56 protein-coding genes (1 of these 56 running past the window's edge) are annotated in these 56,837 nt (G+C 59.5%); 26 read left to right on the top strand and 30 right to left on the bottom strand.

What is annotated here, in order from left to right:
- A protein-coding gene (locus tag PL597_RS17450) for a glutathione S-transferase family protein (protein ID WP_077982014.1) crosses the window boundary here: on the bottom strand, nt 1–415 show its 5' portion. It extends 212 nt beyond the left edge of the window; the window shows 415 of its 627 coding nt (coding positions 1–415); the start codon lies at nt 413–415; its stop codon lies beyond the left edge, outside the window.
- Nucleotides 416–857: 442 nt separating this feature from the next.
- A complete protein-coding gene (locus PL597_RS17445; RefSeq protein WP_077982015.1) occupies nt 858–2,072 on the bottom strand; it encodes an NADP-dependent isocitrate dehydrogenase in 1,215 nt (404 codons plus the stop codon).
- Nucleotides 2,073–2,286: 214 nt separating this feature from the next.
- On the opposite strand from PL597_RS17445, the gene PL597_RS17440 reads away from it, so the two are divergent.
- The 7 genes from PL597_RS17440 (at nt 2,287) to PL597_RS17410 (ending at nt 8,592) form a co-directional block, all read left to right on the top strand.
- Nucleotides 2,287–2,820: a hypothetical protein gene (locus PL597_RS17440; protein WP_162520292.1), complete on the top strand. Its 534-nt coding sequence runs from the start codon at nt 2,287–2,289 to the stop codon at nt 2,818–2,820.
- A 139-nt stretch (nt 2,821–2,959) separates the two neighbouring features.
- Nucleotides 2,960–3,793 (top strand): RNA methyltransferase, encoded by an 834-nt coding sequence (locus PL597_RS17435; protein ID WP_271365808.1) that lies wholly within the window; start codon nt 2,960–2,962, stop codon nt 3,791–3,793.
- Nucleotides 3,777–4,598 (top strand): glutamate racemase, encoded by an 822-nt coding sequence (gene murI, locus PL597_RS17430; protein WP_077982017.1) that lies wholly within the window; start codon nt 3,777–3,779, stop codon nt 4,596–4,598. The genes PL597_RS17435 and murI overlap by 17 nt, the downstream gene beginning before the upstream one ends.
- Before the next feature lie 378 nt (nt 4,599–4,976).
- Entirely contained in the window at nt 4,977–5,216 is a 240-nt protein-coding gene (locus tag PL597_RS17425; RefSeq protein ID WP_080790437.1) for a hypothetical protein, read from the top strand.
- Nucleotides 5,217–5,385: 169 nt separating this feature from the next.
- Nucleotides 5,386–6,021 carry a LysE family translocator gene (locus tag PL597_RS17420; RefSeq protein ID WP_271365807.1) on the top strand — a complete coding sequence of 212 codons (636 nt, stop codon included), beginning with the start codon at nt 5,386–5,388 and terminating at the stop codon, nt 6,019–6,021.
- Nucleotides 6,022–6,058: 37 nt separating this feature from the next.
- The gene (locus PL597_RS17415) at nt 6,059–6,952 is read left to right on the top strand and encodes an EamA family transporter (RefSeq protein WP_077982020.1); all 894 of its coding nucleotides are present in this window, start codon (nt 6,059–6,061) and stop codon (nt 6,950–6,952) included.
- A 122-nt stretch (nt 6,953–7,074) separates the two neighbouring features.
- A complete protein-coding gene (locus PL597_RS17410) occupies nt 7,075–8,592 on the top strand; it encodes an ATP-binding protein (RefSeq protein ID WP_162520291.1) in 1,518 nt (505 codons plus the stop codon).
- Nucleotides 8,593–8,631: 39 nt separating this feature from the next.
- Here the strand turns inward: PL597_RS17410 and PL597_RS17405 are convergent, their stop codons facing one another.
- Nucleotides 8,632–9,615, bottom strand: a complete 984-nt coding sequence (locus PL597_RS17405) for a TerC family protein (protein WP_077982022.1) — start codon at nt 9,613–9,615, stop codon at nt 8,632–8,634.
- A gap of 450 nt (nt 9,616–10,065) precedes the next feature.
- Between PL597_RS17405 and rpsD the strand changes: the two genes are divergently transcribed.
- From rpsD to PL597_RS17380, 5 genes are all read left to right on the top strand, one after another.
- Nucleotides 10,066–10,683: a 30S ribosomal protein S4 gene (rpsD, locus tag PL597_RS17400; protein WP_004442465.1), complete on the top strand. Its 618-nt coding sequence runs from the start codon at nt 10,066–10,068 to the stop codon at nt 10,681–10,683.
- A gap of 69 nt (nt 10,684–10,752) precedes the next feature.
- Nucleotides 10,753–11,682 (top strand): glutaminase, encoded by a 930-nt coding sequence (locus PL597_RS17395; RefSeq protein ID WP_077982023.1) that lies wholly within the window; start codon nt 10,753–10,755, stop codon nt 11,680–11,682.
- 61 nt (nt 11,683–11,743) lie between these two features.
- The gene (ttcA, locus tag PL597_RS17390) at nt 11,744–12,670 is read left to right on the top strand and encodes a tRNA 2-thiocytidine(32) synthetase TtcA (protein WP_165691123.1); all 927 of its coding nucleotides are present in this window, start codon (nt 11,744–11,746) and stop codon (nt 12,668–12,670) included.
- 16 nt (nt 12,671–12,686) lie between these two features.
- Nucleotides 12,687–13,514 (top strand): inositol monophosphatase family protein, encoded by an 828-nt coding sequence (locus tag PL597_RS17385; protein WP_269825066.1) that lies wholly within the window; start codon nt 12,687–12,689, stop codon nt 13,512–13,514.
- A 29-nt stretch (nt 13,515–13,543) separates the two neighbouring features.
- Nucleotides 13,544–14,368, top strand: coding sequence for an inositol monophosphatase family protein (locus PL597_RS17380; RefSeq protein ID WP_271365805.1), 825 nt, complete (start codon nt 13,544–13,546; stop codon nt 14,366–14,368).
- Between the two features lie 241 nt (nt 14,369–14,609).
- On the opposite strand, the gene PL597_RS17375 is transcribed toward PL597_RS17380, so the two are convergent.
- The 3 genes from PL597_RS17375 to PL597_RS17365 all read right to left on the bottom strand — a co-directional run bounded on the left by PL597_RS17375 (nt 14,610) and on the right by PL597_RS17365 (nt 16,686).
- Complete coding sequence (locus tag PL597_RS17375) at nt 14,610–15,818, bottom strand: multidrug effflux MFS transporter (protein WP_142911821.1); 1,209 nt, start codon at nt 15,816–15,818, stop codon at nt 14,610–14,612.
- Nucleotides 15,819–15,955: 137 nt separating this feature from the next.
- A complete protein-coding gene (gene grxD, locus PL597_RS17370; protein ID WP_142911461.1) occupies nt 15,956–16,291 on the bottom strand; it encodes a Grx4 family monothiol glutaredoxin in 336 nt (111 codons plus the stop codon).
- Nucleotides 16,292–16,437: 146 nt separating this feature from the next.
- Nucleotides 16,438–16,686: a hypothetical protein gene (locus PL597_RS17365; RefSeq protein ID WP_142911460.1), complete on the bottom strand. Its 249-nt coding sequence runs from the start codon at nt 16,684–16,686 to the stop codon at nt 16,438–16,440.
- Nucleotides 16,687–16,796: 110 nt separating this feature from the next.
- Here PL597_RS17365 and PL597_RS17360 point away from each other — a divergent pair, with 110 nt between their 5' ends.
- Nucleotides 16,797–17,945 (top strand): hypothetical protein, encoded by a 1,149-nt coding sequence (locus PL597_RS17360; protein WP_271365804.1) that lies wholly within the window; start codon nt 16,797–16,799, stop codon nt 17,943–17,945.
- A 142-nt stretch (nt 17,946–18,087) separates the two neighbouring features.
- Here the strand turns inward: PL597_RS17360 and PL597_RS17355 are convergent, their stop codons facing one another.
- The 4 genes from PL597_RS17355 to PL597_RS17340 all read right to left on the bottom strand — a co-directional run bounded on the left by PL597_RS17355 (nt 18,088) and on the right by PL597_RS17340 (nt 22,808).
- Nucleotides 18,088–18,321: a BolA family protein gene (locus PL597_RS17355; RefSeq protein ID WP_003516012.1), complete on the bottom strand. Its 234-nt coding sequence runs from the start codon at nt 18,319–18,321 to the stop codon at nt 18,088–18,090.
- 16 nt (nt 18,322–18,337) lie between these two features.
- A complete protein-coding gene (gene purL, locus PL597_RS17350; RefSeq protein WP_142911458.1) occupies nt 18,338–20,572 on the bottom strand; it encodes a phosphoribosylformylglycinamidine synthase subunit PurL in 2,235 nt (744 codons plus the stop codon).
- A 114-nt stretch (nt 20,573–20,686) separates the two neighbouring features.
- Entirely contained in the window at nt 20,687–21,277 is a 591-nt protein-coding gene (locus PL597_RS17345) for an acyloxyacyl hydrolase (RefSeq protein ID WP_077982030.1), read from the bottom strand.
- Between the two features lie 112 nt (nt 21,278–21,389).
- On the bottom strand, nt 21,390–22,808 hold the full coding sequence (locus PL597_RS17340) for an aminotransferase-like domain-containing protein (protein WP_137410604.1): 1,419 nt from the start codon (nt 22,806–22,808) through the stop codon (nt 21,390–21,392).
- 93 nt (nt 22,809–22,901) lie between these two features.
- Here PL597_RS17340 and PL597_RS17335 point away from each other — a divergent pair, with 93 nt between their 5' ends.
- Nucleotides 22,902–23,207, top strand: a complete 306-nt coding sequence (locus tag PL597_RS17335; RefSeq protein WP_271365803.1) for a DUF1127 domain-containing protein — start codon at nt 22,902–22,904, stop codon at nt 23,205–23,207.
- A 131-nt stretch (nt 23,208–23,338) separates the two neighbouring features.
- On the opposite strand, the gene PL597_RS17330 is transcribed toward PL597_RS17335, so the two are convergent.
- The 15 genes from PL597_RS17330 to bcp form a co-directional block, all read right to left on the bottom strand.
- Nucleotides 23,339–23,743, bottom strand: coding sequence for a hypothetical protein (locus PL597_RS17330; protein ID WP_142911455.1), 405 nt, complete (start codon nt 23,741–23,743; stop codon nt 23,339–23,341).
- Between the two features lie 80 nt (nt 23,744–23,823).
- Nucleotides 23,824–24,495 (bottom strand): phosphoribosylformylglycinamidine synthase subunit PurQ, encoded by a 672-nt coding sequence (gene purQ / locus PL597_RS17325; protein ID WP_137410602.1) that lies wholly within the window; start codon nt 24,493–24,495, stop codon nt 23,824–23,826.
- Between the two features lie 19 nt (nt 24,496–24,514).
- Nucleotides 24,515–24,757, bottom strand: a complete 243-nt coding sequence (purS, locus tag PL597_RS17320) for a phosphoribosylformylglycinamidine synthase subunit PurS (RefSeq protein WP_174008719.1) — start codon at nt 24,755–24,757, stop codon at nt 24,515–24,517.
- 54 nt (nt 24,758–24,811) lie between these two features.
- Entirely contained in the window at nt 24,812–25,576 is a 765-nt protein-coding gene (gene purC, locus PL597_RS17315; RefSeq protein ID WP_077982034.1) for a phosphoribosylaminoimidazolesuccinocarboxamide synthase, read from the bottom strand.
- 203 nt (nt 25,577–25,779) lie between these two features.
- A complete protein-coding gene (locus tag PL597_RS17310; RefSeq protein WP_271365801.1) occupies nt 25,780–26,343 on the bottom strand; it encodes an alpha/beta hydrolase in 564 nt (187 codons plus the stop codon).
- A gap of 68 nt (nt 26,344–26,411) precedes the next feature.
- Nucleotides 26,412–27,719: an adenylosuccinate lyase gene (purB, locus tag PL597_RS17305; RefSeq protein ID WP_269827060.1), complete on the bottom strand. Its 1,308-nt coding sequence runs from the start codon at nt 27,717–27,719 to the stop codon at nt 26,412–26,414.
- Nucleotides 27,720–27,800: 81 nt separating this feature from the next.
- Nucleotides 27,801–28,307, bottom strand: a complete 507-nt coding sequence (locus PL597_RS17300; RefSeq protein WP_077982037.1) for a hypothetical protein — start codon at nt 28,305–28,307, stop codon at nt 27,801–27,803.
- A gap of 45 nt (nt 28,308–28,352) precedes the next feature.
- The gene (gene rpe / locus PL597_RS17295; protein WP_142911452.1) at nt 28,353–29,030 is read right to left on the bottom strand and encodes a ribulose-phosphate 3-epimerase; all 678 of its coding nucleotides are present in this window, start codon (nt 29,028–29,030) and stop codon (nt 28,353–28,355) included.
- Between the two features lie 132 nt (nt 29,031–29,162).
- Entirely contained in the window at nt 29,163–30,242 is a 1,080-nt protein-coding gene (locus tag PL597_RS17290; RefSeq protein ID WP_271365800.1) for an ABC transporter substrate-binding protein, read from the bottom strand.
- 135 nt (nt 30,243–30,377) lie between these two features.
- Nucleotides 30,378–30,908: a helix-turn-helix domain-containing protein gene (locus PL597_RS17285; protein ID WP_077982039.1), complete on the bottom strand. Its 531-nt coding sequence runs from the start codon at nt 30,906–30,908 to the stop codon at nt 30,378–30,380.
- 1,452 nt (nt 30,909–32,360) lie between these two features.
- Nucleotides 32,361–32,804, bottom strand: a complete 444-nt coding sequence (locus PL597_RS17280; protein WP_269834028.1) for an NUDIX domain-containing protein — start codon at nt 32,802–32,804, stop codon at nt 32,361–32,363.
- An 8-nt stretch (nt 32,805–32,812) separates the two neighbouring features.
- The gene (locus PL597_RS17275) at nt 32,813–34,309 is read right to left on the bottom strand and encodes a DEAD/DEAH box helicase (RefSeq protein WP_077982041.1); all 1,497 of its coding nucleotides are present in this window, start codon (nt 34,307–34,309) and stop codon (nt 32,813–32,815) included.
- A gap of 219 nt (nt 34,310–34,528) precedes the next feature.
- Nucleotides 34,529–35,827, bottom strand: coding sequence for a M23 family metallopeptidase (locus tag PL597_RS17270; RefSeq protein WP_142911449.1), 1,299 nt, complete (start codon nt 35,825–35,827; stop codon nt 34,529–34,531).
- 90 nt (nt 35,828–35,917) lie between these two features.
- Nucleotides 35,918–36,742: a ferritin-like domain-containing protein gene (locus PL597_RS17265; protein ID WP_269825073.1), complete on the bottom strand. Its 825-nt coding sequence runs from the start codon at nt 36,740–36,742 to the stop codon at nt 35,918–35,920.
- A 14-nt stretch (nt 36,743–36,756) separates the two neighbouring features.
- The gene (gene bcp, locus PL597_RS17260; protein WP_137410594.1) at nt 36,757–37,224 is read right to left on the bottom strand and encodes a thioredoxin-dependent thiol peroxidase; all 468 of its coding nucleotides are present in this window, start codon (nt 37,222–37,224) and stop codon (nt 36,757–36,759) included.
- 119 nt (nt 37,225–37,343) lie between these two features.
- Here bcp and PL597_RS17255 point away from each other — a divergent pair, with 119 nt between their 5' ends.
- Nucleotides 37,344–40,727, top strand: a complete 3,384-nt coding sequence (locus PL597_RS17255) for a YhdP family protein (protein ID WP_271365798.1) — start codon at nt 37,344–37,346, stop codon at nt 40,725–40,727.
- Between the two features lie 43 nt (nt 40,728–40,770).
- Here PL597_RS17255 and tyrS read toward each other — a convergent pair whose 3' ends face one another.
- Nucleotides 40,771–42,024, bottom strand: coding sequence for a tyrosine--tRNA ligase (gene tyrS / locus PL597_RS17250; RefSeq protein WP_142914297.1), 1,254 nt, complete (start codon nt 42,022–42,024; stop codon nt 40,771–40,773).
- A gap of 149 nt (nt 42,025–42,173) precedes the next feature.
- On the opposite strand from tyrS, the gene PL597_RS17245 reads away from it, so the two are divergent.
- On the top strand, nt 42,174–43,295 hold the full coding sequence (locus PL597_RS17245) for an anhydro-N-acetylmuramic acid kinase (RefSeq protein WP_271365797.1): 1,122 nt from the start codon (nt 42,174–42,176) through the stop codon (nt 43,293–43,295).
- A gap of 241 nt (nt 43,296–43,536) precedes the next feature.
- Here PL597_RS17245 and PL597_RS17240 read toward each other — a convergent pair whose 3' ends face one another.
- Nucleotides 43,537–44,214: an alpha/beta hydrolase gene (locus PL597_RS17240; protein ID WP_003495402.1), complete on the bottom strand. Its 678-nt coding sequence runs from the start codon at nt 44,212–44,214 to the stop codon at nt 43,537–43,539.
- A 211-nt stretch (nt 44,215–44,425) separates the two neighbouring features.
- Between PL597_RS17240 and PL597_RS17235 the strand changes: the two genes are divergently transcribed.
- The 8 genes from PL597_RS17235 (at nt 44,426) to sufA (ending at nt 51,985) form a co-directional block, all read left to right on the top strand.
- A complete protein-coding gene (locus tag PL597_RS17235) occupies nt 44,426–45,595 on the top strand; it encodes a cysteine desulfurase family protein (protein ID WP_271365795.1) in 1,170 nt (389 codons plus the stop codon).
- A gap of 198 nt (nt 45,596–45,793) precedes the next feature.
- Nucleotides 45,794–47,263 carry a Fe-S cluster assembly protein SufB gene (gene sufB, locus PL597_RS17230; RefSeq protein WP_271365793.1) on the top strand — a complete coding sequence of 490 codons (1,470 nt, stop codon included), beginning with the start codon at nt 45,794–45,796 and terminating at the stop codon, nt 47,261–47,263.
- A 56-nt stretch (nt 47,264–47,319) separates the two neighbouring features.
- Nucleotides 47,320–47,661 (top strand): GIY-YIG nuclease family protein, encoded by a 342-nt coding sequence (locus PL597_RS17225; RefSeq protein WP_077982049.1) that lies wholly within the window; start codon nt 47,320–47,322, stop codon nt 47,659–47,661.
- 114 nt (nt 47,662–47,775) lie between these two features.
- Entirely contained in the window at nt 47,776–48,531 is a 756-nt protein-coding gene (sufC, locus tag PL597_RS17220) for a Fe-S cluster assembly ATPase SufC (RefSeq protein ID WP_003522658.1), read from the top strand.
- 23 nt (nt 48,532–48,554) lie between these two features.
- Complete coding sequence (sufD, locus tag PL597_RS17215; RefSeq protein WP_269827055.1) at nt 48,555–49,826, top strand: Fe-S cluster assembly protein SufD; 1,272 nt, start codon at nt 48,555–48,557, stop codon at nt 49,824–49,826.
- Nucleotides 49,819–51,069: a cysteine desulfurase gene (locus PL597_RS17210; protein ID WP_077982050.1), complete on the top strand. Its 1,251-nt coding sequence runs from the start codon at nt 49,819–49,821 to the stop codon at nt 51,067–51,069. The genes sufD and PL597_RS17210 overlap by 8 nt, the downstream gene beginning before the upstream one ends.
- 37 nt (nt 51,070–51,106) lie before the next feature.
- A complete protein-coding gene (locus PL597_RS17205; protein ID WP_077982880.1) occupies nt 51,107–51,490 on the top strand; it encodes an SUF system Fe-S cluster assembly protein in 384 nt (127 codons plus the stop codon).
- A gap of 105 nt (nt 51,491–51,595) precedes the next feature.
- Nucleotides 51,596–51,985, top strand: coding sequence for a Fe-S cluster assembly scaffold SufA (gene sufA, locus PL597_RS17200; RefSeq protein WP_003515971.1), 390 nt, complete (start codon nt 51,596–51,598; stop codon nt 51,983–51,985).
- A gap of 279 nt (nt 51,986–52,264) precedes the next feature.
- Here sufA and PL597_RS17195 read toward each other — a convergent pair whose 3' ends face one another.
- From PL597_RS17195 to PL597_RS17185, 3 genes are read right to left on the bottom strand one after another with little or no spacing between them, the layout of a single operon-like run.
- The gene (locus PL597_RS17195) at nt 52,265–53,473 is read right to left on the bottom strand and encodes an ABC transporter permease (RefSeq protein WP_173989311.1); all 1,209 of its coding nucleotides are present in this window, start codon (nt 53,471–53,473) and stop codon (nt 52,265–52,267) included.
- The gene (locus PL597_RS17190; protein WP_271365791.1) at nt 53,463–54,182 is read right to left on the bottom strand and encodes an ABC transporter ATP-binding protein; all 720 of its coding nucleotides are present in this window, start codon (nt 54,180–54,182) and stop codon (nt 53,463–53,465) included. The genes PL597_RS17195 and PL597_RS17190 overlap by 11 nt, the downstream gene beginning before the upstream one ends.
- Before the next feature lie 13 nt (nt 54,183–54,195).
- Nucleotides 54,196–55,494: an efflux RND transporter periplasmic adaptor subunit gene (locus PL597_RS17185; RefSeq protein WP_191217989.1), complete on the bottom strand. Its 1,299-nt coding sequence runs from the start codon at nt 55,492–55,494 to the stop codon at nt 54,196–54,198.
- 238 nt (nt 55,495–55,732) lie between these two features.
- Between PL597_RS17185 and PL597_RS17180 the strand changes: the two genes are divergently transcribed.
- Together PL597_RS17180 and PL597_RS17175 are read left to right on the top strand one after the other, a co-directional pair.
- Nucleotides 55,733–55,888, top strand: coding sequence for a hypothetical protein (locus PL597_RS17180; RefSeq protein ID WP_080790473.1), 156 nt, complete (start codon nt 55,733–55,735; stop codon nt 55,886–55,888).
- 40 nt (nt 55,889–55,928) lie between these two features.
- Nucleotides 55,929–56,723 carry a DUF429 domain-containing protein gene (locus PL597_RS17175; RefSeq protein WP_271365789.1) on the top strand — a complete coding sequence of 265 codons (795 nt, stop codon included), beginning with the start codon at nt 55,929–55,931 and terminating at the stop codon, nt 56,721–56,723.
- Nucleotides 56,724–56,837 lie beyond the last annotated feature (114 nt).

Raw genomic sequence — 56,837 nt, 5'->3', positions numbered from 1 at the left:
CGCGTTCGAGCGTATTCATCACATCCGCATAGCTGCCGCAGCCGGCCATGCGCAACTTCTCCTTGGACACTTCAAAACCCATGGCCTTCATGCTTGCCGCCATTTCCAGGGGGCCGGCGGCGAAAAACATCCAGCGGTAATAAAGGCCGCGCGCCTTCGGCGTCGGGGCAAGGTTTGCGCCCGGAAAGGCGTCAGCCAGATAAGCGCAGATCGCCGCCGCCTCGGTGACGATGGTATCGCCGTGCTTGATCGCCGGCACCTTCGCCATCGGGTTTATCAGCCGGTAGGCGGGCGATTTCATCGAGGTTTCGAAACCAAGTATTTCGGTCTTATAGGGAACGCCCACTTCCTCGAGCATCCATCGCGCAATGCGCCCGCGCGACATGGGATTGGTGTAGAAGATCAGTTCACTCATGCTTTTGCCTCCCCAAGCAAAATCGCCGAAGCATCGTGTAAAACCCAACAGAATTTCATGCCTGCGCTTCGCATTTTATGTCCGCAACATCCCTCGCATATTCCCTGGGGCCGCATGGACGTTACGGTGAATGGTTGACTGTGCCGGGCAAGTTATGTGCAAGTAGATGCTGTTTAATCTTAGTCTTATTGTTGTGCTGGCCCTAAACACGCGGAATCAAATTTGCGCCTAGTGCAACGGCTAATCAAGGTGCCGTGAACAAAAAAGAAACCTGGTATTGCGCCGGACTTCTTTCTCCTATTTCGGCGCCTCTGGCACTCGATGATGTTTGTTCGCTATCTAGTTGTCCATTTCGTTTCTACTGGACTGACGTTTCTTCTATACCGTGCAAATAAAAAACCCGGCGCTGAGGCCGGGTTTTGAAGTCTCGGGGAAAGCAGGCTTAAGCCGCCATCGCCTTCTTGAGGTTTTCGTCGATCTTGTCGAGGAAAGCGGTGGTGGAAAGCCAGGGCTGGTCCGGTCCGATGAGCAGCGCCAGGTCCTTGGTCATGAAGCCGCTTTCGACGGTATCGACGCAGACGGTTTCGAGCGTTGCCGCGAACTTTGCCAGTTCCGCATTGTCGTCCAGCTTGGCGCGGTGGGCGAGGCCACGGGTCCAGGCGAAGATCGAAGCGATCGAGTTGGTGGAGGTTTCCTGACCCTTCTGGTGCTGGCGGTAGTGGCGCGTGACTGTGCCGTGCGCAGCTTCGGCTTCGACCGTGCGGCCATCGGGCGACAGCAGAACCGAGGTCATCAGGCCGAGCGAGCCGAAGCCCTGGGCGACCGTGTCGGACTGAACGTCGCCGTCATAGTTCTTGCAGGCCCAGATGTAGCCGCCGGACCACTTCAGCGCGGAAGCGACCATGTCGTCGATGAGGCGGTGCTCATAGGTGATGCCGGCTTCGTCGAACTGCGCCTTGAACTCGGTCTGGTACACTTCCTCGAAGATATCCTTGAAGCGGCCGTCATAGGCCTTGAGGATGGTGTTCTTCGTGGAGAGGTAAACCGGCCACTTGCGCATCAGGCCATAGTTCATGGAGGCGCGGGCGAATTCGCGGATGGATTCGTCGAGGTTGTACATGGCAAGCGCCACGCCGGCGCTCGGGGCGTCGAAGACGTCTTTTTCGATGACCTGGCCGTCTTCACCGACGAACTTGATCGTCAGCTTACCCTTGCCGGGGAACTTGAAGTCGGTTGCCTTGTACTGGTCGCCGAAAGCGTGACGGCCGACGACGATCGGCTTCGTCCAGCCGGGAACGAGGCGCGGAACGTTCTTGCAGATGATCGGCTCGCGGAAGATGACGCCGCCCAGAATGTTGCGGATGGTGCCGTTCGGGCTCTTCCACATCTGCTTCAGGCCGAATTCCTCGACGCGCTGCTCATCGGGGGTGATGGTGGCGCATTTGATGCCGACGCCATGCTTCTTGATGGCGTGTGCCGCATCAACGGTGACCTGGTCGTTGGTGGCGTCGCGGTTTTCAACCGAGAGATCGTAATATTCGATGTCGAGATCGAGGTAAGGCAGGATCAGCTTGTCCTTGATCAGCTGCCAGATGATACGGGTCATTTCGTCGCCGTCGAGATCGACGACCGGATTGGCTACCTTGATCTTTGCCATGAATTCCTCACCTTCGAAGCTGTGGCGCCGGATGGCGCCGGTATCCGGAAAAATATCCGGTGCGGCTATAGCATCGCGCGCGCCTGAGGCAAAGCCATTGGGGGCGCTTTTTTGGCGCAGCGCAATAACGCTTTACGCATTGCCAAACCATAACGCCGGAATACAGTCAGGCGAATCGCTTCGCCCGTCTCTGGGCCTCTACCGGGATAACACCATGCGGAAAATTCTGCTTCTGACTGCCGCCGTCCTCTTTTCCCACAGCGCGCTCGCCGCCGGGCCGGCCGATCCCGTTCAGAAGGTGATGGATATCACCGTGAAGAACTGGTCCGGCGATGCGGAAAACTGGAAATATATTTTCGACGAGGACATGCTGACCAGCCTGTTCAGCAAGGATTTCGTCGCGCAATATCGCGAAGCGTCCAAAAAGCCGGCTTACGAGGCCGAAAGCGGTGAGACCGGCGATCCCTTCGGTTACGATGTCGTGACGAACTCGCAGGATGGCTGCCCGCTGGCCGATGTTTCCGTGACGCCGGGCGCGGTCAAGGACGGCGTGACGGACGTGACGGCGAAATTCAAGCTCTGGGCCTGCATGGATGAGGCGGAGATGAAGGCGACGGTTGACGAAGTTCATTTCGATGTCGTCGAGGAAGACGGCCGCCCTGTCATCAGCGATATTCACCGGGTTGGCGATGAGGGCAGGGATTCGCTGCGCGAAGAGATGGCAACGATCATCAAGGGAGAGCAATAAGGGGCGTCTTTGCCAGCGGGGCGGGTCCGAGCTTTCTCCGCGCCGGCTTTGATTTTGGCGTCGATCTGTGCCAGTGAAGCGCGCTTTAGCGCGTCGGGCTGAAAATCTATGCGACGCTTCAACAAACGGACAAAAGACGATGGCAGGCACAAACAGCGATCTCGAACTTGTGGCGGAAGGCCCGGCGATCATTCTCGTCGAACCGCAGCTTGGCGAAAATATCGGCATGGTGGCGCGGGCTATGGCCAATTTCGGCCTGGCCGAATTGCGGTTGGTCAATCCGCGTGACGGCTGGCCGAGCGAGAAGGCGCGCGCCGCGGCCTCCAAGGCCGACCACGTCATTGACGGAACAAAGGTGTTCGAGACGCTGGAAGAGGCGATCAAGGATCTCAATTTCGTCTATGCCACAACCGCGCGCGAGCGGTACGGTTTCAAGCCGGTGCGTGCGCCCGTTACTGCCGCCGATACGCTCAGGTCAAAATTCAAGGCTGGCGAAAAGACCGGCATCCTGTTCGGGCGCGAGCGCTGGGGCCTGACCAATGAGGAGGTGGCGCTGGCCGACGAGATCGTGACATTTCCGGTCAATCCCGCCTTTGCCTCGCTCAACATCGCACAGGCTGTGCTTCTGATGTCCTATGAGTGGATGAAGTCAGGCATGGACGATCTGGGAGAGACGCTGTTCCAGTCCGTCGAGCAGCGGCCTTCGACCAAGGAGCAGGTTTTCGGCCTGTTCGAACATATCGAGGAAGCGCTGGATGCGCGGGGTTATTTCCATCCGGCTGAAAAAAAGCCGAAAATGGTCGACAATCTGCGCGCCGTGCTGTCGCGACGCGGTTTTTCCGAGCAGGAGATCAGCGTTTTCCGCGGCGTGATCAATTCGCTCGACCGTTTCCCGCGGCAATGGCCGAAGAAGACGGGCCGGGCTGCAGGGCCGTCGGCTGAGGGAGCAGGGGAGAATGCTGAAGACGAGTGAGGCGGCGGCCGATGTGATGAAACCGGTGCTGGTGTTCGATTCCGGCATTGGCGGGCTTACCGTGCTGCGCGAGGCGCGCGTGCTGATGCCCGAGCGCGGTTTCATCTACGTGGCCGACGATGCGGGTTTTCCCTATGGCGGCTGGGAAGAGGAGGCGCTGAAAGCCCGTATTCTCTCGCTCTTCGAGACGCTGCTGCAGGATTACAGCCCCGAAGTCTGCATCATCGCCTGCAACACCGCCTTCACGCTTGCGGGTGCCGATCTTCGCGCCCGCTTTCCGGACATGACCTTCGTCGGCACCGTTCCCGCCATCAAGCCGGCGGCCGAGCGGACCCGCTCCGGCCTCGTTTCCGTGCTGGCGACGCCCGGCACCGTCAAGCGGGCCTATACGCGCGATCTCATCCAGTCCTTCGCCACGCAATGCCATGTTCGTCTTGTGGGGTCGGAAAATTTGGCGCGCATGGCGGAAAGCTGGATCAGAGGTGAACCCGTGCCCGACGAGGCGGTGCTGGCCGAAATCGAACCTTGCTTCATCGACAGCGATGGCAAGCGTACCGATATCGTCGTTCTCGCCTGCACCCATTACCCCTTCATGGCCAATGTGTTCCGCCGGCTGGCGCCATGGCCGGTGGACTGGCTCGATCCCGCCGAGGCGATTGCGAGGCGGGCCCGCCATCTGGTGCCGCTGCCACAGGATGCGGAGCATCCCGACGGTTTCGACTTTGCCGTCTTCACATCAGGCAAGCCGGATTTTGCCACGCGGCGGCTAATGCAGGGTTTCGGTCTCAGCGTTTCCGCTACCTGATCACCTGTTGCATTTTTGCATCGCCACTATTCGTCTTTTGCAATTCGAGATTGCGACCTCTTGTCGCGTCTGTTTTCCTGTGTAAGATGCATCTCGTCTGTAACCGCAAGAACTGGAGGCGTGGAATGAGCAATGACATGAATATGCGCCTTAATGGCATGTCAGGCCCCTTTGGCGTGATTGTCGGCGGTTATGTGATGCGAGGCATCTCCCTCCGATAAGGCTTATGGCCTGATTCCCCAGCCGTTTGGCATTTTCACTTCGTCTGACATGTGACTTGCGCGTCCGCGTGGCATGCGTGCTGCGCGCGTCGTTTCGTCCTGTCGTTTTCCATCGATAAAGGACCTGGCCGCTTTGCCGCGCCGGGATGGATTTCCCATGCAAAATGATCAACCATTGGTAGCATATGCGCTGCCGGATGCGGTGGACCGTCTGTTCGTCACATTCGGCGTCTGGAAGACCCTGAAGACGGTCGTCTTCGCGGCTGTCGTGCCACGCGCGCCGCCGACCGATCCTGCCGATCTGCCAGAGCGCCTTCTGGTCGATATCGGCCTTGACCCGTCGCGGGTGAAGCGGCGGCGGGATTGGGAGGTTCCTTACTGGGCGCCCCGGTTTTGATTGGCAAAGGCCTCTCCGGCAAAGAAATGTCGGGGAGGCTTCGTCGTCGAATTACGCCCGCTGGCAAACCACGAAATGCAGGCGGCCGCGACGCGATCTGCGAAAAATCCTGCTTGATGCGGAGTTTTTTCCGTGGCTTGCTCCCCCAATATGAGACAGGAGACTCATCATGCCGATAGAAAACTGGCTGGCCTTCGTGGCCGCATCTGCCATCATGCTCGCCATTCCGGGACCGACGATCCTTTTGGTGATTTCTTATGCGCTGGGCCACGGCCGCAACGCCAGCACGGCGACGGTGACGGGTGTGGCGCTCGGCGATTTCACCGCCATGACGGCCTCGATGCTGGGACTTGGCGCGCTGCTTGCCACGTCGGCTGCACTTTTCACCGGTCTGAAATGGATCGGTGCGGCTTACCTCATCTATCTCGGCATCAAGCTGTGGCGTTCGCCGGTTGGTGACGCGGCGGAAAACACGGGCGTGACGGGACGCGAAAAGCCGCTTAAAATCTTCCTGCACGCCTATATCGTCACGGCGCTGAACCCCAAGAGCATCGTATTCTTCGTGGCCTTCCTGCCGCAGTTTCTGGTGCCGACATTACCCTTCTGGCCGCAGGTGCTGATTTTCGAAGCGACCTTCCTGGTGCTTGCCACCGTGAATGCGGCGCTTTATGGACTTCTGGCAAGTGCCGCCCGTAATACGATCCGCAAGCCGAAGGTTCAGCGCATCGTCAACCGTACGGGCGGCGGTCTCCTTGTTGGCGCCGGTCTCATTGCCTTTGGCTGGAAGAGGGCGGTCGCGCCGTAAGGCACATCTCGATCGCCTGAAATTCGGACATAACAAAATGGCATTGCCGCATATATTTCTCGCCCTGATCACCGTGTTTTTGTGGGGCTTCAACTTCGTTGCCATCAAGATCGGGGTTACGGACATGCCGCCCCTGTTTCTGACGGGGGTGCGTTATCTTGTTGCGGCGGTGCCCCTGGTGTTCTTCCTGCCGAAACCCAATGTGCCGTGGCGACATATGGTCGTTTACGGCATGGCGATGGGTTTCGTGCAGTTCGGCCTGCTTTATCCCGCCATCAAGCTCGGCCTGCCGGCCGGTCTTGCGTCGCTCGTCATGCAGTCGCAGGCTTTCTTCACGCTGGCGCTTGCCGTGGTGTTTCTGGGCGAACGGCCGTTGCCGTCGCAGATTCTTGGCGCACTCATCGCTTTTGGTGGGCTGGCGGTCATCGGTGTGGAGCGCATGACGGCGGCAGGGTTGGTGCCGCTTCTGATGGGCGTCGGTTCCGCGATTGCGTGGGCCTGCGGTAACATCGTCAATCGCCGCATCGGGCAGGTCAATGCGGTGTCCTTCATTGCCTGGACCAGCCTTGTGCCCGTTCTGCCGCTGATCCTGCTTTCACTGGTCGTGGAAGGGCCGGAAGCGATTGCCGAAGGAGTGATCAATGCGACGCCGACCATGGCTCTCGTGGTGATCTATATGGCCTATGGTGCAACCATCGTCGGCGCGGGCATCTGGAGTTATCTGCTTCTGCGGTATCCCGCCGGAACGGTGGCGCCGTTTTCGCTGCTGGTGCCTGTTGTCGGGTTCATCAGCGCCTATCTGGCTTTTGCAGAACACATCACCGTTTTCGAAATCATCGGTGCGGCGCTGGTCATTCTCGGGCTGGCACTTAACGTCTTCGGTCGGCGCATCGGCATTGCACGCTTCTGGGTCAGGTCTCCGCAGGGCTGAGCGTGAATTGCCTGTGCATTATCGGCACGGATGAGACGCAAGAGCCGATTTTTTGGTAAAGAGCATGTTCGGCCGTCCTCTAGGGAATCGGCCGGTTGAGATGCAGCACGAGGAATGGAACATTGCAGGTCGGTATCGACATGGGGACCCTATCGGGCGGGCAGCAGGCCAAGCTCGATATCGAGGAATTGCTTGCGACGCGTTTGCTGGTGCAGGGCAATTCCGGTTCCGGCAAGTCGCATCTGCTGCGGCGGCTGCTGGAGCAATCGGCGCCATGGGTGCAGCAGGTCATTATCGATCCCGAGGGCGATTTCGTCACGCTTTCCGACAGGTTCGGCCATGTGGTGGTCGATGGCGAGCGCACGGAAGCCGAGCTGGCAGGTATTGCCAACCGCATCCGCCAGCACCGTGTCTCCTGCGTGCTGACGCTGGAAGGGTTGGATATCGAGCAACAGATGCGGGCCGCCGCCGCCTTCCTCAACGGCCTGTTCGATGCGGACCGTGAATTCTGGTATCCCGTACTTGTCGTGGTAGACGAGGCGCAGATGTTTGCGCCCTCCGTCGCCGGCGAGGTGACTGAGGATGCGCGCAAGGCGTCGCTGGGCGCCATGACCAATCTGATGTGCCGCGGCCGTAAACGCGGTCTTGCCGGCGTCATCGCCACGCAGCGCCTCGCCAAGCTTGCCAAGAACGTCGCGGCGGAAGCCTCGAACTTCCTGATGGGCCGAACCTTCCTCGATATCGACATGGCGCGTGCCGCCGATCTGCTCGGCATGGACCGTCGCCAGGCGGAAATGTTCCGTGATCTCCAGCGTGGCAATTTCGTGGCGCTCGGGCCGGCGCTGTCGCGCCGTCCGCTGCCAATCGTCATCGGGGCGGTGGAAACCTCGGCGCGGTCCTCTTCACCGAAGCTGATGCCGCTACCGGATGCCCCGCAGGATGTCGAAGACCTTATCTTCACGCCTGATCCGGAAGAGTTCACGCGCGCAGCCGTGCGCCGTACACCCCCCGCGCCGCGTCCGACCACCGATATTCTGGCAGAGCTCTCCCGTTCCACACCCGCTGCCGTTGGCCCTTCACCGGAGCAGTCGCCGCGTGCAGGCCAGCCGGAGATGACACCGGAGGAGCGTGAGGAAAAGATCGGGGCGGTTCTCGTCGAAATTCTCGACGACCCGCAATCGGCCTATCGCACGGATGCCGTGCTTTATCAGGATTTTCTGGTGCGCGCCCGCATGCGCCGCATTCCCGGCACCCCGATGACGCTTCCCGAATTCCGCCGACAGGTGGCGATTGCCCGCTCCGGCGTGGATGCGGCGATGGCGGCAAGCGAAGGCTGGGAGAAAGCGCTGGAATTGTCGATGTCGGTCTCCGACGATCTGCAGGGTGTTTTCCTGCTGCTGGTCAAGGCCGCACTTGGTGAAGAGCCCTGCCCCTCGGATGCCCGCATCGCCCGCGCCTATGGCACCCATTCCGCCCGCCGCGCCCGGCGGCTTCTCGGTTATTTCGAGGAGAAGGAGCTTGTGGTGGTGCATGCCGATTTCTCCGGCAAGCGCATCGTGGCGTTTCCCGATCTCGACGCGAAGACCGCACCCGGCGATGCGGATGCGGCTGAGGATGATGCCAGACTGGCAGCAGAGTGAGGTTGCGGCAGGTTTCCCTGCCGCTTGCCGTTGGAAGCTTTACTCGATGGCCTTTTCTTCCTTCCGCGTCGCGATCAGCGAACCGATAATGCCGGTTGCGAGGATGGCGACGGTGACGCCGAGAGAGACGGCGGGCGGGATCTTGGCGATGCCGAGCATGTCTGCCACGAAAATCTTCGAACCGACAAAGACCAGAACCGCAGCCAGCGCGTATTTCAGATAAGCGAAGCGGTGGATGAGGGCGGCGAGCGCAAAATAGAGGGCGCGCAGGCCGAGGATCGCGAAGATGTTCGAGGTATAGACGATAAACGGATCGGTGGTGATCGCGAAGATCGCCGGGATCGAATCGACCGCGAAGATGAGGTCGGCGATTTCGACCATGATGAGCGCCAGGAAGAGCGGCGTCACGAAGGTTTTCAGCTTGCCGGTGGCCTCATCGGTTTCCTTGACGAAGAATTTCTCGCCATGCAGCCTGTTTGTCACCGGAAGGTGGCTGCGCAGGAATTTCAGGATGCGGTTATTGCCGATATCCGATTCATCATGGTCGGACGAAAACAGCATCTTGAGGCCGGTGAAGACGAGGAAGGCCGCGAAGAGATAAAGCACCCAGTGGAAGTTTTCGACGATGGCAGCACCGCCGGCGATCATGATGCCGCGCAGAACGATCACGCCGAGGATACCCCAGAGCAGCACGCGGTGCTGATATTGGCGGGGAATGGCGAAATAGGAGAAGATCATGGCAATGATGAAGATATTGTCCATCGCCAGGCTTTTTTCGACAACGAAGCCGGTGACATATTCCATCGCCGACTGTTCGCCGGATTGATACCAGATCCAGCCGCCAAAGGCCAAGCCGATGACGATATAAAAGCCCGACATCAGCAGGCTTTCACGAACGCCGATTTCCTTGGAGTTTTTGTGCAGCACGCCGAGATCGAGCGCGAGCAGGCCAAGCACGAGGGAAATGAAGACAGCCCACATCCATGTGGGGGTGCCGAGAAAATCCGATAGAAGAAAGTCCATCAGTCAACCTTTAGCCGGACGAGGTTGGCTTTACGGATGGGGAACGTGCGTCAAAAATATACGTGGCCCCAACCTTAACAAACTCGACATCACGTGTTGTCCGGTAACACGCCAGAGGGGCCCGAGTTCTGATCACGACGAAGAGATGGGTGGGCACTGTCGCTTTTCAAGAGGATACTTCATAAAAAAGCGAAAGGGCTTGTTTGACAAAACCGTGAAAGCTCTGTAGAAGCCGCCCCAACGCCGGGCAGTGATGTCCGGTGTGTTTTGTTGACTGCCCTGCAGTTTAAGAACTGACGTTCGGCGGTCAATATCACCGACATGTCCCGTGGTTTCTCCATTTGCATGTGAGAAGCCTGTCAGAGGCCCTGAAACGGGCCTCAGAGGAGGGCGTGTTTCCTTAAACCGGTCTGGCAACAGATCGGTATAACCTTTTGAGAAGGAAATACGATGAGCAAGCGCGAATCGGCTAAGTATAAAATTGACCGCCGCATGGGCGAAAACATCTGGGGCCGTCCGAAGTCCCCGGTTAACCGCCGCGAATACGGCCCGGGCCAGCACGGCCAGCGCCGCAAGGGTAAGATGAGCGACTTCGGCACGCAGCTGCGCGCCAAGCAGAAGCTCAAGGGCTACTACGGCGAACTGCGCGAAAAGCAGTTCCGCGCCACTTTCGACGAAGCAAACCGTCGCAAGGGTGACACTTCCGAAAACCTGATCGGCCTGCTCGAGTCGCGTCTGGACGCCATCGTCTACCGCGCCAAGTTCGTTCCGACCGTTTTCGCATCGCGCCAGTTCATCAACCATGGCCACGTCACGGTTAACGGCGTTCGCGTCAACATCGGTTCCTACCGCTGCAAGCCGGGCGACGTCATCGAAGTTCGCCAGAAGTCCAAGCAGCTGGTTACGGTTCTCGAAGCCGTTCAGCTCGCAGAGCGCGACGTTCCGGACTACATCGAAGTTGATCACAACAAGATGGTTGCGACCTATGCTCGCGTTCCTTCGCTCTCCGACGTTCCGTACCCGGTCGTCATGGAACCGCATCTGGTCGTCGAATTCTACTCGCGTTAATCGACGCGTTTCAGTATTCAGAAAGCCGCCCTTCGGGGCGGCTTTTTTGTTGGTTGGGGAAGGCTTTGCATGCAAGACATTCAGGGTATCGTCGATTCCATCTATGACAGCATGCTGCCGAGATTGGGTGAGGGGAAGGTTGCGGATTACATTCCCGAACTCGCCAAGGTCGATCCCAACCAGTTCGGCATTGCCATCACCACTGTCGATGGAACCACCTATACGGCCGGCAATGCGCTAACGCCGTTTTCGATCCAGAGCATTTCCAAGGTCTTCATGCTGACGCTGGCGCTCGGCAAGGCCGGTGAGACGGTGTGGAACCGGGTAGGGCGCGAGCCTTCAGGCTCTTCCTTCAACTCCATCGTCCAGCTGGAGCACGAGCACGGAATCCCACGCAATCCCTTCGTCAATGCCGGCGCCATCGTGGTGACCGATATCGTGCTTGCCGGCCACCAGCCGCGCGAGGCTATCGGCGAGCTTCTGCGTTTCGTGCGTTATCTCGCGGATGACGATACGATCAGCATTGACGACACGGTGGCGAAATCCGAGCAGGCGACGGGGTTCCGCAATTTTGCGCTCGCCAATTTCATGCGCTCCTTCGGCAATCTGCACCATCCCGTGGAATATACGCTCGGCGTTTATTTCCACCAGTGCGCGCTGTCGATGACCTGCGCGCAGCTTTCCCGCGCCGGGCTGTTTCTTGCCAATCGTGGCCGCAACCCGCTGACGGGGCATACAGTTGTGTCGGACCGGCGGGCGCGGCGTATCAATGCGCTGATGCTGACCTGCGGCCATTATGACGGATCGGGCGATTTCGCCTATCATGTCGGCCTGCCGGGCAAGAGCGGTGTCGGCGGCGGCATCATGGCGGTGGCGCCGGGCAAGGCTTCGATCGCCGTCTGGTCGCCGGGTCTCAACAAGGTCGGAAACTCGGCGCTCGGGTCACAGGCGCTGGAATTGCTGGCAACGAAAACCGGCTGGTCGGTATTCGGGGCTTGATCTTGCCGGCGGATGGGGGCATTGCCTGCATGAAGAACGGCAGTCGTGCCGGAGCGAGCGGATGATGAACATTCTCACCAGGATCGATGACATCGCGGAGAAGGTCGGGGCAGATCAGGAACCGCCGGAAGAGAGCGGTAACTCGCACCCGCTGTTCGACAACGCGCCGCGCTCGGTCTCGTTCAACAAGCTGCGCAAGCGGCTGCTGCGCAACGTCCGCCAGGCCTTTGAAGATTTCGGCATGCTGAAGGGCCAGAAGCGCTGGCTGGTCGGCCTTTCCGGCGGCAAGGACAGTTACGGTCTTCTGGCGCTGCTGCTCGATCTCAAATGGCGCGGCCTTTTGCCGGTGGAACTGGTCGCCTGCAATCTCGATCAGGGCCAGCCGAATTTTCCAAAGCATGTCCTGCCGGAATATCTGGCGAAGATCGGTGTGCCCCATCGCATCGAATATCGCGACACCTATTCGGTGGTGAAGGAAAAGGTGCCGTCCGGCGGCACCTACTGTTCGCTCTGTTCGCGGCTCAGGCGCGGTAATCTCTACCGCATCGCGCGGGAGGAGGGTTGCGACGCGCTGCTGCTCGGCCATCACCGCGAGGATATTCTCGAAACCTTCTTCATGAACTTCTTCCATGGCGGCCGTCTGGCCGGCATGCCGGCGAAGCTTTTGAATGACGAGGGCGACCTGATGGTCATGCGCCCGCTCGCCTATTGCGCCGAGGAAGATATGGCGAAATTCGCGGCGGCGATGGAATTCCCGATTATTCCCTGCGACCTCTGCGGCTCGCAGGACGGGCTTCAGCGCAATGCCATGAAGGAGATGCTGGCCGACATCGAGCGGCGTATGCCGGGCCGCAAGGACGTGATGCTGAGGGCGCTTGCCCATGTCAATCCGTCGCATCTGCTCGATCCCAAGCTTTTTGATTTTTCGGCGCTTTCTGTCACCGGGGCGTCACCTGAAGAGCGTAGGGAGGCCAACTCCCCCTTATGAAGAAGCGCCCCGCCCGATGACCCTTTCCGACAAAGATATCGATTTTCTTATTTCCACCGTTGCCGCTGCCGGCGCAAATGAAATTCTTCCCCGCTTCCGAAACCTGAGCGCCGGTGCGATCTCCGAAAAGACCTCGGCCGTCGATCTGGTCACCGAGGCCGATGTTCTGGCGGAAAAGGCGATCACCGCTGCTCTCCTTCAGCGATTTCCGAAGGCCCATATCGTCGGCGAAGAGGCCTATGAGACGGACCAATCCGTCATTCCAGCCCTTGCCGATGCGCCGCTTGCCTTCGTGATCGATCCCATCGACGGCACTTTCAATTACGCTTCCGGTTTTCCCGCTTTCGGCACGCTGCTTGCGGTCACCGTCAAGGGCGAGACGGTGGCGGGCATCATCCACGATCCTGTCATGGGCGATACCATCGTTGCCCTGAAAGGCGAGGGCGCGTTTCTCAACCGCAGGAACGGTTCGCAGGCGAAGCTCAGTGTTGCCGATCCCGCGCCATTGTCCGATATGGTCGGCATCTTTTCCTGGGGCCACAGCCATCAGGATCGCCGGCCGGTGATTGCCGCCAATATGGCCAAGATCAAGATGGCGCTGTCGCTCAACTGCTCGGCACATGAATATTGGCTCGCCTCGGCCGGCAAGCTGCATTTCATCGGCCATGAAAAGCTGATGCCGTGGGATCATCTCGCCGGCGTGCTCATTCATCAGGAGGCGGGTGGCTACACGGCCCGTTTCGACAATACGCCCTATCGGCCGGGACAAACGGAGGGCGGCATCCTATCCGCCCCCGACAAGGAAAGCTGGAAGATGCTGCGACGGGAAATCGTCGCCTTATAACATCACGCCCAAATAGAAGGATATCGCCCATGGCTCTCGAACTCGACATCGCCTCTCTTGCCAATGCGCTTCAGGAGGCGGCGGCAGTGGAAATCTTACCAAGGTTCCGCAATCTGGGCGAAGGCGATGTACGGATGAAGACCGAGGCGATAGACCTCGTCACCGAGGGCGACGAGGCCGCCGAGCGGTTGATCCGCGCCCGCGTTCAGGAGATCATGCCTGACGCCCTGTTCATCGGTGAAGAGGCGGTGGCGGCGGATGCCTCGCTGCTCGGCAAGCTTGCCGATGCCGATCTGGCTGTGGTGGTCGATCCCATCGACGGCACCTATAATTTTGCTTCCGGCCTGCCGCTCTTCGGCGTGATGATGAGCGTCATTTCCAAGGGCGAGACCGTTGCGGGGCTGATCTTCGACCCCATGGGCAACGACTGGGCGATTGCCGAAAAGGGCTCCGGCGCATGGCTGTGCAGCGCCGATGGTTCGCAGACGCAGATGTCGGTCGTGCCGGCGCCGGAACTGTCGCAGATGGTCGGCATCGCCAATACCGGCTATTTCGAGGTGGAAACACGGCGCAAGATCCTGATGAATCTGGCGGATGTGCGGCTCTTCACCAGCTACCGTTGTGCTGCGCACGAATATCGCCTGTTCTGCGGCGGCCACATGCATTTCCTGATGTACAACAAGCTGATGCCCTGGGACCATCTGGCCGGCACGCTGCTGTCGCAGGAAGCGGGCGCCTATGCGGCGCGCCTCGACGGCTCCCCCTATCTGCCGAGCCATGTGGATGGCGGGCTGCTGCTTGCGGATGACCAGCAGACATGGGAGCTGCTGCGGGAGAAGATTTTTACGGTTTGAGGTGGCGTGACAAGGTTGCGGCTTGATGGTGGACATCATCTACCTCACCTCCGTCATCCTCGCCCTTGAGGCGAGGATCCACAGGCGGTCGAAGCGATGGATCCTCGGGTCAAGCCCGGGGATGACGCCAAGAGTGGGGAATGGGTGCTGAAACTGGCCGACGCTGAGTGTTACGCCAGCCGTCAATCAAACAAAAAGGGCGCGGAACAGAATTCCGCGCCCTTTTCTTTTTCAACCGGTGTTACCGTGTCGGCTTGTTATGCGCCTGAAACAGCATGCCCTTTTCGCCGATCAGCACGAAGATCAGGCCGATGATGGAGACCACGAAAAAGCCTGCCACCATGGGCAGCGCAGTGCCGTTAAACGCCTGGCCGATGGCCGCACCGATCAGCGAACCGCCCACGGTTCCCATGAAACCGATAACGGAAGAGGCGGTGCCGGCGACATGGCCGAGCGGCTCCATGGCGAGCGAGTTGAAGTTCGAGCCGATCCAGCCGAACTGGAACATGGCAAGCGCAAAGAACACGATGAAGATGGCGAAAGGCATCGGCTCCGGCCCCAGCACCTGCACCACCAGCCAGACGAAGGTGATGGCGATGAAGCCCAGCAGCGATCCGTGCGACAGCTTGCGCATGCCGAACCGGCCGACCAGCCTGGCGTTGATGAAGGATGAGAAGGCCATGAACAGGGCAACGCCCGCAAAGGCCGCCGCAAACCATGCGCCAAGGCCGTATATGCCCTTATAGACCTGCTCAGCCGAGTTGATGAAGCCGAACAGCGCGCCGAAGATGAAGGTGCTGGAAAGCGTATAACAGAGCGCGATACGGTTGGTGAGCACGATCTTGAAGCCGCCAAGGATCGAACGAGCCGTGAAAGGCCTGACGTCATCAGGATGCAGGGTTTCCGGCAGGCGGAAATACATCCAGGCCGTCACGATGGCAGCAATTCCGGCCATGAAGGCGAAGATCAGGTGCCAGTTGCCGAAAAAAAGCACGATCTGACCGGTGCCGGGCGCGATGACCGGAACAACCATGAAGACCATCATGATCAGCGACATGACTTCCGCCATCTGGCGGCCGCCATAGATATCGCGCACGATCGAGATGGTGATGACGCGCGTTGCTGCCGAACCGATGCCCTGAATGAAGCGCAGGAACAGCAGGCCCGCAAAGGACGGCACGAAGACGACGGCAACGGCTGAAACGATGTAGATCGCAAGGCCGAAAAGCATTGGCTTGCGACGTCCGAAACGGTCCGAGATCGGTCCGTAGACGAGCTGGGCTATGCCCAAGCCGAGAAGATAGGTGGAGATGACGTACTGGCGATGGTTCTCATTTTCCACGCCCAGCGAGGCGCCGATTTCCTGAAGACCGGGTAGCATGATGTCGATGGCGAGCGCATTCATTGCCATCAGCATGGCTGCCAGCGCAATGAATTCCGTACGCCCCATCGAGCCTGCGCGCGAAGCGGTGGATTGTGAAAGTTCTGTCACAGGATTGCCCCAAAAAGAACGGCAAAGGCGTTGCATGAAGCAACGCCTGGCATAAATTTCTGACAATCAGGGTGGGCCGGATGAACCGGCCGAAATCAGGCCGCGCCGCGGACGCTGATACCCTGTTCTTGGAAGTGGCTCTGCAACTCGCCCGACTGGAACATCTCTCTTACGATGTCACAGCCGCCGACGAATTCGCCCTTGACGTAGAGCTGCGGGATGGTCGGCCAGTTGGAATAGTCCTTGATGCCCTGACGGATGTCCGCATCGGCAAGCACGTTGACGCCCTTGTAGTCGACGCCGAGATAATCGAGGATCTGTACCACCTGGCCGGAAAAACCGCATTGCGGAAATTGCGGGGTGCCCTTCATGAAAAGAACGATGTCGTTGCTCTTCACTTCGCTGTCGATCATGTCGTGAATGCCGCTCATAGGCCTATTCCTTTCACATGCGGTTCAAGGCCGCTGCTTTCTGTTAGCCTCTAAATAACATGTCGCGCCGTGATTTCCACCCGGGGGAGCGTAAAAAATGCGTCTCGATGGCATGGCGTGACGGGGGAAATCCGGCCTGCGGCTTTTTATTTATACCGCTGCCGGCTGCGGGCAGCGGCGGTGCGCTTTTTGCTGACCTGTTTCCGGGCGGGTTTCGGTTTGACGGCGGCCTTGATTGCGGCTTCCAGCACGGAACCGAGGATACCGCCGGCCGCAGAGCCAGTACTTTTCGTCCGGCGCGTGCGGCGTGTCTTGCGGATGCCGGATTTGGTAAGCACTTCGGCGAGAGCGCCTTTGACGACGCCGTTGAGCAATTGATCGACGATGCCAGACAAATTTCCCTCACCGATAAATAAATCATATTTCTGTCGCGTTTTTTACTATACGTGCATCGCCCACTGTATCAAGCGATCCTTTCGGGTGTCTCCAGCCTGAAGGTCTATGCATGCCAGCCGTCAAGTCACGACTTGTTCTTTATTTTCCCGGTTTCGATCCGCTCGATGCGGCCGCCCATCATCTGCGTTACCAGCGGGCGGCGGCGCTCGCCGGCAAAACCTGGGATGTGGATTACACGGTGGGGCCGCTGGAAAATGCACCCGGGGGCGAGACTTTCACGGTGGAGGCCGCGGCGGGCGACTGGCGGACGCGCTCCGACATTTTCGTTTACGACCATAATGCGGTAATATCGCAATTGCGCGATGCGCCGGTCTGGCGGCAGATCTGGCTGGGCTTCAAGGCCGGGGCAGGCATTGTCAGTGAGGGCGGTGCGGCGCGTTATTTCCGCCATGCCTGGCGTTTTGGCCTGTTCTTCATCTTCCCGTTCCTGCTGATGCTTGTCGGTGGCGCGCTTGCGGCGACTATCGCCCTTTCGCCCTGGCTTTTCGCTTTACCGCTCTGGCTCTTTGCGATCAGCCTTCCCGCCGCCGCCCTGTTTTTCCTAAAGGCTTTCCTGCCGTTTACGGAGCGGTTTCACACGCTGCATCTTTATGCAGACTGGCGATTCGCGCTTGCGGTCGGCCGTGATGAGCCGATTGCCCGCGACTGGATCGAGGAGAGGGCAGCACTTGTTCTGACGGCGCTGGAGCAGCCTTCGGATGAGGTTCTGGTGGTTTCCCATAGTATGGGCGCCAGCCTTGCGCTTGCCACGATCGGCCGCGTGCTGGAGCAGAAACCGGATGCGCTGGATGGCCGGACACTGTCTTTCGCGACGCTGGGCGGCGCGGCTTTGCAATGCGCGTTCCTGGCGAGCGCTGAACGGCTTCGTCAAAGCGTAGGCATAATAGCGCGTCACGCCGAGGTGACATGGTTCGACATCCAGTGTCTCACCGATCCGATCCATCTTTATCGCTGCAATACGGTTGCCCTGACCGGTCACGGCGATGCGCCGCAGCCGAAGATCGTGCCGATCCGCTTCAAGCATTCGCTTTCGCCGGAGCGCTATAAGAAGAACAAGCGCAACTTCCTGCGCATGCACCGGCAATATGTTCTGGGGCCGGATCGCAGATCCGGTTACGATTTTACCCTGCTGACGGCAGGCCCTTTGCCGGCCGCCTCCTTCGCCGATCTGGATTCGCAGACACCGCCTGTTCTGTAAGCGGCATCCAATCCTTATATCGGACATGAAAAAGGCCCGCGTGAGAGTGTCACGCGGGCCTTTGATTTATTCAGCAGATTTCACGCTCTGCCGCAGATGGGACAGAGACGGATTGTTACCGGAGCCGCTTTCACGGGAGCAATCATTCGGGAGCGGAGGTCTGCAGGGCAAGGGCATGCAGAACGCCGCCCATATTGCCCTTCAGTGCGTCATAGACCATCTGGTGCTGCTGCACGCGGGTCTTGCCCTTGAACGCATCTGCAACGACTTCTGCCGCGTAATGGTCGCCGTCACCGGCCAGATCGCGGATCGTGACCTTTGCCCCGGGAATTCCCGCCTTAATCATGTCTTCAATGTCGCCGGGTTTCATGGGCATGGTGTTTCTCCTTAATTCATTCTGCGGCGAGCAAAGTTTCGCCATCCATGAATTGAGGGAACCACGATTCATAGGCCAAGTGCAATTCTTTAATCTCGACTGCCCGCGCCGTGCCCAGCTTTACGCTCGCACCGCCGGTAACGCCGATGACCGGGCAGGAAACGCCCGCTGCCTTCGCCGCTGTCTGCACCTCGTCGAGATCGGCCTTTTTGACCGTCATGACGTAGCGGCCCTGATCTTCGCCATAGAAGGTGAGAACCGGATTGTGACCTTCGACCGCGTCGATGGTCGCGCCGATGCCCGACGAGATCGCCATTTCGGCAACCGCAAGCGCGAGACCGCCCGAGGAGCAATCGTGAACGGCGGTGGCAAGACCATCGGTGATCAGGCTGCGAACGAAATCGCCGTTCCTCTTTTCGGCGGCCAGATCGACATGCGGCGCAGGGCCATCGATGCGGCCGTGGACGTCACGCATGTAAACCGACTGGGCGATGTGGGTGCCGAGGCCGGCAGGAGCGCCGACAAGCAGCACCACTTCGTCAGCGGCGGCGAAACGGATGCGCGCCATGCGGCCCCAATCCTTCAGGAGGCCAACGCCGCCGATGGTGGGGGTGGGCAGGATCGCCTGACCGTTGGTTTCGTTATAGAGCGAGACGTTGCCGGAAACGATCGGGAATTCCAGTACCCGGCAGGCTTCGCCGATGCCCTTGATGGCATGAACCAACTGGCTCATGATCTCGGGCTTTTCCGGGTTGCCGAAGTTCAGGTTGTCGGTGGCCGCGAGCGGCAGAGCGCCGGTTGCGGTGATGTTGCGCCAGCATTCGGCAACGGCCTGCTTGCCGCCTTCGAAAGGATCGGCCTCGACATAACGCGGTGTGACGTCGGAGGAGAAGGCGAGCGCCTTCTTATCATGGCCTTCGACGCGAACCACGCCGGCGTCGCCGCCGGGAAGCTGCAGGGAATTGCCCTGGATCAGCGTGTCATACTGTTCGTAGACCCAGCGGCGCGAGGAGTTGTTGGCCGAACCGACCAGCGATACCAGCGCATCGGCGATATCGGCGGCGGGAACGTCGTTTTCCGAAAGCGGCGCAGGCACCTTGGCAGGCGTCCACGGGCGGTCATATTCCGGAGCCTGATCGCCCAGTTCCTTGATCGGCAGGTTGGCGACTTCCTCGCCATTGTGCAGCACGCGGAAACGCAGATCGTCGGTGGTCTTGCCGACGATGGCGAAATCCAGACCCCATTTGACGAAGATCGCCTTGGCGACTTCTTCCTTGGAAGGTTCGAGAACCATGAGCATGCGCTCCTGGCTTTCCGAGAGCATCATTTCGTAAGCCGTCATGCGCTCTTCGCGCACCGGTACGGCGTTCAAGTCAAGCTCAATGCCGAGATCGCCCTTGGCGCCCATCTCGACGGCCGAGCAGGTGAGGCCGGCGGCGCCCATGTCCTGAATGGCGATGACCGCACCTGTTTTCATCAGCTCAAGGCAGGCTTCCAGCAGGCACTTTTCGGTGAAGGGATCGCCGACCTGAACGGTCGGGCGCTTTTCTTCGATGGATTCGTCGAATTCGGCGGACGCCATGGTCGCACCGCCGACGCCGTCGCGGCCGGTTTTTGCACCAAGATAAACGACCGGCAGGCCGACGCCCTTGGCTTCCGAGAGGAAGATCGCGTTGGATTTGGCAAGACCGGCGGCAAAGGCATTGACGAGGATGTTGCCGTTATAACGCGGATCGAATTCCACTTCGCCGCCAACCGTCGGCACGCCGAAGGAATTGCCGTAACCGCCGACACCGGCGACGACGCCGGCCACGAGGTGGCGGGTCTTCGGATGATCCGGCGCGCCGAAACGTAGGGCGTTCATGGCGGCAATCGGGCGCGCTCCCATGGTGAAGACGTCACGCAGGATACCGCCGACGCCGGTCGCCGCGCCCTGATAGGGCTCGATATAGGACGGATGGTTGTGGCTTTCCATCTTGAAGACGACGCAGTCGCCATCGTCGATATCCACCACGCCGGCATTTTCACCCGGACCCTGAATGACGCGCGGTCCCTTGGTCGGCAGGGTCTTCAGCCACTTCTTGGAGGACTTGTAGGAGCAGTGCTCGTTCCACATGGCCGAGAAGATGCCAAGCTCGGTAAAGCTAGGCTCCCGTCCGATCAGGTCGAGGATACGCTGGTATTCGTCGGGCTTCAGCCCGTGGGATGCAACGAGTTCCGGGGTGATCTTGATGGAGTTTGAAATCGACATAGGTCTCACGCGGTTCGAGCCGAGGAAAGTTTCCGGTTCTTTAGCGCAAGAGGCTCAAAGGTGCGACAGGAAAATGCGCTGTTTTACCCGCAAAACGCCGCTTTGTTGGCTTCTTCAGAACTTGTATCCGACCATCAGGCCGACGCGGGTGAGCCCGTCATTGGGGCCGTCGCATAGATTGGCGTGGGAGGCGTGTTCGATCTGGGTCGAAATATTCCAGCTGTTGTCGAAGCGATATCCGATAGCGGCATATTCATGAAAAAGCAGGTGGCAACCGAATTCCGCTCCCGTTTCGCCCGGGCCGTTTCTCAGTTTGCCATCGTGCCACAGGCCGCCAAAGCCGAGGTCGACGAAAATTTTCGGATTGAGGTCGAAGGTCCAGTTGACGCCGCCATAAACGGTGTTCGCTTCACCCTCTGTGCTGATTTCCGCGCCCAGATGCAGGCGGGGCCGGGCAAGCTTTTCACCAAGTGTGACGGCCGAGGCGCCGGCGAAGGGATCAAAGTAGGCGGTGAAGGCCGGGAATACGCCATCTTCGCCGCCGCCATCACGATTTGAGAGTGAAGTGGTAATCCCAAACCGCAATTCATCAAAGACAGCGCCGTCCGCGGCGGCGGCCGGCACTAGGCTGAGGAGGAGGTATGCTGCAAACATCGTCGCCAGCAAGAAGAACACCCTGGCATTTTTCAATCCGACTGCTGCCATCGAATCATTCCTCGCTGTGAATTCTGCAAAGGATGGCAGGTTTGGCGGTGCGGTAAATGATCAGTTACTGAATTAGGCAGGGTGTTGCAGGAAAGACTCTGTGCGCCGGTGTTTACGCCACGCTTTCATAGCCGGCGGAGCCGTTATCCAGCAGATGGCGGAGGATGCCGAAGGCATGGGTCAGCTCCTCGCGGGTGGAAGGCCCGGAAAAACTGATGCGAACGCGGTGGAAAACCTTGTCCGTCCGCCCGGCCTTGAATTCGTCCTCGTCATCGATCAGCACCCCTTCCTTCATCGCCGCATTGCGGAAGGTGCCGGAAAGCCAGGGTTCGGGCAGCCTCAGCCACAGGAAGGCGATATCGGGCAGAGAGTTGAAATCCAGCCCGGTAAATACCTGTCTGGCGATTGCCTCGCGTTGATTGATCTCGGTTATACAATCTTTGCGGATATCGTCTGCGTCGCCGCTATTGACGAGGCGTGCATTCAGTTCGGCCAGCATGAAGGGCAGGCCGCCGGTCAGCATCGAGTGGGAAATGCGGATGCGTGAGGAATATTGTGCGGGACAGGCGACCCAGCCGCCGCGCACGCCGGCGGCGACGGATTTCGACAGGCCGCCAACCACAAAGGTGATATCGGGTGCGAACTCGGCGATCAGCGGGATCGCCTCGCGCGTCATCGCGCCATAAAGATTGTCCTCGACGATCCAGACACCATATCGGCGGGCGATGTCCGCAATCGCGCGGCGGCGGTCTTCCGGAAGGGTGGCGCAGGTCGGGTTCTGGCCGGCCGACATCAGAAAGATCATCTTGGGATGCTGCTGGGCGCAGACCCGCTCAAAATCCTCGGGAATGATGCCGTTTTCATCCGCATCGACCAACGTTACCCGTCGTCCTGCAAGGGCGGCGCTACGGCTGATATGGGAATAGGTGACCTGTTCGAAGACGATACGGTCGCCCGGCGCGGTCATCGCCGTTACCACACTCATCACCGCCGCATGGGCGCCGAGCGTCGAGACGATGTTTTCCGGCTGCGGCGACCAGCCATTCTGTGAAAGCCAGCGAGCCCCCGCTTTACACCAGTTATCCGGGAAGGTCCGGGCATAATTGGTGATGTCATAGCCATGCTCGCGCGTCAGCGCCTCTATATGACGAGCGATCACCACGCTCTGGCCGACATCCGGGGCAGCTGTGGTGTTCAGGCGATATTCGCCGGTGGCCTCAATGGCATGCCGGGTGCCGCCGAAGGCTGGGGCAGCCTGTTCCATTGGCGAGGAGGGTGCCGGCGTCTTCCGCTCATTGACATAAGTGCCGCGGCCGACTTCGCCGCTGACGAGGCCTCGCTCGTGGATGAGCGCATAGGCGCGGCTGATTGTGCCGATTGTCACGCCGAGATCGTAGGCAAGATTGCGCTGCGGTGGCAATTTCGAGCCGGCCTGCAAGGTGCCATCGGAAATCGCGCCTTCAATACTGTCGGCGAGGCGCAGGTAAATCGGGCCGTCGCCCTCGGTAATGTCGGGAAGCCAATTTGTCATGGTGACAATTTATGCATTGTATCTGTCGCCAAGTCAATTGTATTTATTGTCTGCATTGAATGACCTTAAACGCACGGAGACAATAGGTGCAATATGCGCAAGATGAATCAATACCTTTCGACAGCGGATACACTCTATCCTGATGGCTACGAACGGGAACGCGTGTTCCGCGATGCCGGCGACATGGTCGCACCGGCGCCCTTTCCGGCCAAGATCGCCCGCACGCTTATTGGTCGCATGATTGCCGGCGTGTTTCACTGGCACCTAAAACGGCGCGGACGGTTCGCCTTGCGGGAGCTGTCTGACGATCTTCTGGAGGATATCGGCGTGACGCGGGATGAGGCCTTGAAGGAGGCTGCGAAATCGCAGCTATTCTCCTGGCCGACGCGGTCCCTTTGATTTTTTGTCGGAGAGCGGTGCCTTCTTTCCCCGGCACCATCAAGCCATTCGGCAGCCCGCCACGCCAATCCCAACCGGCGTTGGCGGGTTTTTTTAGTGGATTGCCGAGGGCCCGTTTCCGCGCTTGTCGATCAGCAGCCCTTGCCGCCGTTCGCCCAGCGTTTGACGTCGGTTGCGATGCGGCCGGACATGGGTTCGTTCATGACAGGGCCGAATGCATCGAGCTTTGCCGGGTTACCTTCGGCCTGAACCACCAGCATGGGGCGCGATTCCGGGCTGTTGCGCGGCACGAGCAGGATGCGCGGACGGCCGGAGAAGGAGTTGAGTTCCGGCGCCAGACGATAGGCCTTGAAGGCCGCGTCGCCCGATTTGAACCAGCAGACATTCGCGCCAAGCGCAATGCGTTCCATGGTCGGCAGGGCCGCGCGGGAGATGGAGGAGGAAGGTTGCGGTTTCGGCTGGCAGGCGGCAAGCGCCACTGCCGCAAGGATCAATCCGGCGGCTTTGCAGGCATCGTGTGGAAAAAGACGGGGCATCAGGTCATCCAGAAGAGAAGCCGAAACATAGCCGGAAACCGGCATCAAAAAAAGGCGGGCTTGAAACCCGCCTTTGTCTATCAGGCTGCGATGACGCCCAGCGCCGAAGCGAAGAGGCCGCGGCCGTCATTGCCGCCATGGGCGGCCTCGATCAGGTTTTCTGGATGCGGCATCATGCCGAGGACATTGCCCTTGGTATTGATGACGCCGGCAATGTCGTTCAGCGAACCGTTGGGGTTGGTGCCCTCGGCATAACGGAACACGACCTGACCATTGCCTTCTACGGACTTCAGCTCATCCGCATCAAGGAAGTAGTTGCCATCGTGATGGGCGACTGGGCAGCGCAGGATCTGGCCCTTGTCGTAGGCGCGGGTGAAGTCCGTGTCGTTATTGGCGACTTCGAGCTTCACCTCACGGCAGACGAATTTCAGCGAGGCGTTGCGCATCAAAGCACCCGGCAGCATGCCCGCCTCGACCAGAATCTGGAAACCGTTGCAGACGCCGAGAACCTTGACGCCCTTTTCCGCCTTTTCGCGGATGGCCTGCATGACCGGCATGCGGGCGGCAATCGCGCCGCAGCGCAGGTAGTCACCATAGGAGAAGCCGCCCGGAATGACGATCAGGTCGACATCGGGAATATCCGTTTCCGTCTGCCAGATGGTGACGGGCGCCTGACCGGAGATTTTCGTCAGCGCCGCGATCATGTCGCGGTCGCGGTTGAGGCCGGGAAGTTGGACGACAGCGGATTTCATGGGCGGCGGCTCCTGGAGCTTAAAGAATGCTGATGGCGTAGTTTTCGATGACCGTATTGGCCAGAAGCTTTTCGCACATTGCCTTCAGGTCGGTTTCGGCCTTGGCCTTATCGGCGCCTTCCAGCTCCAGATCGAAGACCTTGCCCTGACGTACATGGCCGACGCCACCGAAACCGAGGCTGCCGAGCGCGCCTTCGATTGCCTTGCCCTGCGGATCGAGAACGCCGTTCTTCAGCGTAACAGTCACCCGTGCCTTGATCACCTGATCTTCTCCTGATTTACCCTACGAGGCCAATATAACTTTACGAGGCCGATACTACTTTACCAGAACGGGGCCGGTGCCGCGGATCGGTTCGTTTTCATTGATGATGCCGAGACGGCGCGCGACCTCGGAATAGGCTTCCACAAGCCCGCCCATATCGCGGCGGAACAGGTCCTTGTCCATCTTTTTCTGGGTCTCGATGTCCCACAGGCGGCAGCTGTCCGGCGAAATCTCGTCGGCGAGGATGATGCGCATCATGTCGCCTTCGAACAGCCGACCGCATTCGATCTTGAAATCAACGAGCTGGATGCCGACGCCGAGGAAGAGACCGGAGAGGAAGTCGTTGACGCGGATGGCGAGCGCCATGATATCGTCGAGCTCGGCAGGGTTGGCCCATCCGAACGCCGTGATGTGCTCTTCGGAGACCATCGGGTCTTCAAGCTCATCCGACTTGTAATAGAATTCGATGATGGAGCGCGGCAGAACCACGCCTTCCTCAATGCCGAGGCGCTTCGACAGCGAGCCGGCGGCGACATTGCGCACGACGACTTCGAGCGGGATCATCTCCACTTCCTTGATCAGCTGCTCGCGCATGTTGAGGCGGCGGATGAAGTGCGTGGGAATGCCGATCTTGTTCAGATGCGTGAAGACGTATTCGCAGATACGGTTATTCAGCACGCCCTTGCCGTCGATGACTTCATGCTTCTTCTTGTTGAAGGCGGTCGCATCGTCCTTGAAGAACTGGATAAGCGTGCCTGGCTCCGGACCCTCGTAGAGGATCTTGGCCTTGCCTTCGTAAATACGGCGGCGACGGTTCATAATTGCAGGTCTCTTGGTTGACGCCGATTCTGGTGGCGTTGCGTTTGGTCTTTGAAGCGGTCCCATAAAGGAAAAGCGTGCATTCTACAATGCGGCTCGCATATTTCCCTTCAATTCTTGTGACAGGCCGGGAAACGGCTTTGCCTGAAAAATCGGCTTGCGGAGCCGATAGAGAAGGCGGGGGCCTGCATGGCTGCCACCAATCAGGGCTCGACTGCCTTCAGCCGGCTCAGGAACTGCGCGAAGACCATGCCGCCTTCCGGCCACGGACCATGGCCGGACTCCGCGTTGATGTGGCCGGACATGCCGGCGTCGATCAAAAGCGAGCCCCAGGCGGCGGCGATGTCATCGGCATGTTCATAGGAGCCGAAAGAGTCGTTGCGGCTGGCGATGGTGATCGCCGGGAAAGGCAGCGGGTCGCGCGGGTAAGGCCCGAAGGTCATCAGGTGTTTTGGCCGGATATCGGGATTGGCGACATCGGGCGGCGCGACAAACAGCGCGCCGGACACCTTCTTGCCGATTTCCGGCAAGGCGTGGATCACGGTCGGTACGCCGAGCGAATGGGCGACGAGCACAACGGGCTTGGTGGAAGTGTTGACCTCTTCCACCAGCCGGGCGACCCAGTCTTCCTTCACGGGTTTGGACCATTCGGCCTGCTCGACGCGGCGGGCGGTGGAAAGCTTGCGCTCCCAGCGGCTCTGCCAGTGGTCGGGGCCGGAATTGGTATAACCGGGTACGATCAGGATATCTGCTTCTGAAACTTTCATGCGCCCATATCTGTGTTGTGATGCCGCCGCGATCAAGGCCGCGGCGGCATTAACTTCAGGGAGTTCTCTCAGGCCTCGCCGAAGACACGGGTGAAGATCGTGTCGACGTGTTTGGTGTGGTAGCCGAGGTCGAACTTTTCGCGGATCACCTCTTCGGACAGTGCGGCGCGCACCTCCTCGTCGCCCAGCAGTTCCTCAAGGAAGTCGGCACCCTGTTCCCACACCTTCATGGCGTTGCGCTGCACCAGACGGTAAGCGTCTTCACGGGAGACGCCAGCCTGCGTCAGCGCCAGCAGAACGCGCTGCGAATGCACGAGACCCCGGAACTTGTTCATGTTCTTCAACATGTTGTCCGGGTAGATCACCAGCTTTTCGATGACGCCGGCCAGGCGGTTCAGCGCGAAATCCAGCGTGACGGTCGTGTCTGGGCCGATGGCGCGCTCCACAGAGGAGTGGCTGATGTCGCGTTCGTGCCACAGCGCCACGTTTTCCATGGCCGGGACGACCGACATGCGCACCAGACGGGCAAGGCCGGTGAGGTTTTCGGTCAGAACCGGGTTGCGCTTGTGCGGCATGGCCGAGGAACCCTTCTGGCCGGGCGAGAAAAACTCTTCCGCTTCCAAAACTTCGGTGCGCTGCATGTGGCGGATTTCGATGGCGACGTTTTCGATTGAGGACGCGATGACACCGAGGGTGGCGAAGAACATGGCGTGGCGATCGCGCGGGATGACCTGCGTGGAGACCGGCTCGGGGAGGAGGCCGAGCTTTTCGCAGACATGTTCTTCGACGCGCGGGTCGATATTGGCAAAGGTGCCGACGGCACCGGAGATTGCGCCGGTGGCGATTTCCGCACGGGCGTTGACGAGGCGCTCGCGATTGCGGTGCATCTCGGCGTAGAAGCGGGCAAAGGTCAGGCCCATGGTGGTCGGTTCGGCATGGATGCCGTGGCTGCGGCCGATGCGCACTGTGTTCTTGTGTTCGAAGGCGCGGGTCTTCAGCGCTGTGAGCACCCGGTCCATGTCAGCGAGCAGCAGATCGGCGGCGCGCACGAGCTGGATGTTGAGCGTGGTGTCAAGCACGTCCGACGAGGTCATGCCCTGATGCACGAAACGGCTGTCGGGGCCGACAAATTCAGCAAGATGGGTGAGGAAGGCGATGACGTCGTGTTTGGTCACGGCCTCGATCTCGTCGATGCGCGCGACATCGAAGGTCGCGCTGCCGCCCTTTTCCCAAATGGTCTGGGCCGCCGATTTCGGGATAACGCCGAGTTCGGCCAGCGCGTCACAGGCATGTGCCTCGATCTCGAACCAGATGCGGAACTTTGTTTCCGGCGACCAGATGGCGACCATTTCCGGCCGGGAGTAACGAGGGATCATGGCAATGACTTTCTTAGTGGAGGAAATTTGCTGCCCGTTTAGCAAAGTGTTCCGCTAATCTCAATCTATCAAGCTGCATGGCTATGCCGCTCGTCGCGCAGGCCGGCAGAGGATTGCGCCAGCGGCCAAGAGCGGAACAATGGAAAAAGGAAAATAAAGCCCAAGACCGAGAATTGCGAATTGATAGACCGCGCCGAGCGACGTGAAGAGTTGTTGGAAAAACCAGATGCGTGAAAAAGCCGGTGCGTGCCATTGCGCATAAAAGATGCGGTATTCGAATGCGAACAATGCTGCCGCAACGGCCAGCGTGAAAAAAACGATGGCGAGACAAGCGGCCGCAAAACGTAATGGCCGGGATGTCGAGGCGGGAAGAAAGCGCAATGCGGCGAGCGCCAGTAGCCAGCCGAAAAAGCCGCCCACGAAAAAAAGCGTGATGATATCGGCGGCGTGGTCCGTTTCCAGTCTGTTTCGGACATAGAGGCCAATGCCGGCGGAAGCGGTCGAGCAGACGCCCCAGCCAAGCGCGCCGAGCAGAATCAACAGAGTTGGAAGAGCCTTGCCACGGAAGCTCTTCATGCCGCTTTCCATGACAATCCCCCGATGCCTCGTTGTGCCGCATTCAGCCGTGGTGGTTTACGTCCGTCCGGCTTCGGCTGCCGTGCGCAGCAGGGCGACCGTTTTGCGATAGTCATCGACGCCATCGCCTTTGAAGACCGCCGAGCCGGCGACGAGCGCATTGGCGCCGGCGGCGATGATGTCACCTGCTGTCTGCGCTGTCACGCCGCCATCCACCTCCAGTTCGATCGGCCGTTCACCGATCATCGCCTTTGCTGCACGAATCTTGTCGAGCATGGCGGGAATGAATTTCTGACCGCCGAAGCCGGGATTGACGCTCATGATCAGCACGAGGTCGACATCATCCAGCACGTTTTCGATGACGGAAAGCGGCGTTGCCGGATTGAGCGTGACGCCGGCCTTCAGGCCAAGTCCGCGAATGGTCTGGAGAGAACGGTGAAGATGTGGCCCGGCCTCCGCATGCACGGTGATGCTATCGCAGCCCGCCTTGGCGAAGGCTTCGAGATAAGGATCGACGGGCGCAATCATCAGGTGGCAATCGAAGAAGGCATTGCTGTGCGGGCGAAGCGCCTTGATGACGTCAGGGCCAAAGGAGATGTTGGGGACGAAGTGGCCGTCCATGACATCGAGATGAATCCAGTCCGCGCCCGCTTCCGTGACATCGGCGACTTCCTGTCCGAGCTTGGCGAAATTTGCAGCCAGAATGGACGGGGCTATGCGGATGGGCAGGGACATGGGGCAAACTCCTCTCGACGCGTTGCGTAAGCTGCCTTTAACACCAAGTATCCGGGTTTGGAACGGCTGGCATCGCGGTTGCCGGGGGTTTTAAGCTACGTTTCCTCGAAATTTCGGCCGCGCGGGTTTCGCCTATGGTCTTTCCGCCTTGTCCGCCGGTTCGAAGCGCTGGCCGTTCCATCGCTGCAGGCGGTAAGGATTGTCCGAAAGGTCATGCGAGGGGTTGAAGCCGAGCTCGCCGATGACTGTCCTGAACACGGCGCCGCCCGCCAGTATCTCCGGCGCGGGTTTCGACTGCGCCTGCGTGGCTTCCGCAAGGGCGGCAGTCAGTTCCGCAGCCGCATAGGCCGGCAGGACATAACCTTCCGGCTCGATGCCGGCGCCGCGCAGTTCGCCGGCGACGGCCTGAGCCGATGGCAGGGTATCATAGGCCGGGCGGGTGACCGCCAACACATTCGCGGCGAGGGGAGCCGGGTTGTTGGCGGCGTTCATGGCGTCGCCGCCCATGATTGTCAAAGGAAGGTTTTCCGACCCGGCATCTCTGGCGATGATGGCCACGTCGTTGCGCTCCGCACCGACGAAGACATGGGAGACGCCAGTGCGCGCCAGTCGGCGCACCAGCGCCACCTGCTGTTCCTGATTGGGTCGCATCGTGTCGGCAAAGGTGGGTTTGAGACCGTTTTCCTCGAGCGAAGAGCGGATGCGGTCGACCAGCTCGCGGCTGTAGATCGTGCCGTCATCCACAAGCCCGATGGAATGTCCCTTCCAGTCGCGCAGCATGATCTCCGCGATCCTGTCCGATTCGGCCCTGTCGGACGGGGCGAGACGAAAGAGCGGCCAGCCGTATTTCAGGGCGTCTTCCATCAGGATCGGTGCGCGGCTGGAAAGCGTGATGGCGGGTATGGCGGCCGCCTTCAAGGGCGGCAGAACGCCCTGAAGCGTTTCCGTGCATAAAAACCCAATCGCGGTGCTGACCTTGGCGGCTACAAGGCCGTCGGCAATAGCGCCGCCGCTGCCGTCTTCGCAGCTTTCATGGATTTCGACGACATCAAGGCCGAGCTTGGCGGCCGCCGCTTTCGCCCCCTGCCGTATCTGCTGTCCCAGAAGTTCGTAAGGACCGCTCTGTGGAGCAACAATGCCAATCGATGCCGCGCTTGCTGAGCCCGCAAGGGCAAAACCGGCGATGATCGTTAGCAGGCGAAGTGAAAGCATGACGCGATGGAAATCCTGTTGTCTCGGCTTGATGTTTATCGGCAACAACCGGTTTTCCAAAGGAAAAATATGCGCTTCACGGTCATTCCCGGAAAACTATCACATTGCACGCGCGTCGCGCCCTGCCACCAATAATCAACCTGTCGATCTTTTATTGCCTTCGGCGTCAGCTCGTTTCGAACGCAGTTCCTCCGCAAGGCTTTGCTCCACCCAGGGCAACTGCGACATCAGATCGTTCCATTCGAAAGAGGGGCCGGCGCGGCTCGTCAGATTGTTATGCCATCTCGTCAGCTCCGCGAAGCGCTGATCGTCGGTTATCCTGACTTGCTGGTCACGGTAAACTTTGTTTATCAGCCTCCCGAGCGGATTGATCAGATCGACCAGAAGCTGATGTGAGCCATGCTCCGTGTTTGTTGATTGCCCGGTCTCGAACATATCGCCTTGCCCCGTGACAAGCCAGGATATGTTGACGCCGAATTCACGGTGATAGGCGCAAAGCAGTTCGGCGTCGGGCACGCGTTCGCCCCGCTCATAATGAGCCAGTCCGCTTTTACTGATCGAAAGCCGGCTCGCAAAGACATTCCGGTCATCGATATCGAAAGCTGCCCTCACAGCTCTGAGGCGTCTTCCAAGGTCTGTCTTGGACTCGACTTCTTTCCTAGCCAAATTCTCTCAAATTAAATCACAAATGGAGTTTACAAAAATCCAAATGTGATTTAATCCTCTCTGTGTTCGTATATCACCAGTTTGAAGGGCGTCTGCCGGGACGCACCTGTTTTAGAAGGTTATTTAGCACTGTGTTAAAGGTATCAGCAAGATAGGCGCATGCTCCCTGCACTGACCCACATATCGCGCCATAGATGTTTCATGACTCCTCAGCGGTCTTGAAGGCGATGCGGTTTTGAGGGGGGCGATGACAATATTTAAATATATAAATTTCCAAAAAGGCGGTCACGATGTGCGTTGAGAGGCCGAAGCAAATTCTCAAGGTGCCCGGTATGATCGTCAAGGGCCTTGCGATGCTCGTTTTGTGCCCATTCATGTTGTTGTTCGCGATAATCATGATGGCAATGGTGGCGATCTCTCCTGAGATAAAGCCGCGAGAAGAAAGGCGTGACTGATCAGGTCGCGAAGGAGGGGGGTGGCCGCGCACTAATATGAATGTGTCGTCATCGGAAAATATGGAGAAAATTGCAAAAGCATTCGTACTTTACTTTACGCGCAGGCCTCATTTGCTGGTTTTAGTCGTCTCTATCGTCATGTGGGGGATTATCATTTTTTTTGCCCGATTCATCATGTCGCCGTATTAGCTGCAGCAAGGCCTGCGCTTAGTATGATTATTGCATCCTGAAATGCCCACTCAACAGCAGAAAATCGCCTGAAGTCTGGTCGTGGATTTCAGCGTGAACCTTCATGTTTTAGTCACCGATAGAAATATCAAGTTTTAGTTGTTCTGCGTCTTGCAAACCGAAGCAGCCATAGTCGTTAATTTTCCGTGGATCATCCTCGATTTACTCTGATTGCTACAGGAATAAACTCTGTGCGGAGGAGCGACCGTTTTACTTTATAAAACTATCATATTTGTGGAGTAGATATGAAATTTAGAACCTGTGCATCTTGGTTGTGCCTTTTATAGTGCAGCCCACAAAAATGCACATTTTGTTCTCATCTCCGTAAATATCTGATATATATTAGAAATATATAAAGCTTCACCTCATTGGCAGGTTTGTTTTTCCGGTTTTTTCGCAATTGCGAGAAGATTTGCTTGACGCAAAGTAAATGATTAGCTTAAATGTAATTGTTTCAGGGGACGACTGAAATTGGCCTTAACCGGCCTCGGAAAGTGTTCCGATTGTAAGCACTGCCAGACTATATTGCTTCATATATTGTATTTTTTTCATTACGTATAAACCGCTTCAGGAAACTGGGGCGGTTTTTTATGTGGGGCTAAATTCAGCAATTTTAAATTGAATTCGGAAAGCCTTACGCCAAGGCGTGCTTCCGTCTGCCGTTTGTTGAAAAAATATAGCGCGGAGACGGCGATACCGGCTCTCGCGCGTCATTCGCGCGGCTGTTTGACGATGCGCTTTGACTGGCCTCGCCCAACAGGCGGCGGGCTCAGTTTTCTGGCTGGCCTTTTTTCAGGGCGGCCAAGGCGTCCCTGGCGAAGGCGGAGATGGGTTCGGGAAGCTTATCCGGATCGAACCAGCCGATGGCGGAAAGCTTGTCGGGTTCGGTCAGTGCCGGCTCACCCTGCGCATCGCGGGTGACGAAGATCAGCGAAACCCAGTGGTGACGGTCTTCCGTATCGATGAATTCGCTATGGCAGAGGAGTTCGACGTCGCCGATCTTGAGCCCGGTCTCTTCTTCGGCCTCGCGGCGTGCAGCGGCGAGGGATGTTTCAAGGTGATCGACCTTGCCGCCCGGAATGTTCCAGTATCCGGCTTCCGGCGCCTTCAAGCGCCGGCATAAAAGTATGCGTTCGTCGCGCAATATGACAAGGCCGACGCCGACGCCCGGAAAATCAAGGCCGGGCCTGGTGGTCGATGTCATGCTGCCCATTCCCGCGGTCAGCCCTTGGCGTTGGCGACAATCAGCATGAAAGCGGGGATGTCGTCGCCGAAACCAACCGGTGTCGGGCCATCGTCGTGGTCGCGATAATGGCGGCGGCGGTCGCGGTTGTCGTCATTGGCGTGCAACGGGTTGCGGCTGTTGCGGTCGGAATTGCGCGGGGTCTTTTCCGATTTACGTTCTGCTCTCACCTTGTCGTCTCCATGAGCCGCGACATCAGCGTCCGCAGCGGATTGTGCACCCTGATTGATGTTGTCGACCGGCGCTGCGTCGCGACGGTTGCGGTCGCGGCCCCTGCCGCCCCGTTCCTTGCCCCGGCGGCCGGAGTTGCTTTCAAAGCTTTCCATCGGCGCGGGAAGGGTGGAGAGGTCACCGTTCTGCCACTCGATCTTTTCGCCGATCAGCTTTTCGATCGCGTCGAGATATTTGGTGTCGTTTCTGGTGACGATGGTGAAGGCCTTGCCCGAGCGGCCGGCGCGACCGGTGCGGCCGATGCGGTGGACATAGTCTTCCGAATGAATGGGAATATCGAAGTTGAAGACGTGGCTGACATCGGGGATGTCGAGGCCGCGTGCGGCGACGTCAGAGGCGACGAGCAGCTTCAGGTTGCCGTCCTTGAAGCTCTGCAGCATCGTGGTGCGCGAACGCTGGTCCATGTCGCCATGCAGCGCGCCGACGGAAAAGCCGTGACGGTCGAGCGAGCGGAACAGGTCGGCCACATCCTTCTTGCGGTTGCAGAAGATGATGGCGTTCTTCAGTTCGGCTTCTTCGGCGCGGACGAGATCGCGCAGCACGGCGCGCTTTTCATAGTCCTTGTTATGCGCGGCGACGATGCGCTGGGCAACGGTCTTTGCCGTGGAGGAGGGCTTGGCAACCTCGACACGGACGGGGTTCTGCAGGAAGCGATCAGCCAGCTTCTGGATTTCCGGCGGCATGGTGGCCGAAAAGAACAGCGTCTGCCGGGTAAAGGGGATCATCTTGGCGATGCGCTCGATATCGGGAATGAAGCCCATGTCCAGCATGCGGTCGGCTTCATCGATGACGAGGATTTCCACGCCGGTCATCAAAAGCTTGCCGCGTTCGCAATGGTCGAGAAGACGGCCGGGGGTGCAGATGAGAACATCGGCGCCGCGCTCAAGCTTGCGGTCCTGATCTTCGAAAGACACACCGCCGATGAGAAGGGCGACGTTCAGCTTGTGATTCTTGCCGTATTTCTCGAAATTCTCCGCCACCTGTGCTGCAAGCTCACGGGTCGGCTCGAGGATCAGCGTGCGCGGCATTCTTGCGCGGGCGCGGCCCTTCTCGAGCAGGGTAAGCATCGGCAGAACGAAGGACGCGGTTTTGCCCGTGCCGGTCTGTGCGATACCGCAGATATCACGCTTTTCCAGCGCCGGCGGAATGGCGCCAGCCTGAATGGGTGTCGGCGTCGTGTAGCCGGCATCTGCAATAGCGGAAAGAACTTTTTGGCTCAGGCCAAGATCAGAGAATGTTGTCAAAGGAAGAACTTTTTCCGTTCTGGTTCGGTACGATATACCTGCGTGCGCTCTGGCACTTGCAAAGACTTGGCGCGGGGATAGGCCCAAATTGCCGGAAAGTCAAGGAAACAACGGGAAAAGCACGCGAAACGTGATGCCTCGGGCTGGGCTTTTAAGCCTTGGGCGCATATTTGTGCGGTTTATCGTTAAAATAGCAAAAGAAGCGTTAAAATCGGGCTGCTATTTCAGGTAGGTTTTGAGTTCCGTTCCCGCGATCAGGAACCGCATGGGATCAACGGGCACATCGTTGCGGCGTACCTCATAATGTACATGCGGGCCGGTGGAGCGGCCGGTGCTGCCGGCGCGGCCGATGATATCGCCGGTTTCGACCCTGTCGCCGACTTTCACCAGAATTGCGGAAAGATGGCCGAATCGCGTCGAGACGCCCTGGCCGTGATCGATCTCGACCATATTACCATAGCCGCCGGAATTTTCCGCCACCGTCACCTTGCCCGCGCCGGTGGATTTGACGTCAGCGCCGGTTTCTGCACGAAAATCGATGCCGGTATGAAGGGCCGGGCGGCCGAGAAACGGATCCATCCTGTTGCCGAATCGGCTGGTGATCGCCCGGCCGGGGGCCGGGTTGCCGAAGGGCAGGTTGGTCGCGGTTTCCTTGACGATGTCGAGCCGGTTCAGCGCATTGTCGAGATTGGTAAGCGACAGATTGAAAGGATCGGTTTCGCCGCGCTCGGGATCCGCATAGGGGCCGCCAATGTCGTCGTTGCCGTTTTCTTCGATTTTCAGGCCTGCCTGCCGGATGATGTCCTGCATCGCATTCGCCTTGTCCTCGGCGTCGCTGGTCAGTCTGGCGATGCGCGATATCTGCTGGTGTTCGATATCCTTCAGCGACAGCGTCACCTTGGAAAACACCCGGTCGGCCCGGTCGGATGGCGTTTCGCCGGCTTCCGGCACATAGGCGGCGTGTCTGTCGGATGTGGCCGGCTTTTCCGCCTGCGGCCTGCGTGGGGTCATCAGCTTTTCGATGGCCGAGAGGCCGCCGGAGAGGTCGGCGCGTTTTTCCGGCGCCATGGCGTTCGAAAGAGACGAGGGCGCGATAGGGGAGGCGGCAATGCCGGAATTTTCGGCGCGCTCAAGCAATTCGCTCATGCGACCGTGCCGCGAGGCCAGCGCCGCCTGCTGCTCCAGCAGCTTTTCCACTTTCTTTTCAACAACCTGCTGATCGAGCAATTGCCGGGAGGTGACACGGTCCACCTGGGCTCTGAGCGCCGCGATGCGGTCTTCATAGTCGTTCTGCATGCGGGTCTGGCGCGCCATGGTCGCGCCGATCAGGTCGTCACGCAAAATGAGATAGCCTGTGGCGCCGAGATATCCGAGCGAAAAAAGCCCGATCGCGCAGCCGGCAAGCGCCGCCATCCACGGCCGAATGGTCATGTGCCGCACGCTTTCGCCGCGCGCGAGAATGAGCACGTGGGGCTCACGCTTTTTGCCGAATACCCGGTTTTCCGCCGTATCAGTCACAATCTCTCTCCGGACTGGCCGATTTCTTAACGGAAATCATAATTCGTTAAGGTTAACGAAGTTTTGCCGGAGAGGTTTTAGCCGTGTCAGCTATCGGCTGACGGATGTCAGCGAGCGGTAAAAGGATGGCGTCAGGCCGGCCTCGGCGCGGGCGAGGTCGTTGAAAGGCGGTTTCAGGGGGCCGCGGAAATTGGCGCGGACCAGTTGCCTGAAGGTTGCCGCCGGGTCCTTCTTTTCACGCGCGCACAGGAAACGAAACCATTTCGCGCCGATGGCGACGTGGCCCTTCTCGTCATTATAGATCACGTCAAGAACCGCAGCGCTTTCTAGATCGCCGGTCTCGCGCATCTTGGCCTGCAGGGAAGGGGTGACATCAAGCCCACGCGCCTCCAGGATGAGCGGCACGACCGCAAGCCGCGCGGTCAGATCGTTGCGGGTGGAATGCGCAGCCTGCCACAGCCCGTCATGGGCGGGCAAGTCACCATAATCGGCCCCGAGGCTTCGTAACCGGTCCCGAACCAGCCGGAAGTGCTTTGCTTCCTCGAAGGCGACCTGCATCCAGCCGTCGAAAAAGGAGTGCGGCACCGGCTCGCCGGCATAACGGGCGACGATATCGAGCGCGAGATCGACGGCATTGAGTTCGATATGGGCGATGGCGTGCAAGAGGGCGATGCGACCCTTGACGCTGTGCAGCGAACGGCGCTCCACCGCGGTCGGTGGAACGAGTTCCGGCTTCGCAGGCCTTCCCGGTCGCTCGGGCAAGGGCGGATCGAGCGGGGAGCGCAATGACAGCCGGCGCTCGAACCAGCGCGTTGCCGTTTCCTGCGCGAGTTCGGTTTTTCGGTCGAGATCGGCGCTCGCGATCGCATCCGTCGCGCCGCCTCGCAGCGAGATGATTTTGAAGGGGGGCGTCACGATGAAGTGATCCCTCAGAGCTTTTTTGCAGCCTCGAGAACGGCCTGTGCATGGCCCGCGACCTTCACCTTGTTCCAGATTTCCGCGATTTTTCCATCCGGAGCCACAAGGAAGGTGGTGCGTTCGACACCCATGTATTTTTTCCCATACATGCTTTTTTCCTTCCAGACGCCGTAGGCCTCCAGAACCTTCCTCTCCTCGTCGGAAGCGAGCATGACGGAAAGGGAATGTTTTGCCGCGAACTTGTCATGGCTTTTGACGCTGTCGGGCGAAATGCCGATAACGACGGCGTTGGCGGCCTCGAATTCGCCGCCCAGCGCGCTGAAGTCGATGGCTTCTGCGGTGCAGCCGGAAGTATCGTCCTTCGGGTAGAAATAAAGAATGACCGCCTTGCCTTGCAGTTTCGACAATGTCACCGTCCCTTCACCGTTACGGGGCAAGGTGAAGTCGGGGGCGGGGCTGCCAATCGTCAAGTCTGTCATATTCTACCTTTCTTTCGCCGGGATGTTGAGGGAAAGTCGTCACATTCGATATATAGCGAAACCGCGCGTCGTCCAGTGTTGCGGCGAAACAAAAGCTACTTAGAGGCAAACACGGGCGTATGGCTGAAATAAGGGGTGAAAAGGTTACGTTCGGCAAGCGCGATATGGTTGCGCTGCACGAGCTTCCTTCGGCTCAGGCCGAGGACCCGATCATCGTGCATTGCCCGCCGCCGCGCTCCATGGCGCGCGCTTTCTGCAAGATTTTTGCGGCCCTTTTCGTGCTGGCTTTCCTGTCCATCGGCGGCATCATCCTGTCGGTCGAGACCGGTTCCATCGATAAGACGCTTTCGAGCCAGGCGCAGCAGGCGCTGGAAAAGGCACTCGGTCCCCATTACAGCGCGCGGATCGGCTCCTCGGCGATCCGGTTTTCCACCGGGCTGAGGCTGGCGCTGGTGGCCGAGGACGTGGATATCATCGAGAAGGAATCCGGCCAGCATCTGAGCCGGGCGCGGGCGATTGGCATGGCGCTCGACCCGCTTGCGCTTCTGGCGGGCCATGTGTCGGTGCAGAGCCTCGAGGCCGACGGGATGGAACTCGATACGGCGCTTTTGCCGAAAGGCAACGGTTTCGATCTCGCCAGCATCAAGCTCGACGCCGTGCCGCAACAATTGCAGATGGCGTTCGGGCAACTCGACAAGCTTGCCCAGGCGTTTCTCAGCAGCGGCACCGAGGAAATCGATATTTCCAGCGTTTCGGTTCACCTGCCGCCCAGCGAACAGGGCAAGCCGCGCACCATCGAGGTGCGGGAACTGTCGCTGACACCGGATCAGCAGGGCGGATATACGCTTGATGGAGAAACCCTGTTTAACGGGGAAATCGCCAGCGTGTCGCTCAGAACCTCCGGCGCTGGCGGCGTGATCGACGGTTTTGACGCCCGCATCGATGGTTTCGACATCGGCCCGTTCCTGGAAAAATTCGATCCGGAAGGAAATCTCCATGAGGGCCTGAACGTCAAGACCGGCGTGAATATTGTTGCCCGGCGCGCGATGGCAGCGCAGGAGCCGCGGCTGGAGGTTTCGGTCGGTCTCGGCAATGGAACGTTGATGATTGGCGGCGAGGCGCAGCCCTTCACAACTGGAACCGTGCATGCGCGTTATGATTTTGCAAAAAACAGCGTGGTCATCGACAATTCGCGGTTGGAACTCGGGCGGACGATTATTCCCGTCAGCGGTGAAATCAGCGATACGGAAGAGGGTTTCGGCCTTTCACTGAGAGTAGACAACGGCGTCGCTTCCTCCGAAGCCTCGGGTGAAGCACCCGTTTCTTTCAACCTGAAAGCGGACGGTCATTTTACAACGGCCGCGAAGCAGCTCGACGTTCCCTCGCTTTACGTCAGCGGCCCGCTCGGAGATATGGCGGGGTCGCTGAAAATCCGGTTTGGCGAGGGGTCGCCGGAAATCAGCTTTGGCGGCCAGATTCCGAAGATGGAGGCGACGGCCGTCAAGCAGCTTTGGCCGTTCTGGATGGCGCACAAGCCGCGCGACTGGGTGGTCTCCAATCTTTACGGCGGCACCGTCACCAATGGGTCAATCGCAATCTTCATCCCGCAGGGACGGATGTGCGGCCCCGGCTGCCCGCTGGTGCTTGGCGAAAGCGAAATGCAAATCCGCTTCGACATCGACGAGACGCGCCTCAACACGACGGGCGACATTCCACCGCTGCGGGATGTCGATGCGCATTTCGACCTCGTCGGCGGCAAGATGGTCGTCGATATCAAGGAGGGTACATCCTATTTCCCCTCCAACCGGACGCTTTCGCTGGAGAACAGCCGCTTTCTCATTTCAGATGTGTATGAGAAGCCGCTGCTCGGAAATCTTGAACTGAACGTGTCCGGTGCGGCCGATGCCGTGGCGGAGCTTGCGACGCTCAAGCCCATCAATGCGCTCAAGGATACGCAGTTCAAGCCAGAGGATTTCACCGGCGACGTCAAGGTCAGTGCGAAGCTGACCGTTGGCATGCTCTCCAGCCAGAACCCGCCCCCGCCGGTGTGGACGGCCGATCTCGACCTGAAGAACCTGGCGCTGACCAAGCCCTTCGCCGGCCACAAGGTGACCGCGCTTGATGGTTTCATGTCGCTGAACGACCACCAGCTCAAACTGGAGGGCAAGGGTCGGGTGGACGATGTGCCGATGGACATCGTGATGACGGAGCCGGTGCGCAAGAACAGCGATATCGCGCCGACGCTGTCGTTGAAGGCTAGCCTGAACGAAACGCAGGTTGCCAAGCTCGCTCCGGAACTCTCCACGGTTCTTGGCGGCACAACGGCAATTGAAATCGACGGCGCCGACCCGAAACGCCAGGATATCCGGCTCGATCTGACCAAGGCGTCGATCATTCTGCCCGGGCTCGGCTGGAGCAAGGGCATCGGCATTCCCGCCAGCGCCGCCTTCACCATGGAAACGGGAGACGGGCGCACAACGATCAGCGACTTCTCGCTCGATGGCGACGGCTTCGGCGCCGCCGGCGATATCGCCTTTAGCAAGAACGGGCTGATTTCGGCCGATCTCAGCCGCGTGCAGCTCTCGCCCTCGGATAATTACGCCGTTTCGGTCGCCGCTTCGAAGAACGGCTATATCATCAATGCCTCGGGAAAATCCGCCGATCTCAGGCCTTTCCTCTCGAAGCTTCGCAGCTCTTCCGGTGGCGGCGACGGAACGTCACATGCGCAGCCATCCCTTGCCATCAAGACGCAATTCGACAAGGTCTACGGGTTCAACGACGAAATTCTTGCCAATGTCAGTTCCGATGTCAGCGTGCGGGACGGCAAGGTCCGCTCCATCGATTTCCGTGGCGTCACGGGCAACGGCCAGGCGGTCGTGGCGCAGACCGTCAATCGCGGGGCGACGGGAACCGTGACGCTGACCAGCAGCGACGCGGGGTCGCTCGCCCGTTTCGCCAATATCTACAGCCGCATTCGCGGCGGCCTTCTCAACCTTGCGCTGACGACCTCCAATGGCAGCGACTGGAGCGGATCGCTCGACCTGCGCAATTTTGCCGTCGTCAACGAAGCCAAGCTTCAGGACATCGTCGCCACGCCGACGGGCGAGGACGGCAGGAGCCTCAACAATGCGGTGCGCCGCAATATCGACGTGAGCTCGGAAAAGTTCCAGCGCGGGTTTGCCCGGCTCGTTTATGTCAACGGTTCGGTGGCGGTGGAAAACGGCGTCGTGCGCGGCGAGCAGATCGGCGCAACCTTCCAGGGGTTGCTGAAGGATCAGAATGGCCGCATGGAGATGACCGGCACCTTCATGCCCGCCTATGGGCTGAACCGGCTGTTCGGCGAGTTGCCCTTCATCGGCATCTTCCTCGGCAACGGCCGCGACCGCGGCCTGCTCGGCATCACCTTCAAGCTTTCCGGCCAGACGGACCAGCCGAAGCTGACGATCAATCCGCTGTCGCTGATTGCACCGGGCGTCTTCCGGCAAATCTTCGAGTTCCAATAAAAAGGGCCGCTTTCGCGGCCCTTGATGCGGGTTTGGTGCTGGCTTACGCTGGGCGAACCAGAACGTGCTTTTTCTTGCCAACCGATAGCTTGATGACGCCGTCGCCGGTCACTTCGCCGGTGCCGACCATCTGACGCTCGTCGGAAATGCCCTGATCGTTGATCTTCACCGCACCGCCCTGAACGTGGCGGCGAGCTTCGCCATTCGAGCCGGCAAGGCCGGCACGGACGATGAGGGAGAGGACGCCAACGCCGGCTTCGAGTTCGGATGCCGGAACCTCGATGGAGGGCAGGTTTTCGGCGAGCGCGCCTTCCTCGAAGGTCTTGCGCGCCGTTTCGGCCGCTTCTTCCGCAGCGGCGCGGCCATGCAGGATCGCCGTCACTTCGGTTGCGAGGATCTTCTTCGCTTCGTTGATCTCCGATCCGCCAAGCGCCGCGATGCGAGCGATTTCGTCCATCGGCAGGGTGGTGAAGAGCTTGGCGAAGCGCACGACATCCGCATCTTCCGTGTTGCGCCAGTATTGCCAGAAATCATAGACCGGCAGCAGGTCCTTGTTCAGCCACACGGCGCCCGAGGCCGACTTGCCCATCTTGGCACCCGAAGAGGTGGTGAGCAGCGGCGAGGTCAGCGCGTAAAGCTGCGGTGTCCCCATGCGGTGACCGAGGTCGATGCCGTTGATAATGTTGCCCCACTGGTCAGAGCCGCCCATCTGCAGGCGGCAGCCGGTGCGCTGGTTCAGCTCCACAAAGTCGTAGGCCTGCAGGATCATGTAGTTGAATTCGAGGAAGGACAGCGACTGCTCGCGGTCGAGGCGGGTCTTCACGCTGTCGAAGGACAGCATGCGGTTGACCGAGAAATGGCGGCCGACATCGCGCAGGAATTCGAGATAGTTCAGACCACGCAGCCAGTCGGCATTGTTGATCATCAGCGCCGGATTGTTGGCGCGGTCGTAGTCGAGGTAATTGGCGAAGACATGCTTGAGCGAGGTGATGTTGTCCTCGATCATGTCGATCGTCATCAGCTTGCGGGCTTCTTCCTTGAAGGAGGGGTCACCCACCATGCCGGTGCCGCCGCCCATCAGGGAAATCGGCTGGTGGCCGGTCTTCTGCATCCAGTGCAGCATCATGATCTGGGTGAGGTGGCCGACATGCAAACTGGAGGCCGTCGGGTCATAGCCGATATAGGCGGTCACGGTTTCCTTGGCGAACAGTTCGTCGAGACCTGCCTCATCGGAGATCTGGTGAATGAAGCCGCGCTCATCGAGCGTGCGGAGGAAATCGGACTTGAACCTGGACATAACCTTTGACTTTCTGGTTTGATCTTTGCCGTCATCGAGAACCAATGAACGTCGCGGCTTTATCATTGTTTTTTGAAATGTGCACCCGTTTCGGCCATGAATATCGGGATTCAAGGTAAGCATGATTCGAGATTGCAGGGGAGCGGCAGGTGGGCGAGGTCAAAACGGCAATCGGGCTGATGAGCGGCACATCGATGGACGGCATCGATATCGCCCTTTTGTGCACGGATGGCGAGAGCGTGGTACGGCATGGGCCGAGCGGTTATTTTCCCTATGATCCGGGTCTGCGTGCCATCTGGCAGAAGGCGCTCACGACGGCCAAATCCATTCGCGAGCGGCGCGAACGCCCCGGCGATCTGGCGGAGGCTGAGCGCAAGCTGACGCTTGCCCATGCGGCGGCGGTGAAATCCTTTCTCCATCGTCACCGGCTCCAGCCCGGTGATATCGATGTCATCGGTTTTCATGGCCAGACGGTGCTGCACCGGCCGGATGAGGCGCTGACCGTGCAGATCGGCGACGGCGCGCTTCTGGCTGAGGAAACCGGTATCGATGTGGTTTATGACATGCGTGCCAACGACATGGTGCATGGCGGGCAGGGTGCGCCGCTGATCCCCGCCTATCATATGGCACTTTCCGCCAACCTGCCTGAAGGCTTCGAAACGCCCGCCGTCTTCGTCAATATCGGCGGCATATCCAATCTCACCTATATCGGCGAGGGAGGGCGGCTTGCGGCTTTCGACAGCGGTCCCGGCAATATGCTGATCGACCAGTGGATCGAGGCGCATACCGGCAAGGCGTTCGACAAGGGCGGCAGGACGGCGGCGGGTGGCAGCGTCGTTGGCTCGTTGGTGGCGCGTTATATGGAAAGCCCGTTTTTTTCGGCCAATATCCGTCGTTCGCTTGATCGCGGTGATTTTGTGCCGCCGCAAAAGGGGGAGGTCTCCTTGGCGGATGGGGCACGGACGCTGGCGCATCTGACAGGTGCTGCCATTCTGAAATCGGCGAGCTATCTGCCGGAGGCGGCGAAAACCTATGTGGTTTGCGGTGGTGGGCGGCTCAACCCGGTGATCATGGGAGAATTTGCCGAGCTTGCAGCAAAGTCGGGTGCGCGGGTGATCGCGGCGGAGGAGGCGGGGTTCGATGGCGGGGCGATGGAGGCGGAGGCCTGGGCCTATCTGGCCGTGCGTTCGCTCAAGGGTTTGCCGCTGACATATCCCGGGACTACGGGGGTGAGCGAGCCGGTGACGGGTGGGGTTTTGGTGCGGGCGTAGTGATCGACGGCGGGTGTGGCTTACCCCCCTCTGCCCTGCCGGGCATCTCCCCCTCAAGGGGGGAGATCGAATCGTGGCGACCTTCCGGCCATATTTAACGTATAAGCTTGGGCGAGGAGCAGGCGTCTGGCTGATCTCCCCCCTTGAGGGGGAGATGCCCGGCAGGGCAGAGGGGGGTGAGCCACACCCACCGTCGATCATTAGCGATAAATCAAGACGTGCGCTAGAAATGCGCCGCCAATCACCGAATACGCTTGGCCGCCGGCTCCGGCACAAGTTCGCCGTTGAGGCGACGATCAAGATAGTCCTCGCATTCGCCCATCAGCTCATCCACCTTGCCGTTGAAGAAGTGGTTGGCTCCGGGAAGCGTGCGGTGGGTGATGAGGATGCCCTTCTGGGTCTTCAGTTTTTCGACCAGGCCGTTCACATCCTTCTCAGGCGCGACCTTGTCGGCGTCGCCATTGATGATGAGGCCCGAAGACGGGCAGGGGGCGAGGAAGGAGAAGTCGTAGGTATTGGGCTGCGGCGCAATCGACATGAAGCCTTCGATTTCCGGGCGGCGCATCAGAAGCTGCATGCCGATCCAGGCGCCGAAGGAATAACCGGCAACCCAGCAACTCTTGGAATCGGGATGCAGGCTCTGCACCCAGTCGAGCGCCGAGGCGGCGTCAGACAGCTCGCCGGCACCGTGGTCGAATTCGCCCTGGCTGCGACCGATGGAACGGAAGTTGAACCGGAGCGTCGTGAAGCCGCGCTTCTGGAAAAGATAGAAGAGCTGATAGACGATCTGGTTGTTCATCGTGCCGCCAAACTGCGGGTGCGGATGAAGGATGATCGCAATCGGCGCGCTTTTTTCCTTGGATGGTTGATAACGGCCTTCGAGGCGACCCGCAGGGCCGTTAAAAATGACTTCGGGCATTGGTACTCCGGTCGTGTTTTTTCATTCTCCAACCGCATTCTTCCGATGAGAAGACTTGACGAACTGTGTCATCTTTTCTAGAACGCAGTTTAGAATAATTCGAAACTTTGCGTGTGCTTAAGCACTCGGGTCGTGTCATAAGGCAAGCGCAACTGTAATTTCAAGAAAAATGCGTTTTGGCGCATATAAGATTGAGCGAAGCTTTTCCGCTATGACGGGTTTAACGCGCACATATATGGACTGGAACGCCACGGCGCCGCTTTTGCCTGCCGTGCGCGATGTCCTTGTGTCCGCGCTCGATCTTGCCGGCAATCCGTCTTCCGTGCATCGGGAAGGGCGCGCTGCCCGCGCCGCCGTGGAGGCTGCCCGTCGCGATGTTGCCGCCCTTGCCGGCGCGCAGGCGTCGCATGTCACCTTCACCAGCGGTGCGACAGAAGCGGCCAATCTGGTTTTGACGCCGGATTTCAAAATGGGGCGCGCGCCTGTGCGTTATGGCCGCCTTTACGCGTCTGCCATCGAGCATCCCGCTTTCCGGGAAGGCGGCCGGTTCGGCAAGGCTGACGTTACGGAAATTCCCGTTACGTCAGCGGGTGTCATCGATCTCGCGGCGCTTGAGGTGCTGCTGTCGTCGCATGACAAGTCCACTGGTCTGCCGATGGTCGCCTGCATGCTGGTCAATAATGAGACCGGCATTCTCCAGCCTGTGGCGGAAGCCGCGCGGCTTGTGCATGCGGCAGGCGGATTGATGGTGGTCGATGCCGTGCAGGCTGCGGGCCGCATTCCGCTCGATATCAATGCTCTCGATGCGGATTTCCTCGTTCTCTCGTCTCACAAGCTCGGTGGCCCGAAGGGTGCCGGCGCTCTCATTTCGCGCGGCGAGGTGATGATGCCGAAACCGCTGATCCATGGCGGCGGTCAGGAGAAGGGCCATCGCTCGGGTACGGAAAATACCCTGTCGGTCATCGGTTTTGGTGCAGCGGCCGTCGTGGCTGCCGAGAAGCTGGCGGACGAAGCGGCGCGTCTTGGCGCGCTGCGGGCGAAGCTGGAGCACGGCATGCGGGTGAATGCGCCCGATGTCATCATCCATGGTGCGGATGTTGCCCGTGTGGGCAATACGACCTTTTTCACCCTGCCGGGCCTGAAAGCCGAAACCGGACAAATCGCCTTCGACATAGAAGGCATCGCGCTCTCGGCCGGTTCGGCCTGCTCTTCCGGCAAGGTGGGCGAAAGCCATGTGCTGACGGCGATGGGGCACGATCCCAAGCTCGGCGCGCTCAGGATTTCCCTCGGTCACGCGACGGACGAGGCGGATATAGACAGAACGCTTGCGGCGTTCACGAAAATTGCCGGGCGGCGCAGGCTTTCCGGTCAGGCCGCTTAAAATGCGGCAAAGAATTGCGGAATAGCAATTTTCCGCTTGCCGGGATGTGTGAAAAGCGCCATCCCGCACTTACATGGGTATAAGCTCCGCCCCGTTTAACGGCTCGGAACGATTTGCCCGAAGATGAATAAGGCGGCTTTCCGCCTTGATACGTTGACAAGCCACCGGACCTTGGCTCCGGCGAGATTGGAGAACGACATGGCAGCGGTTCAGGAAACGATCGATCAGGTCCGCCAGATCGATGTGGACCAGTATAAATACGGCTTCGAAACCGAAATCGAAGTCGACAAGGCCCCGAAGGGCCTTTCGGAAGAGGTGATCCGTTTCATCTCGGCCAAGAAGCAGGAGCCGGAATGGATGCTGGAATGGCGTCTTGAGACTTACAAGCGCTGGCTGACGATGGAAGAGCCGACCTGGGCGCGCGTCAGCTACCCCAAGATCGACTTCAACGATCTCTATTATTATGCTGCGCCGAAAAGCACCCCCGGCCCGAAGTCGCTCGATGAAGTCGACCCGGAGCTGCTGAAGGTCTATGAAAAGCTCGGTATTCCGCTGAAAGAACAGGAAATCCTCGCTGGCGTCGAAAAGCGTCAGGTTGCCGTGGATGCCGTGTTCGACAGTGTCTCCGTCGTCACCACCTTCAAGGCGGAACTGGCGAAGGCCGGCGTGATCTTCATGTCGATTTCCGAGGCCGTGCGCGAGCATCCGGAGCTGGTGAAGAAATATCTCGGCTCGGTCGTGCCGACGACGGACAATTTCTACGCCACGCTGAACTCGGCTGTCTTCACCGACGGTTCATTCGTGTTCGTGCCGAAGGGCGTTCGTTGCCCGATGGAGCTTTCCACCTATTTCCGCATCAACGAAAAGAACACCGGCCAGTTCGAGCGCACGCTGATCATCGCTGAAGAGGGGGCTTACGTCTCCTATCTGGAAGGCTGCACGGCTCCCCAGCGCGACGAGAATCAGCTTCACGCCGCCGTTGTCGAACTGGTGGCGCTTGACGATGCCGAAATCAAATATTCCACCGTCCAGAACTGGTATCCGGGCGACAAGGATGGCAAGGGCGGCATCTACAACTTCGTGACCAAGCGCGGCGATTGCCGTGGCAACCGTTCGAAGATTTCGTGGACGCAGGTTGAAACCGGTTCTGCCATCACCTGGAAATACCCGTCCTGCATTTTGCGCGGCGACGACAGCCGTGGCGAATTCTATTCGATTGCGGTTTCCAACGGCCATCAGCAGATCGACAGTGGCACCAAGATGATCCATCTCGGCAAGAACACGTCGAGCCGCATTATCGCCAAGGGCATTGCCGCCGGTTTTTCGGAAAACGTCTATCGCGGTCAGGTCTCTGCCCACCGCAAGGCGACCAACACGCGCAACTTCACGCAGTGCGACTCGCTTTTGATCGGCGACAAGTGCGGCGCACACACCGTGCCTTACATCGAGGCGAAGAACTCGTCTGCGCATTTCGAGCACGAGGCGACGACGTCGAAGATTTCCGAAGACCAGCTGTTCTATTGCCTGCAGCGCGGCATTCCTGAGGAAGCGGCCATCGCGCTGATCGTCAACGGCTTCGTGAAGGAAGTCATTCAGGAACTGCCGATGGAATTTGCCGTGGAAGCGCAGAAGCTGATCGGCATTTCGCTGGAAGGGTCCGTGGGATAAGTTTTCCTCGTCATCCTCGGGCTTGTCCCGAGGATCTGCTGTCGCGGGATGCGGAGATGAGCGGTGTCGTTTACATGATGTCCGATAAACCGCGCGGTGTGATCTATACTGGCGTCACCAGCGACCTGCCGGGAAGGGTTTATGAACACCGCACCACGTTGCATAAGGGTTACACCGAGAAATACAGGGCAAAGAACCTCGTCTGGTTTGAAACCCACCCCAATATCGTGCTGGCAATCCAGCGGGAGAAATCATTGAAGCGTTACATGCGCGAGTGGAAAATTCGGTTGATCGAAGAATTAAATCCGACCTGGTTGGACCTTTACGAGCGCATAAACGAAATCGGCAACGCCTATCGGCCGCATGAAAATACGCGGAAGTGGGGCGACTATAATTGACGTGATTAGATCCTCGGGACAAGCCCGAGGATGACGGATGCAAAAGTTGAGGCAGGCCCGTAACAGGGCTTACGAGGCGGTCCTTGAAACCGCAATACGGATAGGAACTAAAACATGCTTGAAATCATCGACCTGCACGCAAAGATCGCCGATACCGAAACCGAGATCATCAAGGGTCTCAACCTGAAGGTTGCCGCTGGTGAAGTTGCCGCCATCATGGGGCCGAACGGTTCCGGCAAATCGACGCTCTCCTACATCCTGTCGGGCCGTGAGGACTACGAAGTCACCTCCGGTGACATTCTCTATAACGGCGAAAGCATTCTGGAACTGGACGCCGCCGAGCGCGCTGCCAAGGGCATTTTCCTTGCCTTCCAGTATCCGGTCGAAATTCCCGGCGTCGCCACCATGCAGTTCCTGAAGGTTGCGATGAACGAGCAGCGCAAGGCGCGTGGCGAGTCCGAGCTGACGACGCCGGACTTCATCCGCCGCGTCAAGGAAGCCGCCGGCGACCTGAAGATCGACATGGAGATGCTGAAGCGTCCGCTGAACGTCGGTTTCTCCGGCGGTGAAAAGAAGCGCGCTGAAATCCTGCAGATGGCGCTGCTTGAGCCGAAACTCTGCGTTCTCGACGAAACCGATAGCGGTCTCGACATCGACGCGCTGAAGATCGTGGCTGATGGCGTCAACGCGCTGAAGTCGCCGGATCGCGCCACCGTCGTCATCACCCACTACCAGCGCCTGCTCGATTACATCGTGCCTGACAGCGTTCACGTTCTCTACAAGGGCAAGATCATCCGCTCGGGTGACAAGGCGCTGGCGCTGGAGCTGGAAAACAACGGTTACGCCGACATCATCGGTGAAGCGGCCTGATCGAAGGCCAGGAGGTGATGTCCATGAACATTCAAGCTACCAACCGGCTGACGCCAGCGGAAACCGCGCTGGTCGACGCCTACACCGCCAAGTTCAGCGAATTGCCGGGCGACGGCGCTGTTGTTGCCGCGCGTGACGTGCTGTTCGATGATCTCAAAACCGGCGGTCTTCCGACCCGCCGCATCGAGGCGTGGCACTATACCGATCTGAAGAGCCTGCTGCGCGCCGTTCCGGAAGACCAGCCGGCGCCTGTTATCGAGAAGCTGGCGCCGACGGTTGCCGGCTCGCTGGTTGCCTATCTGCAGCATGGCACGGCCGATATCGGCAAGATTGAAGATGTTCGCGTGTCGCGATTTGCCGAAAGCCTGCTCGATGGTTCCGCCGCCGCCGGCCTTGCTGAAGCCAGCAAGGATGACGCGATTGGCCGCATCAATGGCAGCTTCGTGCGCGATGGCCTGGTGCTCGATATACCGGCCGATGCCGATATCGAGAAGCCGATCGAATTGCAGGCGGTCCATGGCGCAGGCCAGGTTCACAGCCGCTTCCCGGTCCGTTTCGGCAAGGGTTCCAAGGCAACCGTCATCGAGCGTCACCTTTCGGTGACTTCTGATGCGGCCCTCGTGTCCTCGGTCAGCGATATCGTTGTCGAGGATGGCGCGGAAGTGACCTGGATCATCCTGCAGCAACAGGGGGCGGCCGATATCCATCTTGGCCAGCTGCGCATGAAAATCGGCGCGGACGCCAAGATTCGCCTGTTCATTGTCAATGCCGGCGGCAAGCTGGTGCGCCAGGAACTGCGCATCGATGTGGAAGGCGAGGGCACTGACCTCATCGTTCGCGGCGTCAACCTCCTAGGCGGCGAAACCCATACCGACGTGACGATGGTTCTCGGCCACAACGTGCCGAACACGACCTCGACGGAAGTATTCCGCAACGTGGTGTTCGACCGTGCCAAGGGCATTTTCCAGGGCATGATCCGGGTGGCGCCCGATGCCCAGAAGACCGACGCGAAGATGGCCTGCAATACGCTGCTGATGTCCGACGATGGCGAGTTCTCGGCAAAGCCGGAACTGGAAATCTTTGCCGATGACGTTCAGTGCGGCCATGGCGCGACGGTTGCCGATATCAGCGACAATCATCTCTATTACCTGATGGCGCGCGGCGTCCCGCGGGCGAAGGCACGGGCGATGCTCGTCAACGCCTTCGTTGCCGAGATCGTCGAGGAACTGGAAGAAGAAAATCTGGTAGAGGCGCTGGAGACGATCATCTCCGGCTGGCTGGAACATCATGCCTGAGAGCGAACGCGCCGCATTGGCGGCCCCTTATGACATCGAAGCCGTGCGGAAGGATTTCCCGATCCTGTCGCGCGAGGTCTATGGCAAGCCGCTCACCTATCTCGACAACGGCGCGTCCGCTCAAAAACCGCAGGTGGTGATCGACGCCGTTTCGCATGCTTATGCGAACGAATACGCCAATGTGCATCGCGGCCTGCATTTTCTCTCCAATGCCGCAACCGACGCCTATGAGGCGGCGCGCGAAAAGGTGCGCCGGTTCCTCAATGCCGGTTCGGTGGACGAGATCGTCTTCACCAAATCCTCCACCGAGGCGATCAATACGGTTGCCTATGGCTACGGCATGCCCAAGATCGGCGAGGGCGACGAGATCGTCATCTCGATCATGGAGCACCACTCCAATATCGTGCCGTGGCACTTCATTCGCGAGCGGCAAGGCGCCAAGCTCGTGTGGGTGCCTGTTGACGATGATGGCGCGTTTCATATCGAGGCTTTCGAAAAAAGCCTGACGGAGCGCACCAAGCTCGTCGCTATCACGCATATGTCAAATGCGCTCGGCACCATCGTGCCGGTCAAGGAAATCTGCCGCATCGCCCATGAGCGCGGCATTCCGGTGTTGATCGATGGTTCGCAGGGTGCCGTTCACATGCCGGTCGATGTTCGTGACATCGATTGCGACTGGTATGTGATGACCGGCCACAAGCTCTACGGTCCCTCAGGCATCGGTGTGCTTTATGGCAAGGCCGACCGCTTGCGCGAGATGCGGCCGTTCCAGGGCGGCGGCGAGATGATCCTCGACGTTTCCGAAGAAAATGTCACCTATAACGAGCCGCCGCATCGTTTCGAAGCCGGCACGCCGCCCATCGTGCAGGCGATCGGGCTCGGTTATGCGCTCGATTATATGGACAATCTCGGCCGCGCCGCGATTGCGGCACACGAGGCCGATCTTGCCGCTTATGCCGCCGAGCGGTTGCGCGAGATCAATTCGCTGCGCATCATCGGCAATGCGCCTGACAAGGGCGGTATCTTCTCTTTTGAGCTTGAGGGCATTCACGCCCATGACGTCTCGATGGTGATCGACCGGCGCGGCGTTGCGGTACGTGCGGGCACCCATTGCGCCATGCCGCTCTTGAAACGCTTCGGCGTCACCTCCACATGCCGGGCGTCGTTCGGCCTTTACAATACCCGCGCCGAAGTAGACTCTCTTGTTGAGGCGCTGGAATATGCGCGCAAATTTTTCGCCTGATATCGGCATGAATGAGATCAGGATTGAGGATCAGACCATGACTGCGGAAGCCACTGCAAAGACATCCGATGCGACCGAAGAAGCGGCAAAGCCGTCTTCCATTCCGCCTGACGAACTGGCGCGTCTCAGCGACGACGTGATCTCGGCGTTGAAAACCGTCTACGACCCGGAAATTCCAGCCGATATTTTCGAACTCGGCCTGATCTACAAGATCGACATCGAGGACGACCGGATGGTCAAGATCGTCATGACGCTGACGGCACCCGGTTGCCCGGTGGCGGGCGAAATGCCCGGTTGGGTGGAAAACGCGGTCGGCGCCGTCGAGGGTGTTTCCGGCGTTACGGTCGAAATGACCTTTGACCCGCCGTGGACGCCGGACCGGATGTCGGAAGAAGCGCAGGTTGCTGTCGGTTGGTACTGATTTGATTTTGACTGAAGTCATCCCTTGATGACATCGTCAGGCGAACTTAAATTGAATTCCATAAGCATCGAGCCTTGAACTCGATTGTCGAAGGAGAATGGGCCCATGGGCTTCGCAATTATGACCATGACCGGGGCTGCCGCCTCGCGCGTTAAAGCAATCGTCGAGAATTCCGGCCCGGACGCCAAGGGCGTGCGAGTCGGCATCAAGAAGGGCGGCTGCGCAGGCATGGAATATACCATCGACCTCGTGACCGAAGCGGATGCGAAGGACGATCTGGTTGAATTCGACGGGGCAAAGGTCTGGGTTCAGCCTTCCGCCGTGCTTTATCTGCTCGGCACCCAGATGGATTTTGAAGTGACCAAGATGCGCTCCGGCTTCACCTTCAACAACCCGAACCAGACATCCGCCTGCGGCTGCGGCGAATCGGTGGAACTGAAGCCCGCGGATCTCGCGGCGCTGGCGAAGCAGCGCGAGGCTGAAGCCAGCGTTTGATTTGATGCGGCTGCGCGTCATTTTCGGGCGCGACCAAAAGACCTTTGGCTCTCAACGCCTTGTAAAACCCTCCATATGTTATCACCTTTACCGTGCTTATAGAGCGAGCGGTTGCCGCTTGTTTCTTCTCCCCGCCGGGGAGAAGGTCGCGGCAGCGGGATGAGGGGGCGAGGGTGGTGGGATACGGCAACGTTGCCCCCTCATCCGACCCTTCGGGCCACCTTCTCCCCGGCGGGGAGAAGAAATATGCCGCTACGTGGTGCGAAGCTGATTACATTTTCACTCGTGCCGCAGCGCCTCTATCGGGCTCAAACTCGCTGCCCGCCGCGCCGGGAAATAGCCGAAAATCACCCCGATGGCCGCCGAAAAAGCGAAGGCGAGGAAGATGATCGACGGGCTGGTAACGAAGGGCACGTTGAGGAAGCTGACGACGCCATAAGCAAGGCCGAGACCCGTGAGAATTCCGACAAGGCCGCCGAAGGCCGAGAGCATGACGGCTTCCACCAGAAACTGCGTCAGCACCTGTTTTTCCAGCGCGCCGATGGCGAGACGAATGCCGATCTCGCGGGTGCGCTCGGTTACCGACACCAGCATGATGTTCATGATGCCGATGCCGCCGACCAGCAGGCTGACGGCGGCGACTGCGCCGAGAAGCCCGGTCAGCAGCGTCGTCGTGCCGGTCATGGCAGACGCGATCTGCGTCATGTCGTTGACGGTGAAATCATCTTCGCGGCCGATGCCGATGCGGCGGCGCTCTCGCAGCAGGTTCTGCAGGTCGCTCTGAACCTTGGCCGTGGAAACGCCATCCTGCGCCGAAACCATGATCGAGGAAATGGTGGTCGTGCCGCCGATGCGCCGCTGATGGATTTTCAGCGGCATGATGATGGTGTCGTCCTGATCGTCTCCGAGGCCGGACTGGCCTTTTCGGGCGAGAACACCGATGACGGGGCAGGAGATGTTGCTGACGCGGATCGTCTGCCCGACAGGGTTTTCCGCGCCGAAGAGTTCCTGACGCACCGTTTCGCCGATGATGCAGCCGATCTGGCCGCCTCGATCTTCGGCCGGCTGGAAGTCGCGGCCGAGCGCGATGGTCCAGTCCTGCGCGATCAGATAGTCATTGGTGGTGCCGATGACGCTCGTCTGGTGGTTCTTGCCGCCGAAAATGACAGTTGCGGCGGAACTGCGGTTCTGCGGGGCAACGGCGCGGATGCCCGATATCTGATTGCGGATGGCCTCGACATCGCGGTCATCGAAGCGCTTGGCCTCGGTGCTGGCGCGGCCGGGGCCGAACTGGCCAGGGCGGACGAACAGCATGTTGGTGCCGAGCCGCGACAGTTCCGATTTCACCTGTTCCGTCGTGCCGTTGCCGATGGTGACCATGGCGATGACGGCGGCGACACCGATGACGACGCCGAGCACGGTGAGGAAGGAGCGCAGCAGGTTGCGGCTGATGGCGCGCAGCGCAAGACGCGACGTTTCAAAGAACATCGGCGGTCTCCTTGTTGTCGACCGCGCTGTCGGAGGCGAGGTGGCCATCAACGAAGCGCAGCAGGCGTCCGGCGTGGGCGGCGATGTCCTCTTCGTGGGTGACCATGACGACCGTGATACCCCTGTCGCGATTGAGCGCGGTGATCAGCTCCATGATCTCGTTGCTGGTCTTCGTGTCGAGGTTACCTGTCGGTTCGTCTGCCAGAAGCAGGGCAGGGCGGGTGACGATGGCGCGCGCAATGGCCACACGCTGCTGCTGGCCGCCGGAAAGCTCCTGCGTGGTGTGATCCTCGCGACCCTTAAGACCCACCTGCGCCAGCGCCTCCATGGCGCGGGCGCGCCGCTCTGAGGCCTTCATGCCGCGATAAACCAGCGGCAGCTCGACATTTTCCACCGCCGAGGTGCGGGAGAGAAGATTGAAGCCCTGAAACACGAAACCCAGCATGTGCCGACGCAGCAGTGTCAGATGTTCATTGTCGAAGCCGCTGGTCGGCACGCCCTGAAACAGATATTCGCCAGCCGTGGGCACATCCAGACAGCCGATGATGTTCATCGAGGTGGATTTGCCCGACCCTGACGGCCCCATGATGGCGACGAATTCCTTTTCACGAATGGACAGGCTGACGCCATCGAGCGCGCGGATGGTCGCTTCGCCCCGGCCATATTGCTTGACGACATCACGGAATTCGATGAGTGGCGGCTGTTGCATGCGGTTCTCCCCGTCAGCCGGCGTTGCGGGCCGTAGCGTCGGTAATCACCTGGTCATCGGCTTTCAGCTCACCCGATTTTACAACCGTATGCTGGCCATCGGTGGAGCCGGTTTCAATGGCGACGGAGACGGGCGCGTTGTTGCGCAGCACCCAGACGGTTCTTTTGCCTGTTGCGGCCTGGCCGGCGTCGCGGTTCTGCGAACGGCCCATGCGGGGCGGGCGGAACAGGCCCATCAACCCACCGCCACGGGAGGCGGATTCGCGCGGCGGGGTATAACGCAGCGCTGAATTCGGCACCAGCAGCGCATCCTTGATCTCTTCGACGACGATATTGGCGGTCGCCGTCATGCCCGGGCGCAGCAGCAGTTCTTCATTATCGACCGTCAATATGCCCTTGTATGTCACCACGTTGGAAACGGTTTCAGAGGCGAAGCGGACGGTCTCGATCTCGGCCGGGAAGCTGCGGTCGGGATAGGCATCGACATTGAAGGTGGCTTTCTGCCCGGTCTCCACCTTGCCGACATCGGCCTCATCCACCGAAACCTGCAATTCCATATGACGCAGATCGCCGGCGATGGTGAAGAGCACAGGGGCGTTGAGCGAGGAGGCGACGGTGGCGCCGGGATCGACACTGCGGGTGAGGATCACGCCATCGATGGGCGAGACGATCTTGGCCTTGCCGAGATTGACCTCGGCGAGCCGCAGATCGGCTTCCGCCGAAAGCACGGTTGCCTCGTTCACCTCCAGCGTGGCAGCGGCGGCATCGTGGGTGAATTGTGCGGCATCCAGATCCTGCTGGCTGGACACCCGGTTCTGCACCAGCGACCGCAGGCGCTCCATGGATGTCTTGGCCGAGCCGAGATCGGCGCGCGCCTTCAGCACATTGGCCTTGGCGGAGGCCAGCTTGGCGCGGGCGCTCTGAACATCGGCCTCCAGCTTGTTGGTATCCAGCTCCGCCAGAACGTCTCCTGCCTTTACCGGGCTATTATAGGTGACATTGACCTTGCGCACCGTGCCCGACAATTCACTCGATATATCGACCTGATCCGTCGGCTGAACCGAGCCGGTGGAGGTGACGATGACGGACAGATCGCCCTGACGCGCAGGTTCCGTGGTGTAGTTGTAGGCAACACCCGCCGCGCGCGACTGGTAATAATAACCAAGACCGCCGCCAATCAGCACGATGGCCGCCGCGATATAAAGAAACCGGCGCGATTTCTTCTTTCGGCCGTTTCTGTTCGTTCCCAGAATCTCCCGCAGATCGGGCTGGGTGTCTGGTGTATCGCGGCCACTGCCGTTGGCGTCATTCATTCTCGTCACCCGCAAAATTCAAAATGCCACAGAGGGTTGTTTCCGCTCCGCGATTTGTCTGTCCATCTGTCGCCGTTGTATTCCTCTGATTGTGGGAAGTGACATAGCTTGCCCTAAGGGTGAAGTGAAAACTTGGTAATATTTATGATAGTTCTGGTCTGCTAGAGATAGGTATTGGAAAAGCCGATGCCATCTTTAGGGCAGAGGTTTCAGCAGCGACATTCAGGACGATGATGAAATGAACGACAACGTGGTGAAGTTCCGCAAACCGGTGCCGCCGAAAAAACCGCGCGAACCGCTTGGGCCGAAAGCGAAGAGGGCGCTGACGATTGTGGCTGTCATCGCGTTTTTTGTGGCGGCTTGGGGGTATTTCACGCTGATGGGGCAGGGGTAGGGCTCGGCTGCTTGCGGCGGGTACGCTGGGGGGCGATGGTGTGAGCGCCATATTGGGGATTGACGCCGCATGGACGGCGACCGAGCCGAGCGGCGTGGCGCTGGTCGTCAAGGACGGCCTTCACTGGCGCCTGCGGGCTGCCGCCTCGTCCTATGATCATTTTCTCGCACTTCTACTGGAAACATCCGCCCGCACTGATCGTCCCCGGGGTTCGGTTGCGCAGGCGACAGCGCTTCTGAATGTTGCGGAATCGCTTGCCGGATGCAACGTCAGTCTCATCGCGATTGATATGCCGCTCTCCAATGCCCCGATCAGGGCCCGCAGAGTGTCGGATAATCGTGTGTCATCGGCTTACGGCGCGCGTTATTGCAGCACCCACACCCCGAATGCACTGAGGCCGGGCAAGATCAGCGACGATCTCAAGCTCGCATTTGAAAGCGCGGGTTATCCATTGTTGACTAGGGAAATTTCCGGGCGGGGACTGCTCGAGGTCTATCCACACCCGGCACTGGTCGAATTAACGAAATCCGAGAAGCGGCTTCCCTATAAACACTCGAAAATTGGTAACTACTGGCGATCAGATCCCATTCCTGTCCGGCGCGCCAAACTCATCGACGTATGGCGTTTCATTGTCGCTCATCTCGATGAGCGTATCGCGGGCGTCGCCGATACATTGATCGTTCCGCAGGCGAATGCTCGCGCCTGGGAGATGAAGGCCTTCGAAGACATGATGGATGCCGTGGTGTGCGCCTGGATCGGCATCTGCGCGCTGGAGGGCGATGCGATACCTTACGGCGACGACAGCTCCGCGATCTGGATTCCCTCGGCTGGCTGAGCCGCAATCGTCAAATGTCCGACTTGAGAGATAGGTGACGTTTTGTACCGGAGACATGGGTAACACTTTTCGCTTTGCGGGAGGTGTTGATGCCGTGGAGAGAGACTTCGGTTA

Source organism: Agrobacterium sp. ST15.13.013, from assembly GCF_027956525.1.
Classification (GTDB): Bacteria; Pseudomonadota; Alphaproteobacteria; order Rhizobiales; family Rhizobiaceae; genus Agrobacterium; species Agrobacterium salinitolerans.
Note: the sequence above shows the minus strand (reverse complement) of the source record. Positions and strands in the feature narration are given on the sequence as shown.

Bases quoted from the DNA above. Each gene is read 5' to 3' on its own strand.
- PL597_RS17445 (WP_077982015.1), bottom strand. From the start codon at position 2,072: ATGGCAAAGATCAAGGTAGCCAATCCGGTCGTCGATCTCGACGGCGAC.
- PL597_RS17440 (WP_162520292.1), top strand. From the start codon at position 2,287: ATGCGGAAAATTCTGCTTCTGACTGCCGCCGTCCTCTTTTCCCACAGC.
- PL597_RS17435 (WP_271365808.1), top strand. From the start codon at position 2,960: ATGGCAGGCACAAACAGCGATCTCGAACTTGTGGCGGAAGGCCCGGCG.
- murI (WP_077982017.1), top strand. From the start codon at position 3,777: ATGCTGAAGACGAGTGAGGCGGCGGCCGATGTGATGAAACCGGTGCTG.
- PL597_RS17425 (WP_080790437.1), top strand. From the start codon at position 4,977: ATGCAAAATGATCAACCATTGGTAGCATATGCGCTGCCGGATGCGGTG.
- PL597_RS17420 (WP_271365807.1), top strand. From the start codon at position 5,386: ATGCCGATAGAAAACTGGCTGGCCTTCGTGGCCGCATCTGCCATCATG.
- PL597_RS17415 (WP_077982020.1), top strand. From the start codon at position 6,059: ATGGCATTGCCGCATATATTTCTCGCCCTGATCACCGTGTTTTTGTGG.
- PL597_RS17405 (WP_077982022.1), bottom strand. From the start codon at position 9,615: ATGGACTTTCTTCTATCGGATTTTCTCGGCACCCCCACATGGATGTGG.
- rpsD (WP_004442465.1), top strand. From the start codon at position 10,066: ATGAGCAAGCGCGAATCGGCTAAGTATAAAATTGACCGCCGCATGGGC.
- PL597_RS17395 (WP_077982023.1), top strand. From the start codon at position 10,753: ATGCAAGACATTCAGGGTATCGTCGATTCCATCTATGACAGCATGCTG.
- ttcA (WP_165691123.1), top strand. From the start codon at position 11,744: ATGATGAACATTCTCACCAGGATCGATGACATCGCGGAGAAGGTCGGG.
- PL597_RS17385 (WP_269825066.1), top strand. From the start codon at position 12,687: ATGACCCTTTCCGACAAAGATATCGATTTTCTTATTTCCACCGTTGCC.
- PL597_RS17380 (WP_271365805.1), top strand. From the start codon at position 13,544: ATGGCTCTCGAACTCGACATCGCCTCTCTTGCCAATGCGCTTCAGGAG.
- PL597_RS17375 (WP_142911821.1), bottom strand. From the start codon at position 15,818: ATGGGGCGTACGGAATTCATTGCGCTGGCAGCCATGCTGATGGCAATG.
- grxD (WP_142911461.1), bottom strand. From the start codon at position 16,291: ATGAGCGGCATTCACGACATGATCGACAGCGAAGTGAAGAGCAACGAC.
- PL597_RS17360 (WP_271365804.1), top strand. From the start codon at position 16,797: ATGCCAGCCGTCAAGTCACGACTTGTTCTTTATTTTCCCGGTTTCGAT.
- PL597_RS17355 (WP_003516012.1), bottom strand. From the start codon at position 18,321: ATGCCCATGAAACCCGGCGACATTGAAGACATGATTAAGGCGGGAATT.
- purL (WP_142911458.1), bottom strand. From the start codon at position 20,572: ATGTCGATTTCAAACTCCATCAAGATCACCCCGGAACTCGTTGCATCC.
- PL597_RS17345 (WP_077982030.1), bottom strand. From the start codon at position 21,277: ATGGCAGCAGTCGGATTGAAAAATGCCAGGGTGTTCTTCTTGCTGGCG.
- PL597_RS17340 (WP_137410604.1), bottom strand. From the start codon at position 22,808: ATGACAAATTGGCTTCCCGACATTACCGAGGGCGACGGCCCGATTTAC.
- PL597_RS17335 (WP_271365803.1), top strand. From the start codon at position 22,902: ATGCGCAAGATGAATCAATACCTTTCGACAGCGGATACACTCTATCCT.
- PL597_RS17330 (WP_142911455.1), bottom strand. From the start codon at position 23,743: ATGCCCCGTCTTTTTCCACACGATGCCTGCAAAGCCGCCGGATTGATC.
- purQ (WP_137410602.1), bottom strand. From the start codon at position 24,495: ATGAAATCCGCTGTCGTCCAACTTCCCGGCCTCAACCGCGACCGCGAC.
- purC (WP_077982034.1), bottom strand. From the start codon at position 25,576: ATGAACCGTCGCCGCCGTATTTACGAAGGCAAGGCCAAGATCCTCTAC.
- PL597_RS17310 (WP_271365801.1), bottom strand. From the start codon at position 26,343: ATGAAAGTTTCAGAAGCAGATATCCTGATCGTACCCGGTTATACCAAT.
- purB (WP_269827060.1), bottom strand. From the start codon at position 27,719: ATGATCCCTCGTTACTCCCGGCCGGAAATGGTCGCCATCTGGTCGCCG.
- PL597_RS17300 (WP_077982037.1), bottom strand. From the start codon at position 28,307: ATGGAAAGCGGCATGAAGAGCTTCCGTGGCAAGGCTCTTCCAACTCTG.
- rpe (WP_142911452.1), bottom strand. From the start codon at position 29,030: ATGTCCCTGCCCATCCGCATAGCCCCGTCCATTCTGGCTGCAAATTTC.
- PL597_RS17290 (WP_271365800.1), bottom strand. From the start codon at position 30,242: ATGCTTTCACTTCGCCTGCTAACGATCATCGCCGGTTTTGCCCTTGCG.
- PL597_RS17280 (WP_269834028.1), bottom strand. From the start codon at position 32,804: ATGGGCAGCATGACATCGACCACCAGGCCCGGCCTTGATTTTCCGGGC.
- bcp (WP_137410594.1), bottom strand. From the start codon at position 37,224: ATGACAGACTTGACGATTGGCAGCCCCGCCCCCGACTTCACCTTGCCC.
- PL597_RS17255 (WP_271365798.1), top strand. From the start codon at position 37,344: ATGGCTGAAATAAGGGGTGAAAAGGTTACGTTCGGCAAGCGCGATATG.
- tyrS (WP_142914297.1), bottom strand. From the start codon at position 42,024: ATGTCCAGGTTCAAGTCCGATTTCCTCCGCACGCTCGATGAGCGCGGC.
- PL597_RS17240 (WP_003495402.1), bottom strand. From the start codon at position 44,214: ATGCCCGAAGTCATTTTTAACGGCCCTGCGGGTCGCCTCGAAGGCCGT.
- PL597_RS17235 (WP_271365795.1), top strand. From the start codon at position 44,426: ATGACGGGTTTAACGCGCACATATATGGACTGGAACGCCACGGCGCCG.
- sufB (WP_271365793.1), top strand. From the start codon at position 45,794: ATGGCAGCGGTTCAGGAAACGATCGATCAGGTCCGCCAGATCGATGTG.
- PL597_RS17225 (WP_077982049.1), top strand. From the start codon at position 47,320: ATGAGCGGTGTCGTTTACATGATGTCCGATAAACCGCGCGGTGTGATC.
- sufC (WP_003522658.1), top strand. From the start codon at position 47,776: ATGCTTGAAATCATCGACCTGCACGCAAAGATCGCCGATACCGAAACC.
- sufD (WP_269827055.1), top strand. From the start codon at position 48,555: ATGAACATTCAAGCTACCAACCGGCTGACGCCAGCGGAAACCGCGCTG.
- PL597_RS17210 (WP_077982050.1), top strand. From the start codon at position 49,819: ATGCCTGAGAGCGAACGCGCCGCATTGGCGGCCCCTTATGACATCGAA.
- PL597_RS17205 (WP_077982880.1), top strand. From the start codon at position 51,107: ATGACTGCGGAAGCCACTGCAAAGACATCCGATGCGACCGAAGAAGCG.
- sufA (WP_003515971.1), top strand. From the start codon at position 51,596: ATGGGCTTCGCAATTATGACCATGACCGGGGCTGCCGCCTCGCGCGTT.
- PL597_RS17195 (WP_173989311.1), bottom strand. From the start codon at position 53,473: ATGTTCTTTGAAACGTCGCGTCTTGCGCTGCGCGCCATCAGCCGCAAC.
- PL597_RS17190 (WP_271365791.1), bottom strand. From the start codon at position 54,182: ATGCAACAGCCGCCACTCATCGAATTCCGTGATGTCGTCAAGCAATAT.
- PL597_RS17185 (WP_191217989.1), bottom strand. From the start codon at position 55,494: ATGAATGACGCCAACGGCAGTGGCCGCGATACACCAGACACCCAGCCC.
- PL597_RS17180 (WP_080790473.1), top strand. From the start codon at position 55,733: ATGAACGACAACGTGGTGAAGTTCCGCAAACCGGTGCCGCCGAAAAAA.